The sequence below is a fragment of the Yinghuangia seranimata genome (assembly GCF_029953285.1).
Lineage (GTDB): Bacteria > Actinomycetota > Actinomycetes > Streptomycetales > Streptomycetaceae > Yinghuangia > Yinghuangia seranimata.
The window spans coordinates 114134-171804 of record NZ_JASAOI010000042.1 but is presented as its reverse complement, the minus strand read 5'-3'; the positions used below and the strand labels follow the sequence as shown (position 1 = coordinate 171804).

The window sequence follows — 57671 nt, the reverse complement described above, 5'->3', positions numbered from 1 at the left end:
GATCGCCGTCGGCGGCGCCCTTACTGCGGCCGCTGTCGGCGCGGGTCTGTTCAGCCTGCGACGGCGCGGCGCCTCCGGGCGGGCCTGACCGCGAGCGTGGGCATCTTCGGCCTCGGCTGGAAGACGGCGGTGTTCGCGGCCGGTGCGGCGTTGCTCTGGACCGGTGTGCACAGCGGTCAACTTCCGCCGCAGCCGGCCGCGGGCTCCGAGATCGACATAGCGGACGGCTGGCCCAAGCCCGCGCCGCTGGCGCGTGCGGTGCCCACCCGGGTGGAGATCCCCTCGCTCGGCGTGAACGCTCCGCTGATGTCCCTCGGCGTGTCGGACTCGGGGGAGTTGGAGGTCCCGCCCGCCGGAAAGACGAACCTGGCCGGGTGGGACCGCGAGGCGGTCACGCCCGGCCAGGTCGGCACCGCGGTCGTGGTGGGGCATGTCGACGACGAGCGCGGCCCCTCGGTGTTCTACGGCCTCGGGTCGATCACCCGGGGCCAGACGATCCGGATCGACCGCGCCGACGGGCGTACCGCCGAGTTCCGGGTCTACAAGGTCGAGGTGCTCGACCGGGACGACTTCCCGGCGGAGCGGGTGTACGGCGACCGCGACCGGGCCGAGCTGCGTCTGATCACGTGCGGCGGTTCGTTCCACCGCGGTTCGGGCTACACGGCGAATGTGGTGGTGTTCGCCCGGCACACCGCCACCCGCTGACGCCCTTTCAGACGCGGTCTGCGGCGATCAGCAGGTAGTGGAAGCTGCCCTCCCGGGTACTCCGAGATCGACACGCGGGGCGGTTCCTTCGGATCGGCGCGCGTTGGGGGCGTTGGTACGGTTTCGGTGCGGATTGGTGAAGCTCCTTACTGGTAGCGTTCGGTGCTTCTGTGCCATTCGCGGTTGCCGCCGAGCCATGCCCAGATGCCGGCCAGGTAGCGGCGCAGTGCGGGGGAGCCCGTCAGCGCGAGTGCGGCGGCCTCGGCCTCGAAGGTGTGGACGAGTTCGTCGTGGATGCGGGCGGCCTTCTCGACCGCGGCCTGCAGGGAGCAGTTCTCCTCGGCGGCGATCAGCGCGGGCAGGTTGTAGCCGACGGACGGACCGGCGTCCTCGCGGGCCATCGAGTACAGGTCGTTGACGAGGGTGGCGGCGGTGGCGGCGAGTTTGACGGCGCGTCGCACAGCTGGGTCGGCGTATTCGGCGGGCGGGAGTTCGTACCCTCCGACGACGTCGACGAGCGTCATGCACGGCAGGAAGCTGTTGATCTGCCGGGCCGCCAGGTACTCCCACACGGGCGGGCGGTGGCCGCTGGTCCGCCACGAGCCCTCGGCGAGGTACCCGCCGAAGAGCTGGGAGATCTCGTGGCGGAGGCGGTTGACCTGGGTCGGGTCGGCGTAGCGTCCCAGGTGGTCGAGGGCCGAGCGCAGCGCTTTGAGGACCGGGTCGGCGCCTACCGCCTGTTCGAACTGCGGGGTGTATTCACGGGGGAGTTGCGCCGGGTCGACTACTGCGGTCGCTACGCCTAGGCGTGCGCCGAGCAGGGCCGGGTCGGCGCCTGCGCTTTCGTCGTCGCAGTAGTGGTCGTCGCTGGCCCATTCGGCGAGTGCGCACTTGGCGGCGGCCAACAGGCGGTCCGGGTCGTCGGATTCGGGGTGGGTGAGCATGACGAGCCGACCGAAGTTCGCGGCCCGGACGCTTTCCAGGCGGCCGGGGTAGATACCGACCTCGTCGGCCCAGGCGATCAGGCGCTCGTTGACGGCTTCGGCGAGTACCGGGTCGTCGCGTAGCGCGGGTGGGCAGTAAAGGGCTGGGGCGCCTTGTCGGTCGCGGCGGCCGTTTGTGGTGTGGCCGGCTGTGGGTGTGGGTGTGGGTGTGGGTGCGGGCGGGGTGAGTGTCGCGGTCGAGGGCTCTCGGTCCGGGCGGATCCTCGCCGCTGCGGTGCCGAGGCCGGTGGGGCCCGGCAGCCTTGTTCGGCCCGGCCGGGTGCCGCCGGGCGCCGACGTCGGTCCCGAGGGCGGTGCGGCGAGCAAGGCCGCTACGTAGTCTGCGAGTTCGTGTCCCGCCCGGGGCGCGGACACACGGGAGAGTACGGACACCGGGACTCCTCCGTCGTGGTGGCGGTGTCAGGGGGGGGCGATGGGGGTGAGCGCGTCGCGCTAGGCGCGTGGGCGGGACACCTCGACGTTGTCCAGCACGCCCAGCGCGTCCGGCACCATCACGGCGGCCGAGAAGTAGGCGCTGACCAGGTACGAGATCACGGCCTTGTCGTTGACGCCCATGAACCTGACGTTCAGGCTCGGCTCGTACTCGTCGGGGATGCCGGTCTGGTGCAGCCCGATCACGCCCTGGTCGTCCTCGCCGAGCCGCATCGCGAGGATCGAGGAGGTGTGGCCGTCGGTGACCGGGATCTTGCCGCACGGGAAGATCGGCACGCCGCGCCACGCGGGCACCTTGTGGCCGTCGACCTCGGCGCTGTCCGGGTACAGGCCGCGGCTGTTGCACTCGCGCCCGAACGCGGCGACGGCCTTCGGGTGGGCGAGCAGCAGGCGGGTGCCGCGTCGCATGCTGAGCAGCTCGTCGAGGTCGTCCGGGGTCGGCGGGCCGTGGTGGGTGTGGATGCGCTGCCCGGGGTCGACGTTGTGCAGCAGTCCGAACTCGCGGTTGTTGACGAGCTCGAACTCCTGCCGCTCGCGCAGCGCGTGGATCGTGAGTCGGAGTTGCTGCTCGATCTGGTCCATCGGCTCGTTGAACAGGTCGGCGACCCGGCTGTGCACCCGCAGAACGGTCTGGGCGACGCTCAACTGGTACTCGCGCGGCGCGAGTTCGTAGTCTACGAAGGTGCCCGGCAGATCCGTCTCGCCCTCGTGGCCGGCGGCCAGGTCGATCTCCGCCTCGCCCTTCCTGTTGACCGGGCGGTCCGCCGTGGCGAGGTACTGGAGCACCTGGTCGCGCAGCGCGTCCGAGTGGCTGACCAGGTCCTGGAACGCCGGCCAGGGCAGGGCGAGCAGCGTGCCGGACGTGGCGGCCTTGACCGTGTGCGGCCAGGTCGCGTCCGCCTCCAGGAGAGCCTCGTCGCCCAGGTGGTCTCCGTCGGCCAGGACGCCGAGCACCGCGTCCTCGCCGTACTTGCCGGTGCCCATCGTGTTCACCTTGCCGTACGCGATGAGGAAGACCTCGTCGATCGGCTGCCCCGCCTCGACGATCACGTCGCCCGGCGTGAACTCGCGTTGGACGAAGCGGCCGGCGAGGGCGTCGAGCACACCGATGTCGTCGAAGCCACGCAGCGCCGGGACTTCGGTGAGCGACGGCGGCACGACGCGCACCTCGGCGCCGGTCTTGACGAAGCTCACCCGGCCGCGGCCGGCCGCGTAGGTGAGCCTGCGGTTGACGCGGTAGGTGCCGCCGGACACCTGTACCCACGGCAGCATGCGGATCAGCCACCGTGAACTGATGCCCTGCATCTGGGGTTCGGACTTGGTGGTGGTCGCGAGGTTGCGCGCCGCCGCGGTGCTCAGGCTGAGTTGCGCCCGTCCGTTGGCCTCGGTCGGCGTCGCTTCGATCGTCATCGTGCCCGCCCTTCGGTGGGTGCGGCGCGCGTGCGCCGCTGGGGGATGGGGCTGCGAGGGGGTGGGATCGAGGGCGCACGCCGACCCGACCAGTCGGCGGCGGCCCGTCATGCAGACAATCGGACGGCGGAGAACGGCGGGAGCGGCGCGCGATGGTGCGCCAGGGCGCGCGATGGGCGCGCCAGATCCTTGCGCCACATTGGCAACTTGGGTTGTGGCTCGGCTAAATCGCCGTGTATCAGGCTGAGTTGCGCGCCTCGTGAAGGTTTGCTTCGTTCATGCCGTGAGTGTTGTCATGAGACGATTCGCCCTCGGCGCCGAGGGCGCGCGCGGGACGCTTGCGGTCCGGGGCCGTGTCGTCGAGGCGGTCGAGGATCGCGTCCAACCGCCGGTCGATCGCGTCCAGTCGGGCTTCCAGTCGGGCGTCGAGGTCGGCCATCTCGGCGCGCTCCTCGGCCTGTTGCTCCGGCAGGATGATCCGCGTCGCGATGGTCGCCGTCACCACACCCATCATCCCGATCCCGACCACCATCAGGATCGCGCCCACCAGCCGCCCCTCCGGCGTGACCGGGTGGAGGTCGCCGTAGCCGACCGTCGTCACCGTGCTGATCGCCCACCACAACGCGTCAGGGAAGTCGGTGATGTTGGCCCTCGGGTCGTTCCGCTCGGGCGCCACCACGGCCGCCGCGCCCGCCACGAGGATGGTCAGCACGATCGCGAGTGTGCTGACCAGGAGCCGCTCGGCCCGGCCGCGCCGGGCGACGACGCCCACTCTGCCGATCACCGAGATGAGCCGCATGAGGCGCATGGCGGGCAGGGCGACGGCGGCCAGGTCCAGCGGATGCGTCCGAATGAACGTCCACCGGTTGCCGCTGAGGCGGAGCCGGACCAGGAAATCCACGGCGAAGACCGCCCAGACGGCGTACTCGACCAGCAGTATCGCGCTGCCCCGCGCCCGCATCGCCTCGCCGAGCACGAACGTGGTGAGCGAGATGAGCGCGAGCGCGGTCAGCGCGGGCGTGGTCGCCCGTTCCCAGCGCAGGTAGGCCTCGGTCTTGACGGTCTTCGCCGGGGCAGGCGGCATCGTGGGGACTCCGTCCAGCAGGGGAACTGTCAGGATGTCACGCGCCTTTTGCGGCGGTGCGGACGGCGGCGACCGGTGGTATCCGCCGACAATCCGACTAGCGTTCGTCCTTTCGGCCCCCTGCCGGGCGGCCCCGCCTAACCGATCGTCAGACCGGCGTAGTTCTCCGCGACTTCCGCGGCGGCGTGCGGCGACGTCGCGATGCGGTCCAGCTGCGAGAGCTGGAGACGGGTGGTGAAGGGCGACTGCTCCGGGTCGGTGTGCAGCGTCGTCGTCATGAAGTACGAGAAGTGCTCGGCCCGCCACACGCGCTTGAGGCACGTGTCCGAATAGGCCTCCAGCAGGTCGGTCTTGCCGCTCTCCTTGAGGTGGGTGAACGCCCGGGCCAGCACGACGACGTCGGCGGCCGCGAGGTTGAGGCCCTTCGCGCCGGTCGGCGGGACGATGTGCGCGGCGTCGCCGGCCAGGAACACCCGGCCGAAGCGCATCGGCTCGGTGACGTGGCTGCGCATCGGCAGGACCGCCTTCGAGGTGATCGGGCCGCGCGCGAGCCGCCAGTCGCCGTCGACCGCGAACCGGGCGTCCAGCTCGTCCCATATGCGCTCGTCCGACCAGTCCTGCGGGTCCTCGCCGTTCGGCACCTGGAGGTAGAGGCGGCTGACCGTCTCGGAGCGCATGCTGTGCAGGGCGAAGCCGCGCGGCGAGTGGGCGTAGATGAGTTCGTCGCACGACGGCGCGACGTCGGCCAGGATGCCCAGCCACGAGTACGGGTAGGTGCGCTCGTACGTGCGCAGTACGCCCTCGGGGATCGCCCGGCGGGTCACGCCGTGGAAGCCGTCGCAGCCCACCACGTAGCCGCAGGTCAGGGTCCGCTCGACGCCGTCGCGGCGGTAGCGGATGACCGGGGAGTCGGTGTCCGGGCCCTCGACCGCCAGCACCTCGGTGTCGAAGAACAGCGGTGCGCCGTCGGCGAGCTGAAGCGCGATCAGGTCCTTGACGACCTCGGTCTGCGCGTACACCCACACCCGGCGGCCGCCGGTCAGCGCGGGGAAGTCGACCCGGAACGAGCGGCGGTCGAACCGCAGTTCGATGCCCTCGTGCGGGATGCCCTCGCGGTCCAGGCGCTCACCCGCGCCCGACGCGCGCAGCACGTCGACGGTGGACTGCTCCAGGATCCCGGCCCGCTGCCGCTGTTCGACGTAGGCGCGGTCGCGGCTCTCCAGCACGACGCAGTTGACGCCGGCGTTGTGCAGCAGGCGCGCGAGCAGCAGGCCGGCGGGGCCGGCACCGACGATGCCGACGGTGGTGTGCGAGGGGGCGGTCATCGGCGGGTCTCTTCCTGGGAGTCTGCGACGGAGGTGGTGCATTCGAGGTGCTCGGCGATGATCGGCGCGGCTACGGCGAAGGCGGCGTTCGCGGCGGGGACTCCGCAGTAGACGCCGGACTGCAGCAGCACCTCGCCGATCTCGTCAGGCGTCAGGCCGTTGCGCAGTGCGGCGCGTACGTGCATCGCCAGCTCTTCGAGGTGACCGCCCGCGACCAGGGCGGTCAGCGTGACGCAGCTGCGCGTACGCCGGTCCAGGCCGGGGCGGGTCCAGATCTCGCCCCACGCGTAGCGGGTGATGAAGTCCTGGAAGTCGGCGGTGAAGGCGGTTGTGCGGGCGATCGCGCGGTCGACGTGGGCGTCGCCGAGGACGGCCCGACGCACCGTCATGCCGGCGCCGTGGCGGTCCGCGTCGGGGGCCGACGCGCCGAAGTGCCGGGCGAGGGCGGCGGTGACGGGCTCCGGGCGCTCGACGTTGGCCAGGTGCGCGGCTCCCGACACCTCGAGGAGATCCGCGCCGGGGATCGCGTCCGCGAGCTCGCGGGCGTGGGCGGGGGGCGTGGCCGGGTCGTCGCGTCCGGCGACGACCAGGGTCGGGGCGGTGATGCGGGGGAGTTCGGCGCGGACGTCGTAGGCGGCGATGGCGTCGCAGAGTGCGGCGTAGGCCTCGGCGTCCGCGGCGCGGAAGTCCTCGACGAGCGCGTCGGCGGCGGCCGAGTCCCGGGCGCCAGGCGTGAACCAACGGCCGGCGGCGGTCGCGGCGACCGGCCCGGTGCCCTGCTCGCGGACGAGCGCGGCCCGCTCCTGCCAGGGTGTCGGACCGCCGAAGTGCGCGGACGTGCAGACCAGCGCGAGCGACGTGACGCGCTCCGGGTGGTACGCGCCGAGCCACGCACCGACCGCGCCGCCGAGCGAGATCCCGGCGTAGGCGAAGCTCGCGACGCCGAGGGCGTCGGCGAGTTCGAGCACCAGAGCGGACAACTCGGCGACCGTGGACGGCTGGTGTTGTCGGTCGTCGCCGCCGTGCCCGGGCAGGTCCCAGCGGACGACCCGGTACGCGCGGGACAGCGCGGGGATCTGACGGTCCCAGACGCGGAGCGACGTGCCGAGCGACGGTCCGAGCAGGAGGACGGGCGCGTCGGCCGGGCCGTCGATGCGGTGGTTGAGCATGGCGGTCAGCGGGCTTTCCGGGCGAGGAGCACACGGTCGACGAGAGCGAACGCGGCACCGAGATGGCGGGCGGGGTCGGTGAGGGCCGAGAGGTCGGACGATGCGGGTCGGCGTCCGCCGACCGGCTCGGCGCCTGATGGCGCTTCGCCGGTGGCGGGAGTGCGCTGCGGCGCGGTCGAGGAGGGCGCTTCGCCGGTGGCGGGCGTGTTCCGCGGCGCGGTCGACGACGCGGTGTTCGGTTCGGTGTTTTGCGGCTCGCCGGAGTGCGCTGCGTCGGCTGCCGGACCGGACTCTTGGGCGGGCTGCTGCGCGTCGGCCGAGGCCGCGAGGGACCGGGCGGCGTTGCTCGGCGCGGTCGACGACGTGGTGTTCGGTTCGGTGCGCTGCGGCTCGCCGGAGTGCGGTGCGGCGGCGGCCGGATCGGTCGCCTGGCTGGGCTGCTCGGCCGGGGGCGTAGGCGGCTGCGCGGCTGAGTGGTCCGTGCTGGGTATGTCCAACGACGCGAGTTCGGCGCGTAGGGCGGCCTCGAAGGTCGGCTCGGTGCCTGTTCCGACGCTCGTCGCGACGCGTTCGACGAGGCGGCGGGCCTCGCCGCGGCCCAGGAGCGGCTCCAGGCGGACTGCTGCCTGTTCGGCGGCGAGCAGGCCGCCGTTGGCCGCCAGGTTCGCGCGCATGCGGTCGGTGTCGACGCGCAGGTCCGCGAGGAGTTCGGCGGCGTCGCGGGCGGCGCCGCCGACGAGGCGCAGTGCGCTCCGGAGCGACGGCCATTCGGCGTGCCAGGCCCCGGCCGGGCGTTCGTCCTCGGCGGCCATCGACGCGTACAGCACCGACGCGAGCGCTGGGACCTGCCGGGCGGCCGCCGCGATCAGCGTGGCCCGGACCGGGTTGGCCTTGTGCGGCATGGCCGACGAGCCCCCGCCGGTGCCCTCGGCCAGCTCGCCGATCTCGGTGCGGCCCATGACCAGCACGTCGGCGGCGACCTTGCCGAGCGCACCGGAGGCGAAGGCGAGTGCGCCGGCAAGGTCCGCGACCGGGGTACGCAGCACGTGCCACGGCAGCAGCGGTTCCGCGAGCCCGAGTTCGCTGGCGTATTGGGCTACCAGGCGGAGCGAGCGCGTTGCGTCGGAGGTGCTGGATTCCTGCGGGAGTGCGGTGTGCTCGCGCAGCGCTCCGTCGGTGCCTTCGCCCGCGTCCTCCCCAACAACGGATTCCTGGTCGGCAGTGGGGCGCGTTGGGCCGTCCCATTCGGTGGCGGTCGTCGCGGCGAGCAGGCTCGCGTGGCCGGTCTGCTCCCGGTCTGTCGCGGGCCATGCCGCATCGGCCTCGAAGGCCGCCAATGTTCCTGCTGCGCCGCCCAGTTGCGCGGGAAGCCCGTCGCGGACCCGGGTCAGGCGCTCCGCCGCATCCGTCAGCAGGAGCTGCCATCCGGCGGCCTTGAGGCCGAAGGTCGTCGGGACCGCCTGCTGGGTCAGGGTGCGGGCGGCCTGCACTGTGCCCCGGTGTTCGGCCGCCAGGCGTCCTGCTGCCTCGGCGGCGGCCGTCAGGTCGTCGAGCACTGGGCCGAGCGTGCGGGTCGCGACCAGCATCATCGCTGTGTCGAGCACGTCCTGGCTGGTCGCGCCTCGGTGCACGTACGGGGCGGCGGACTTGCCGGCCAGTGCGGTCAGGTCGGCGACCAGGGGGATCACCGGGTTGCCGCCCGCGCGGGCGCGCAGGGCCAGGTCGCGGACGTCGAACCGGTCGGCCCGCGCCGCCGCGTCGACCGCCTCCGCGGCCTCCGGCGGGGCGACGCCGAGGCGGGCCTGCGCGCGGGTCAGGGCCGCCTCGGCGTCCAGCATCGCCTGGAGGAACGCCGCGTCACCGGTCGCCGCCTCGGCCGCCGAGCCGGCGTGACCCGGCGTCAGCAGGCCGACGTCGGCCGAGGGTTCACGCGTGCTCAAGAAACACCGTCTCGTTCTCCCCCTGCAGTCGCACGTCGAACCGGTACGTCCGGTCGGGCCCCGGCACGGCGAGCAGCGTCGCGCGGCGCTCCGGTGCGAGCCGGCCCAGCAGCGCGTCGTCCGCTGCGCCGTCGACCGGCAGGTACGCCCGCGTGTACAGGTGGTGCAGCAGCCCTCGCGCGAACACCGCCACCGCGAGGTACGGCGCCGACGAGGGCGGTGCGAGCGTGTGCACCGCGTACCCGCCGTCGGCGTCGGTCGCGACCCGGGTGAACCCGGTGAACACGTGCGGGTGCCGCCCGAGGAACCCGCCGGTCACCGGGTCGCGGCGCAGCGAGCCCGGTGCGCCGGAGCGCGTGCCGTCGGGGTCGGCCTGCCAGAACTCCAGCAGGGCGTCGGGGATCGGCGCGCCCGATCCGTCGTAGACCACGCCGTGCACGGTGATCGCGTCGGGGCGGCCCGGCGGCACGGCTTCGGGCCCGCCGGGGAACGGCAGCGCGTAGCCGTAGAACGGGCCGACGGTCTGCGCCGGCGTCGGCGGCAACAGCGGTTGTCCGGAGGTCTGCTGAGGCGGCGTCATGCGCGGCCCTCCTCGATCCAGGTGGCGGTCGGCCCGTCCAGCACGATGTCCCAGCGGTAGCCGAGCGAGAACTCCGGTACGGACAGGTCGTGGTCGTATGCGGCCACGAGCCGCTGTCGGGCCGCGTCGTCCGTCACCGACTGGAGGATCGGGTCGTACGCGAACAGCGGGTCGCCGGGGAAGTACATCTGCGTCACGAGCCGCTGGGTGAACGCGGCGCCGAACAGCGAGAAGTGGATGTGCGCCGGGCGCCACGCGTTGACGTGGTTCCGCCACGGGTAGGCGCCGGGCTTGACGGTGGTGAAGGTGTAGCGGCCCTCGTCGTCCGTCAGGCAGCGCCCGGCGCCGGTGAAGTTCGGGTCCAGCGGCGCGGGGTGCCGGTCGCGCTGGTGGGCGTAGCGGCCGGACGCGTTGGCCTGCCAGATCTCCACGAGCTGGCCGCGCACCGGGCGCCCGGCGCGGTCCAGGACCTGGCCGGTCACGGTGATCCGCTCGCCGAGCGGCTCGCCGACGTGCTGCGCGGTCAGGTCCGCGTCCCAGTCGGTGACGTCGGTGACGCCGAACACCGGGCCCGACAGTTCGACCGCGTCGGGGTCCGCGACCCGCTCCAGCGGGTTGTGCGGGTGCCGCAACGCGCTGCTGCGGTACGGGAGGTAGCCGCGGTCGGGGTGGTGGCCCTCGGGCGCGCCGCCGGCCCGCGCGGCGGCGTAACCGTCGCGCGCCTCCGCGATCTCCTTCGATATCAGTTCCTGCGTGGGATCGCCCACAGCCGTCACTCCTCCGCCGACTCCTGTGCTGTTCCTGTCTGGTGCGTCCTGCGTCGCCGCGGTCAGCGTTCGAGCACGACCGCGAGGCCCTGCCCGACGCCGATGCACAGCGCCGCGACGCCCACGCCCGAGCCGGCGTCGGCCAGTTGCCGTGCGACCGTGCCGACGAGCCGGGCGCCGGAGGCACCGAGCGGGTGGCCGATGGCGATCGCTCCGCCGTACGGGTTCACGATGTCCGGGTTCAGCTCCGGGAGTTCGTGCAGGCAGCCGAGGACCTGGGCGGCGAACGCCTCGTTGAGTTCGACGGTCGCCAGCTCGTCCCAGGCCCGCCCGGACTTGGCGACCGCGCGCCGCACGGCCTCCACGGGGCCCAGCCCGAACAGGTGCGGCTCGATGCCGGTCACCGCGCGGGCGCCGATGCGGGCCAGCGGTTCGCGGCCCAGCTCGCGCAGCCCGGCCTCGTCGCACAGCAGCAGGGCCGAGGCGCCGTCCGTGAGCGGGGACGAGTTGCCCGCGGTGACCGTGCCGTCCTTCCGGAACGCCGGCTTGAGCCGGGCCAGTCCCTCCATGCTGCCGCCCTCGCGCACGGCCTCGTCGCGCGCCAGGTCGACGCCGGGGTAGTCGACGACCTCGGCCGCGAACCGGCCGTCCTTCCAGGCCCGCACCGCCTTGTCGTGGCTGGCCAGGGCGAAGGCGTCCTGGTCCGCGCGGGAGACGGAGGTGCGCTCGGCGACGAGTTCGGCGCCCTCGCCGAGCCCGATCGTCCACTCCTTGGGCATCGCGGGGTTGACCATGCGCCAGCCCAGCGTCGTCGAGTACAGCTCCTGGTGGCCGGCCGGGAAGCCGCGTTCGGGCTTCGGCAGCACCCACGGCGCACGCGACATCGACTCGACGCCGCCGGCCACCGCGATCGACGCGTCGCCGACCGCGATCGCCCGCGCGGCCTGGATGACAGCCTCCATGCCGGAGCCGCACAGCCGGTTGACGGTGGTGCCGGGCACCGACGTGGGAAGTCCCGCCAGCAGCACCGCCATGCGCGCGACGTTGCGGTTGTCCTCGCCCGCGCCGTTCGCGTCGCCGAAGAACACGTCGTCCACGCGCGCCGGGTCGAGCTCGGGGGCGCGGTCGAGGAGCGCGCGGACGACGTGCGCGGCCAGGTCGTCGGGGCGGACGCCGGACAGCGCGCCGCCGTACTTGCCGAACGGGGTGCGGACCGCGTCGACGATGAAGACGTCGTTCATACCGCGAGCCTTTCTGGAAGCCGGAGTTCGGATGGTCGAGCGGACGAGGGGATCAGGCGGCCTTGAGCGCGCGCAGGGCGGTGAGCTCGTCGGCGGTCGGCGGCTCCGTGACGCCGACCTCGGGTGCCACGGCGAGTGGCCAGCCGGTCGCCTCACGCACCTGATTCACCGTCACACCGGGGTGGAGTTCGGTGAGTTCGAGCTCGCTCGTCGTCGCGGACGGGCGGAGCACGCCGAGGTCGGTGATGACCGCCACCGGGCCGCGCCCGCGCAGGCCGAGCCGCGCGCGGTCGCCGACGCCGTCGCCGTGGCCGACCGAGGTGCGGAAGTCCAGGGCGGCGACCATGTTGCGCGGCGAGTGCCGCAGCACGATGAGCACCTCGCCGCAGTTCGCGGCGATCTCGGGCGCGCCGCCCGCACCCGGCAGTCGGCCCTCCGGACGGTCGGGACCGCGGTCGACGATCGTGGTGTTGATGTTGCCGAAGCGGTCGAGCTGCGCCGCGCCGAGGAACCCGACGTCGATCCGGCCGCCCTGGAGCCAGTAGTTGAACATCTCGGGCACGGACACCACCGCGTCGGCGGTGTCGGCGAGTTCGCCGTCGCCGATGGACAGCGGCAGCCGCGTCGGCTTGGCGCCGATCGCGCCCGACTCGTAGATCAGCACCAGGTCGGGGTTGGCGGTGCGGCGCGCCAGGTTGGCCGCGGTGCTCGGCAGGCCGATGCCGACGAAGCAGGTTCGCGCGGCGGCCAGTGCCCGGGCGGCGTTGACGGTCATGAGCTCGTCGCTGCTCCAGGCGGGCGCGGCGGAGCGGTCGGAGGGGGCGGTGGCTGCGGTGGTCATGCCGGGACGGCTCCTTCGCGCTGCGCGGGGAACGTGCGGTCGAGCCAGGCGGTGAACGCGTCGCGGTCCCGCGCGACGGCGTCCCAGGCCTGGTAGTGGGCGTTGTCGCGGACCGAGTAGCCCGCCGCGTACGAGGGGTGCGCGCCGCCGGGGACCTCGGCGATCGCGTCCACCGTCCACGACGCCAGCACGACCGCGCCGGGCCGGGGCTCGAACGCGTCCACGACCTCCTCGACGGTCACCAGGACTCGCTTCGCGGCCAGCGCGGCCTCCTTCTGGACGCCGGTCAGCCCCCAGAACCGCACGTTGCCCGCGCGGTCGGCCTGCTGGGCGTGGATGACGGTGACGTCCGGGTTGACCGCCGCCACCGCGGCCAGCTCCTCGCCCGTGAACGGGCAGGTCACGGTCGAGACGGTGGAGGTGCGGCCGCCGAGGTCGGTGCCGCGGTAGCCGCGCAGCACCGCGAAGGGCAGCCCGGAGGCACCCGCGACGTAGCGGTTCGCCATGCCGGCGTGGCTGTGCTCGTCCAGCTCGAGCGGGCGCGGCCAGCCGTTCTCGACCGCGTCCCGGAACCGGTGCAGCGACCCGACGCCCGGGTTGCCGCCCCACGAGAACACCAGTTTGCGGACCAGGCCGGCGCCGATGAGCTGGTCGTAGATGACGTCGGGCGTCATGCGGACCAGGGTCAGGTCGGTGATGCGCTGCCTGATGATCTCGTGCGCGGCGGCGAACGGAATCAGGTGCGTGAAGCCTTCCATCGCGACGGTGTCCCCGTCGTGGATCAGCTCCGCCACCGCGTCGCGCAGCGGCCGGATCTCGGACATGCCCTCACCTTCCCTGTTCGCTCAGTGAACTATTGTTCAAACAAGCGCGCAGAGTGTGCCGGGGGCCGTCGGCCGTGTCAACGGTTCGGCGGGCGGGACGACGAGACTGTGTGGGAGCACCCAGTGGACGAGAAGGAGCGGTCAGGCGACGACCGGGACCCCGTGGCGGCGGCCACCGGCGCCCCGGACCCCGGCACGCCGGCACGGACGGGGCCGCGACGCGCCGAGCCCGCGGCCCCGGCGGAGGCGCCGGAGACGCATGACCAGGCGCGGAACGCTCCCGGGCCCGCCGGTCAGGCGCGACCGTCGGAACCGGGGCCGGCGGAGACGCCCTCGTCCGAGCCGCCGCCGGAGGCCGTAGCGCCCCTCATGCGCGGGATCGCGGTGATCCAGGCGCTCGCCGCCTCGCGGGGCCGGCGGCGGGTGTCCGAGCTCGCGCGGGTGACCGGGCTCGCGCGGTCCACGGTCGACCGGGTGCTGAGCACGCTGGAGCGGCTGGGCTACGTCCGCCCGTACGAGGGCGACGCCGTCCTCACGCCGGCCCTGATGGAGCTCGGCAACGCCTACCTCGCCGCCAGCCGCGTGCCCGACACGCTCGGGCCGATCGCGGACGCGCTGGCCGACGAGCTGGACGAGTCCGTCTCGCTCGCGGTGCCGGACGCCGACGGCGCCCGCTTCGTCCACCAGGCCACCCGGCGGCGCGCCATGTCGCTCGCGTTCCGCATCGGGGACCGGCTGCCCGCCGAGCTCGGCGCGCCGGGCGTGCTGTTCGCCGCCGCATGGGACGAGCAGGACTGGGCCGCGTGGCGGCATCGCCGCGCGGCCGACCCGGACGCAACCGCGTTCGCCGCCGTGCCGCCCGGAGCCGTCGCCGCGACGGGGGACGAGCGGGTCTTCCGGGCCCGGGTCGAGGCGTCCCACCGGGACGGCACGGGCGTCGACGACCAGATGATCGAACCCGGACTCGTGGCGATCGCACTGCCGGTCCCCGACCCCGCGGGCGGCATCGCGTGCGCGCTCAGCGTGGTCAGCCACACCAGCCGCCAGACCGTCGACTCGCTGCGGGAGACGGTCCTTCCCCGCATGCGGGAGGTGGCCGACCGCATGGCGGCCGGACTGGCCGGGCCATCCGAGGCGTCGCCGGACGAGACCTCTGCCTCCCCGCCGACCCACGGCACGCCGGACGCCCCCGCCGGATCCGCCGCCCGCCTGGCCGCGAAGTCCGACCTCGGCCCCGAGTTCGTCGAGTCGCTGGCCCGCGGCCTGGCGGTCGTCACCGCGCTGGGCGGGTCCGCCGAAGGGCTCCCGCTGTCGGCCGTGGCCGACGCCTCCGGCCTGGCCCGCGCGACCGCGCGCCGCGCGCTGATCACCCTGACCTACCTCGGCTACGTCACCGGCGACGGCAAGCGGTTCCGGCTCACCCCGAAGGTCCTCGACCTGGGCTACAGCCATTTGTCGGGGCTGACCCTGCCGCAGATCGCCCGCCCGCACCTGGCGGCGCTCGCCGAGCGGGTCCACGACTCGGCGTCGCTCGCGATCCTCGCGGGGGACGACATCCAGTACGCCGGCCGGGTGGCCGTCGCGCGGGTGATGAGCGTGAACATCACCGTCGGCACCCGGCTCCCGGCGTACGCGACGGCCATGGGCCGGGTGCTCCTTGCCGGCCTGACCGCCGCCGACCGCGCCGCCTACCTCGACCGGGTGGAACTACCCGCGCTCACCCCGCACACCGTCACCGCACCCGCCGACCTGGACGCCCTCCTGACCGCGACGGCCCAGGCCGGTTTCGCGCTCGCCGAGGACGAACTCGAGGTGGGCCTGCGCTCGATCGCCGTCCCGGTGCGGGACCGGCAGGGGAAGGTGATCGCCGCAGTGAACGTGGCGATGCACGTACGCCGCCGCACCGTCGCCGAGACCGAGGCCGACGTCCTGCCGCCGCTGCGCGCGGCCGCGGCCAGGATCGAACGCGACCTGCGGACGGCGACGAGGTACTCGGGGACGGCGGTGGTCTGACGGGCCGCCGCCACCCGAGCGGCCCCCGAGGACGGCGACCCAAGCCTCAATACGTCGCCGTCACCTTCGACAACGCCCGCGGCCGATCGGGGTCCCACCCGCGCCGCAGGGCGAAGGCCCGGGCCAGTTGCTGCAAGCGCACGGTGGCGGCGACGGCCCGTGCCGCTTCCGGGAGTTCGCCGGCCTCATGGGGCAGTGCCAGATCGGCGTACGGGATTCCGTCCGAAGCCAGCCTCCGGCGGAGCTCGGCCACGTCGGGCGAGGTCGGGCCGCCGAGGTCGACGAGCAGGACCGGGACGTCGTGGTCGAGCGCGGCGATCGGACCGTGCAGCAGATCGGCCACGGAGATGCCCTCCGCGAACAGGCCCGACGTCTCACGGATCTTCAACGCCCCCTCCATCGCGACCGCCCCGCCGAGGCCACGCCCTGCGACCACGAGGCGGTCGTGGTGCGCCCAGGCCGCCGCCAGGTCCTCACCGCGATGCGGGTCGGCGAGGAGCAGGCGTACGACGTCCGGCAGTTCGGGCGCCGGGGCCCAGAGCGCCGGCGGCAGCGAACCGAGTCCCGCCGCCAGACCCGCGAGGGCGAGGAACTGCGCGGTCACGGTCTTGGTCGCGGGGACGGCGAGTTCAGGCCCCGCATCGGTCGCGACCGTCAGGTCGGCGACCGAGGCGAGCGGGCCCGTGGCGTCGTTGGTCACCGCGACGACACGAGCACCGCGCTCGCGGGCCGAGGCCGCCGCCGTGACGATCTCCGGCGTCCGACCGGACTGGCTCAAGGCCACGAACAGGTAACCGGTGTAGTCGACTTCGGCGTGGTAGCGGGTGGTGATGCTGGGCGAACCGAGACCGGTGGGCCGCCCGGACGCCGCCTCGATCAGGTAGCGCCCGAACGCCGCAGCGTTGTCGGACGAACCGCGCGCAACCAGCACGGTCCCCGCCAACGGTTCCGGCCGCAACGTGTGCATCCGCTCACCGAGTTCGGGGAGCCGGACGAGCAGACGCGCCAGCACATCAGGTTGTTCAGCCATCTCCGCGGCCATCAGCGAACCGGGGGAGCCTGCGGTCATGCGGATCACTCCTTACAAGAACGTATGCGCGGTAATGCGGCGGCGCGGCGCGCCAGCGCCCGCGCCCGCGCGCCCACTTCAACTCCCAGCCGTCTCCACCGCGAGGGCAAGCGCTCCCCGCAGCGCCGCATCTTGCGGGTACGCGGCGGCGACCAACTCCGGCGGAAACGGCACCGCTTCGTCCAGCCTCCGGCGAAGCGCCGGCAGAACCCGGTCGGCCGAGCGCATCAAGCCGCCTGTCACCGCGATCCGTTGCGGATCCACAGCCAGCGCGAGGTTGGCCACATGCACGGCGATCTCATCCAGAACCTCATCGACAAGCTCCGCCGTGCGCGGGTCGGGATCGCCAAAGGCGTCGCCGGACTCGGGCGCACGCCCGAGCAGTTGCGTTGCCCGGCGGACCAGGGCGATGCCCGAGGCGTGCTCCTCCAGCGGTGCCCGCCCCGCCGTATAGCCGACGTCTCCACGCGAACGCAGGTTGTAGCCGATTTCCCCGGCCGCGCCGTGCGCGCCGCCGAGGACGCGGCCGCCGATCACCAGCGCGGCCGCGATGCCGGTGCCGAGGCTGAGCAGGATCCCCGGATCGGCGTCGCGGAGGGCGCCCCACCGGGCCTCGGCCTCGGCGGCGGCCTTGGCGTCGGTGCCGACGCCGATCCGCGCCGGGTCGAGGCCCAGTCCGTCGTGCAGCAGTGCTGGGAGGGCGAGTTCGCCCCAGCCGGGCACGTTGGGGGCGAGCAGTACACGGTCGGGCAGGACGATGCCGGGGCTGACCGCGGCGGCGCCCACGAGCCGGCCTCCGGTGCGGGATTCCGTCTCCGCGATCAGCTCGCGGGCGGCCGCAAGGGCCCGGTGTACGGCTTGCTCGGCGCCGGCCTCGGCCGAGGTAGGAAGCCGGGTGGCGGCCAGAATCTCGCCGTCCGCGCGGGCGACGGCAACCGCGGTCTTCGTGCCGCCGAAGTCGATCCCGCACACGAAGTCGCCGTCACCAAAAGGATCTTGTTGCTTCTCCGGCGACCCCGCGCCGGAGCGGACCGCGGCCCGCTCCGGCGCTCGGCCGTCGGCGACGTGCGCCGTGCTCACACAACCTCCGCGCTCGTCGTGCCCGCCGCCGCGACCCCGTCGACCCCGTCAACGCTGTCAAGCGTCGCCGCCCCGCGATACTGCTCGACGATGTCCTTGCCGCCGAACGGCCAGGTCCGCTCCACCTTCGCCCACACGAGGAACGCGACGCAGCCGGCGGCGACCCACACCAGCGACCACTCGATGGGATGCCGTCCGGGCGAGTTCTTGTCGGCGTAGCAGAAGATCGCGACCCACCCGGCGAGCGCGACCAGCGCCGGCACGGGGTACAGCCACATCCGGTACGGCCGTTTCAGGTCCGGCTGCCGGCGCCGAAGCACGACCAGCGCCGCGATCTGGGCGACCGCCTGCACGATGACCATGACCGCGGTCAGCAGCACGATGATCGTGTTGAAGTCGGTGTGGTGGCCGATCAGGAACCCGGCGGCGGTGACGACGCCCATCGCCAGCAGGCCCAGCGTCGGGAACTTGTGCTTGGGGTGCAGTCGGCCGAACGCCGTGAAGAACACCTTGTCGCGCGCAGCGTCGTACGGCACCCGCGAGCCGCCGAGCAGGCCTGTGAACACCGACGCGAACGCCGTGATCAGGATCAGCACGGTGATGGTCTTGGCGGCGCCGGTGCCCCAGGCCTTCTCCAGGACCAGCGACCCGATCGACGACGAGCCGGTGATCGTGTCCGTGTCGGTCACCCCGAGCACGCCGATCTGCATCACCAGGTAGATCGCCGCGATCGCGACGATCGAGTACACGGTGGCGCGCGGCAGGATGCGGCCCGGCTGCTTGATCTCGGACCCGATGTAGGCGGTCGTGTTGTAGCCGAGGTAGTCGTAGATGCCGATGTTCAGGCCGCCGATGAAGGCCAGCCAGAACGTCGACGTACCGACGTCGAAGGCACCGCGCGGGTAGGTGAAGGCGAGGTCCGCGTCGAAGTTCGTGTACGACGCAATGATCACGGCGGTGACGCTGACGACCATGACGACCCACATGACGCTCGTCAGCAGGCCGATCGACTCGATCCGGCGCCACAGGAGCGCGATCACCAGCACCACCACGCCGACGCCGACGACGTCGCCCTGCGTCTCGGTCATGGACGGCCAGAGGTACTCGAGGTACTGGACGAGGCCCAGCACGCCGGTCGACATGATCAGCGGGATGAACAGCATGGCCGTCCAGACGAACAGGAACGGCATCAGGCGTCCGGTGCGGTACTGGAACGCCTCGCGCAGGTACACGTACGTGCCGCCGGCGCCGGGCATGGCGGCGCCGAGTTCGGCCCACACCAGGCCGTCGGCCAGCGCGAGGACGGCGCCGGCCAGGAAACCGAGGATGGCCTGGGGGCCGCCGAACGTCCCGACCATGATCGGGATGGTGACGAACGGCCCGATGCCGCACATCTGGCTCATGTTGATCGCGGTCGCCTGGAACAGGCCGATCCGGCGGTTGAGTCCGCCGGCCGCGTCCGGTCTTGGACCAGCGCTCACGGTGCACCTCCGAACGAAAGGGGGGAGTGGGGGACGAGCACAGCGCGCCTGAAGCTTTAGTAAAGTTAAATACCTTTACTAAACCCGTCAAGGGGTCGCGGGACACGGGCTCGGCAAAACCCGCCCCCCGACGCGCCGTACAGTGACGACCTGGCGACACAACCGCTCGGCCGGAGGCACCGATGACCACAGGGCAGTTCACCGCGGGATCCGACCCGGACACGCCGGGCCCGGCGGCGGGCGGCCCCGGGGTGGGCGGAAGCGGCGGATGGAACCGCGGCGTACTGCGCAACATCAACGAGCGCGTCCTGCTCGACCGCGTATGGACCGGCGGACCCGTCTCCCGCGCCCAACTCGCCCGCGACACGGGGCTGTCCAAGCCCACCGTGTCCACGGCCCTCGACAACCTCGAACGCGCGGGCCTGGTCCGCCCGGTCGGCCTCGACACGCCCGCCCGCGGCCGGTCCGCCGTCCTCTACGAGCCGGACCCGGGCGCGGGGCACGTGGTCGGCATCGACGTAGGCCGCTCGTGGATCCGCGTAGCCGTCGCCGACCTGGCCGGCCGCGTCGTGGCCCGCGAGGACCGGCCCAACAAGGCCCGCAGCGCGGGCATCATGCTGCACGCGGCCGCGACCCAGGCACACGACATCCTGGCGAGCGTGGGCCTGGGCCCGTCCGCCGTCGTGCACTCGGTCATGGGCTGCCCGGGCGTGTACGACCCGCGCTCGGACCGCATCGAGTACGCCGTCAACCTGCCGGGCGGCTGGGGCCGTCCGGGCCTGCGCGCCCGCATGCAGGAGGCCCTCGAGTCCACGGTCGACGTCGTCAACGACGCCAACCTCGCCGCACTCGGCGAGTACCACAGCGGCGCGGGCGCCGGATCACCCCTGTTCGTCTACGTCACCGTCGGCACCGGCCTCGGCATGGGCGTCGTCGCCGACGGGCGGGTCTTCCAGGGAGCACACGGCGCGGCCGGCGAGATCGGCTACCTGCCGCTCTCCCCGAGGGCCACCGACGACCCGGCGGCCAGGCCCGCGGCCCCGACCGCGGCCACCGCCCCGCGCCGAGGCATGCTCGAGGACGCCGTTTCCGCCGACGCCGTCGTCCGCGCCGCCGTCGCCCGAGGCATGCCGGGCAACCCGACGGCCAAGGACGTGTTCGACGCAGCGCGCCTAGGACCGGGCCCGGCCGCCGACGCCGTACAGCAGGAGGCCGCCCGCCTGGCCCACGTCGTCGCCGCCGTCAGCGCCGTCATCGACCCCGAACTCGTCGTCCTGGGCGGCGGCATCGGCGCCAACGCGGACCTGCTGCTCGAGCCGATGACCGCCGAACTGCACACCCTGACCCCGCTGCGCCCGCACGTCACGGTCAGCAGCCTCGGCGGCGACGCGGTGCTCCTGGGCGCGGTGGCGACGGCCGTCGAGACGGCCAGGGAACAGGTGTTCGCGCGCTACACGGCCTGGGCGCAGGAACAGGGCTGACCCGCAGCCGAACATAACGGCGAACAGCCCGACATGACGGTGATTTCCGGCCATACCAGCCGCACTCCGCATGCGGGCCCGGTACCCGGGTAGCGCGCCACCGGGCCGCACGGTGCGGCCCGGCGCGGGCGCCGCCCGCGCCCAAGGCGACGGAAAGGCACGCCGTGAACGAGGACCTGTGGGGCTACCGGCCGGAGACCGGCTACCAGACCGGCATGGACCTGACCGGCTTCAAGGTGGAGGCCCTGGACGGGCACATCGGCAAGATCGACAAGGAGAGCGAGCACGCCGGCGGCACGTTCGTCGTCGTCGACACCGGCATCCTGATCTTCGGCAAGCACGTCCTGATGCCGGCCGGGCTCATCTCCAGCATCGACCTGCGCGACAAGCGCGTGTACGTCCAGGCGAGCAAGTCCCAGATCGAAAGCGCGCCGGAGTACGACAAGGAAAAGCACTACGGCAACGCGGACTACCTCCGCCAGGTCGGCGAGCACTACGGCCGCCGCGCCATGTAGAACCCGCACGGGCGCGCGGGGGCGCGGGGCAGCGCGGACAGAGACTCATGCCTCGTCCGACGCGGTTCCCCCGCGCGCCCGCCGCCGGCGGGCCAGCACCCGACGCACCGCCTCGACGAGCAGCCCGATCACCGCGGCGGTGATGACACCCGCAAGGACAGCCTTCACAGGGCTGTCCTTGAACGCGGTGCCGCCCCAGTAGCCGAGCATGGTCGCGTACGTAGCCCAGGCCAGCCCCGCCAACGCCGTGAAAACACGGAACCGGTGGCCGGGATAGTCCGTCACCCCGGCCGTCAACGACACCGCGGTGCGCCCGGCTGGGATGTACCGGCCGACGAAGATCATCACCCCGCCGCGTTCGTCCAGCCAGCGCTCCGCCTGCTTGCGGGCCCGGCGACCTCGGTCCCCCGACAGCAGATGCCGGGTCGCGAACGGCTCGGCCCGCTTACCGAGCAGATACACCAGGTTGTCGCCGGCCCAGGCGCCCGCCGCGCCCGCGACGATCAGCAGGAACAGGTTGGGGGCCACACCGCCGACAGACGCGAAGACCCCGCACGTGATCAGCGCGGTCTCGCTCGGCACGATCGGCAGCATCGCGTCTGCGAACGCGAACAACGCGACGATCAGGTACGCCCACGGAGAGTCCGCGAAGGACAGCACCGGGTCGAACCACGCGTCCACGCGACCTCCCTCCACCGGCGACCAGGCGGGCGCACCTCCCGGAATGTGTGCCCGAGACCGCGGAGGGAAACCCCCGCCGTCGGCAGGATCACACGACCCGGACCGGCCGCCTGTCCGAAAACCCCCGCATGAGGGACTGCTACCCGGGTAGCCACGACCCTGGCGACACCGTCGCCGCGCACGCCCGCCGCAACCGAGCCCGGGTGGACCGCGGCGGCGCCGGAACCGGCCTGCGTGCGTACGCGGACACACGCTCGCCGACGAGCGGCGCCGCCTCATCGACCGGCCCCCTCGGACCCCGCCGCGGGCGGAGGCCCCGTCGGCCACCCTTCAGCCGACGGGGCCTCAGCGCGAGGGCCGAGACGCGGTGACGCAAGTGTGACGCGAACACCCCCGAATGAGGGAGTTCTGGTGATTCGCATACGTGACGGCAAAGTGATGGGGGGTCGAGGCCGTGCCCCCGCCCGAGTCAGCAGGCGCGGCCCCACGCTGGAACGAAGCCCGGCAGCGCAACGAACCCGAGCAACAAAGCCCGCCGCACCACACGCAAACCGCAGCCCGGCAGAGCAATAAAACCCAAGAGCCACCACACCCCGCGCCCCTCCCGCCAGTCGCCAAGGTAGTCAGCGCGGACGGCCCGCGGGTCAAGGCGCCTCCTGAACCCCGGGACAGGCCAACAGTCCGAAGAAGACCCCACCGCGCCTTGACGCGCGGGCCGTCCAAGCGAAAATCAAAAGGCGGGAGGGGCGTCAGGCCACCGAAAACGAACCAGCCCAGGAACGGTGCAGCGAAAAAGCTCCCTAAGTCCGAAACCGCCAAGCCGCATGCGAGCCCCGAACCCGTACCGCCTCCGCACGCTCATCGGCGCTGACCGGACCGCCGGCCCACGTCGGGTCGAACCCCTCCTCGGCGAGATCGGAGACCCGAACCACCCGAGCAGTAGGCTCCGGCCGGTTCTCCGCCCACGCACAGCGGAACGTCAGCATCCCCTCCTCCCGCCCCCCGGTGTCCAGCCAGTTCGCGACCCCGGGATCCTCCGCCGCGATCACGACCCGTACCCGGCCGTCGGAATCGATCCGCAGTTGGCGCTGGTTCAGCCCGCCCGTCCGGTGGACGGACTCGACCGGCTCGAACCACCCCAGCCGGTACAGCTGATACGACCAGTAGCGCGCCACGGGCGCGGCCGACTCCACCACCAACGCCTCACCCACCCCCAGCCGATAGAAGCAGAAGGCGTACACCAGCCCCTTCAGCCCCTTCGGTTCCGCCCGAGGCTGGATGAACGTGTTGTCGGCCCCTCGACCCCGTGCCGTCCGCTGGTAGTCGTTCCAGAACACCACCGACCGTTCGAACTGCGAACGCGCCTCGTCGAGCCGCCCCGCAACCTCAACAGCCGTCAGGCGCCCAGGCGTGACAACCCCGTCGACAACCCCGTCGACACGCTCGTCGACACGCTCGATGACGAACACGGCCGGCTCCCGCTCCCGCCAGTCGTAGTAGTACTCGCGGATGTTCACCATCCGCGCCTCGTCGGGAAGCGGAACCCACCGCAACCGCTCCGCAGGATCGGACGGCTCCACCCCGCCCAGCGTGATCTCGAAGTCGTCGCCCGGCCCGATCCCCATGTCCGTCGCGGTGACCTCGTACAGCGTTCCGTAACGCTCCTCGTGCATATTGCCGATCCGCACCGCGAGCAGGAACTCCTCACACGAGTGCATCTTCCCGCGCACCCGGTACACACCCGTCGGGTCGATCCGCGCGTGCTTGTAAAGGTTGTCGACGTTGGGCCCGCCCCACTGCGTGAACAGGTCGTTCTGCCGCATGAACCGGGGGTCGGAGGCGTCCGCATGCCCCACCCCCCACGTCAGCCAGCACGCGGCCTGCTGCGCAAGGTGCCGGAACCCTTCGGCGCGGTCCAAGGACGTCCCGGGAAAGTCAGGTTCGAGGATGCGGTCTCCCGCAGCCTTGAGCGCGTCGCAAAAGGCCTGCCAAGCCGCGTGGTCGAGACCCCCGGAAGGACCTGAAGAAGCCTCAGACATCGCGACCCGCCGGAACCCCGAAGTGCGCCCGGTACCGTCCGAACCGCGCACTCTCCAACGACCGGTCCAACGCCAGATCCTCGAACGCGTAGTGGTGCGCCCCGTGCTTGTCCTTGGGCCGCCCCTCCAAATACGCCCGCATCGCCGCCGACGCCTCCGACGACCACCGCAGGTCCAGCGCGTCGTACAGCGCCCGCACGGTCTCCAACGGCTCCGTCAGGAAGTCGGCGTACTGGCTGTGGTGAACGCGCGTCGCATCGAGGACCCCGTCGGAAGAGTGGTCGACGAGCGCATCAAGATCACCGGCGTAGAGGTCGGCGTGGTACCGCCCGATGGCCGGGTAGTCGACGGTGTCGCTGTGCACCCACCGCAGGGTCGCGACAAGACTCGTCACGGACCCGAGCACCGTCAGCGGGTCGCGGTGCGTGACGGCGATCCGCGCGTCGGGGTAGGCCTCGGCGAGGGCGGGCAGCGAGTGCAGGTGCGCCGGGCTCTTCAGCACCCACCGGCGGCCGGGCGGGAACCCCCGCTGGAGGATCCGCAACGTCAGCTTGTGCCAGGCGTACGCCGGCCCCATGTCGCAACTCATCAGCCACGCCGTGTAGTTCGGGACGTTGTACCGCGCGGGAAACTCCTGGGACCGGAACGCGAACGAGTGCGCGGACAAACACTCCTTCGGCATCCGGGCGCCGTACACGTGGATGGCGTCAAGAGACCCGGTGACCTGGTCGAAGAAGCGCAGTTCGGCGTCGGCAACAGCGATGCGCGGATCGGCCGCGTACGCGGCTGGATCCGAGAACGGTGGCGGAACGGGCGTCAGCAGCTCCCACCCCTCCGGCACCCGATGCGCGGGGTCCTGCGCCAGCAACGCGTGCAGGATCGACGTCCCGGTACGCGGCGCACCCGTGACGAACAAGGGCTCAACAACGGCCTCGTCGAGCACCCCGGGGTCGCGCTTCACATAGTCGACGACCTGGAGCCGAACCCTCAGCAACCGCAACAGGAAGCGGTACGTCTGCCAGCGTCCGACCAGCGTCAGGTCGGCGTGCTCCTCCAGGTCGGCCAGCAGCAGACCGAGCGGCGTACGGAAGTCATCATCAAAAAAACCACCAACACCACCCTCCCCGAAGTCGGAGAGCCCGGTCAGCGCACGGGCCTGCCCGAGGAGGCCTTCGACGTCGAACGGTTCTCGTGCCGAGTCGGCGAGCGGCCCGGCGAGGCCGTCGTTGACGAGGCGCACCCAAGCGGGGCGTTCACGGTGGGGCTGGGACATCCGGGCGCCTCCTGAGGTCCGCACGGTCCGGGACAATCATCTTCTTGAAAAGTAACTTCACATGAAGCTACTTTCCGAACATGACAAAGACAAGGGTCGGAACAGGAGCCGGAAGCGACCCCCAACAACGCCCCCAAAACGCCCCCCAAGAAGCCCCCCAGGGCGACCCCCGCGACGAACATGGCCTGCGCAACCGCGTAGTAGTCCTCACCGGCGCGACAAGAGGCATAGGCCGCGGCCTGGCCCGCCACCTCGGCACGCACGGAGCGAAGCTCGCCCTCACCGGCCGCAATCCCGACCGCCTCGCCGCGACGTCCGCCGAGCTGACCGCCCTCGGCGTGGACCACCTCACGATGGCCTGCGACGTCGCCGACCGCGACGCCGCCGTCGAGCTCGCCCGCCGCACCGCGGACCGCTTCGGCCGCATCGACGGGCTCGTGGCCAACGCCCAGACCTTCCGCCCCGTGACCCCGCTCGAAGCCGTCACCGAGTCCGACATGGACCTGCTCTTCGGCACCGGGCCCAAAGGCACGTTGTGGTCGATGCAGGCGGTCTTCCCGTACATGCGCGACGCCGGCCACGGCCGCATCGTCACCATGGGCTCCGCCGTCGGCATGACCGGCGGCGCGGGCTACGGGCCCTACAGCGCCTCCAAGGAGGCCGTCCGCTCGCTGACCCGCACGGCGGCCCGCGAATGGGCCCGGCACGGCATCACCGTCAACTGCGTCTGCCCCGCCTCGGCCGCGCACCGACGTCCGCCCGCCGACGACCCCGAGCGCCGCGCGGTGTTCGACGCGATGTACGCCCAGCACCCGATGGGCCGCGACGGCGACCCCGAGCGCGACATCGCCCCGCCGGTGGTGTTCCTGCTCTCGGACGCGTCCCGCTACATCACCGGCGAGACCTTCATGGTCGACGGCGGAGGGCAGATGCGCGCGTGACCCGAGACGACCACGACGTGACCAGCGAAGAACCCGGCGACGGAGGCACACCCACGATGAACGCCCCCCAACCACAGCCGCCCACCCCGAACCCGGCCCGCCTCCACGACAAGGTCGCCGTCATCACCGGCGCGGGATCCGGCATCGGCCGCGCCACCGCGCTGCGCTTCGCCGCCGAGGGCGCCCGTCTCGTGCTCGGCGACCTGCGCCCAGAACGCACCGCGCAGACCGTCGCCGAGATCCACGCGGCCGGCGGCGACGCGGTCGCGTACGACGGTGACGTCGCCGACGACGCCTACGTCCGCGCCCTGGTCGCCACCGCCGTCGACCGCCACGGGCGCCTCGACGTGCTCCACAACAACGCCGCCTACTCGATCGGCGGACGCGTCGGAGACATCACCGACGACGACTGGCGCCGCCAGCAACAGGTTGTCCTGGACAGCGTGTTCTACGGCATCCGCGCCGCGCTGCCGCACATGGTCGCGCAGCGCGCCGGGTCGATCGTGACCACCGCGTCCGGCGCCGGCATCGGCGGCGAGTACGGCCTCGGCGCGTACGCCGCGCACAAGGCAGCCGTCATCAACCTCACCCAGACCGTCGCCATGGAGTACGCGGAGGACGGCGTCCGCTGCAACGCCGTCACCCCCGGCCCGACCGCGACCGAACCGATGCTCGCCTGGCTGGAGACCGTCCCCGGCGGAGCGGAGCAGTTCGGACGCGGCGCGCTGCTGCGCCGCATGAGCCGTCCCGACGAAGTGGCGGCGGTCGTCGCGTGGTTGGCCTCCGACGACGCGGCACTCGTGTCCGGCGTGGTCGTCCAGGCGAACTACCGAGTCTCGTCGCCCCGCCCGTGACGTCCCCCGCAAGCCCGCCGTCAGAACGGAGCGTCATGCCGCACCGGCTCCCGCACACCAAGGCCCTGGAGGCCGAGGCGATCCACATCATGCGCGAGGTCGCCGCCGAGTTCGCCAATCCCGTGCTGCTGTTCTCCGGCGGCAAGGACTCCGTCGTCATGCTGCACGTGGCCGCAAAGGCGTTCGCCCCCGCGGCAGTTCCGTTCCCCGTCCTGCACGTCGACACCGGGCACAACTTCCCCGAAGTCGTCGAGTTCCGCGACCGATACGCCGAACACCTCGGCGTGCGGCTGCTCGTGGCGTCCGTCCAGGAGTCCATCGACACCGGCCGCGTCGTCGAACAGACCGGCCCGCGCGCGTCCCGCAACCGCCTCCAGACCACCACGCTGCTCGACGCCCTCGCACTGCACCGCTTCGACGCCGCGTTCGGAGGCGCCCGCCGCGACGAGGAGAAGGCCCGCGCGAAGGAGCGCGTCTACAGCTTCCGCGACGAGTTCGGGCAGTGGGACCCGAAGAACCAGCGGCCCGAGCTGTGGAACCTGTACAACGGCCGGCACCGCGACGGCGAGCACATCCGCGTCTTCCCGTTGTCCAACTGGACCGAGCTCGACGTGTGGCGCTACATCGCCGACGAGGCCATCGAACTGCCGTCCCTGTACTACGCGCACCGCCGCAAGGTGTTCGAACGCGACGGCATGCTCCTCGCGCACACCGACGTCGTCACCCTCCTCGACGGCGAGTTCCCCGTCGAGGAGACCGTGCGGTTCCGCACAGTCGGCGACGCCACCTGCACCGGCGCCGTCCGGTCGCACGCCGCCACCCCGCACGACGTCCTCGCCGAACTCGCCGCCACCCGAACCACCGAGCGCGGCGCGACGCGCGCCGACGACCGGGTCTCCGAAACGGGCATGGAAGACCGCAAGCGCGAAGGGTACTTCTAGACATGCTGCGCATCGCCACCGCCGGATCCGTCGACGACGGCAAGTCGACGCTCATCGGCCGCCTGCTCTACGACGCCAAGACCGTCCAGGACGACCAGCTCGCCGCGATCACCGACGCCTCCCGCCGCCGCGGCGACGCGCACACCGACCTGTCGCTGCTCACCGACGGCCTGCGCGCGGAACGCGAACAGGGCATCACGATCGACGTCGCCTACCGCTACTTCGCCACGCCGCGCCGTACGTTCATCGTCGCGGACACCCCCGGGCACGAGCAGTACACCCGCAACATGGTCACCGGCGCGTCGACCGCCGACGTCGCCATGGTGCTCGTCGACGCGCGCAAGGGCGTCCGCGAACAGTCGCGCCGGCACGCGTTCCTGGCCGCGCTGCTCGGCATCCCGCACATCGTCGTGTGCGTGAACAAGATGGACCTCGTCGACCACGACGAACGCGTATTCGCCTCCATAGCCGAGGACTTCGCCGCCTTCGCCGCGCCGCTCGGCCTGACTACGCTCGCCTTCGTGCCGATCTCCGCGCTGAACGGCGACAACGTCGTCACCCCCGGCACCGCGCGCATGCCCTGGTACACCGGACCGCCGCTGCTCGGCCTGCTCGAGGACATGCCCGAAGCCGACGCGGAACCGCGCGACCCGGTCGGCGCGCGGCTGCCCGTGCAGTACGTGATCCGCCCCCAAGGCGGCGAACACCGCTACTACGCCGGGTCCATGGCCGGCGGTGGACTGCGCCCCGGCGACGCCGTCACCGTGCTGCCGTCCGGGCGGACCAGCCGCGTGCTCGCGCTGACCGGGCCCGACGGGCCGGTCGAGTACGCGTACCCGCCCATGCCCGTGACGGTCACCCTCGCCGACCAGCTCGACGTCTCGCGCGGCGACCTCATCTGCCGGACGGGCGACGAGCCGCCGACCGCACGCGACCTCGAGGCCACGGTGTGCTGGATGAGCGAGCACGGCCGGTTGCGCGCCGGCGCGACCTACCTGCTCAAGCACACCACCCGGACGGTGCGCGCCCGCGTCACCGACGTCCGCCACCGGCTGGACGTCAACACACTCGCCACCGACCCACGGGCCGACGAGCTCGCGCTCAACGACATCGGCCGCGTGGCACTGCGCGTCGGAGCGCCGCTGCCCCACGACCCCTACCGGCGAAACCGGGCCACCGGCGCGTTCATCCTCATCGACGAGGCAACCGACAACACGGTTGCGGCGGGCATCATCCTGGACATGGACACAGAGACGGCCGACCGCGGCCCCGACGACCACCACCACGGCAGGGAGCACACGTGACCAACGGCGACGACGCACCGGGCGACACCGCCGACTACGCCGACGGCGTCGTCACCGCGTGGGCCAAGGCCCTCCCGGACGTCGACACCACCTCGCTCGGCTTCGTCGTCCGCCTCCACCAGGCGATGATCGCCATGGAGGAGTTCGACCGGCGCAGCATCGGCGGCCTCGACCTGACCGCGCCCGAGTACATGGTCCTCGCGGTGCTCGCGGTCCGCACCGAGGTCCCCGGGCTGACACTGCGCCAGCTCCAGCCGCTCGTCATGTACTCGTCGGGCGGCATGACGCATTGCGTCGACCGCCTGGAGAAGAAGAGCCTCATCGAACGCCGCCCGCACCCCGACGACCGCCGCGCCGTCCTGGTCTGCCTGACCGACGACGGGCGCGCCCGCGCCGAAGAGGCCATGCGCACCCGGCTCGGCGCCCTCGAGGAACTCCTCACACCGCTGAGCGGAGACGACCGGCGCACCGTCGACCACGCCCTGCGGCTGCTGATCGCGACGCTCGGACCGTGGACGCCGGCGGGTCAGCCGCGCCCGGCGGGGTGAGGCCGACCCGTCATGCCTCGACGACGTGCAGCTCCGGGCCGAGGAAGGTCACCAGCCGACCGCCCGGGGCCAGCAACTCCCGCCAGATCGGCGGGACGTCGTCGACGGGGAAGGTCGTGATGATGCGGTCGAACGCACCGCCGAGCAGCCGCGGCAGCTCGGGCGCGAACGCGTCCGCCGTCACCACCCGCACGCGCGCGCCGAGCGAGGCGAGCCGTTCCGTCGCGGCGGCCGCGTGCGCCGGGTCGATCTCGACCGCGACGATCTCGGGGTCGCCCGTGTGCCACGGCCGCAGATAGCGGTCGATCATCCCGGCGCCGAGCCCTGTACCGAGGCCCAGTTCGAGGACCCGCATGCCGGGCTTGGGCGCGAGCGCGTGCAGCGCGGCGAGGTAGCGCGGCATGGGGACGGTGGCGACGCGCACCGCGGCGTCCGGGCCCGTGCCGTCGAGTTCGACGACCACCGAGTCACCGGAGTTGACCAGGCGCAGCCAGTCCGCACGGGTGTCCGGGCCGCCGCCGTGCAGCGTCAGCCAGCCGGGCGGGGCGGATCGGCGGACGTACGCCTCGGGCAGGAACACCTCGCGGGGCAGCTCCGCCATCACCCGCTCCCACCCGGGGTCCGGCACATGGCCGGCGACCGCCAGTCGACGTGCGAGCTCGGCGCGCAGCGCGGCCGGATCCGGTTCCGAGGGCGGGGTCGCAGCGTTCACATCCGCCAGTATCGCGCCATGACCGCGCGGCCGTCCCGCACGCGTTCCGTTAGAAGCGGGGCAAGCCGGGCAGCTCCGTCCAAGGGGGAGCCAAACCGCGGCTCCCCGGAAGGAGTTCAAGCCATGTTGCTCTTGGGAGTGCTGCTCCTGATGGCGACCGTCGCGTTCACCGCGCTGGTGATCTCCGACAACCACACCGGGTTGCCGGACTACCGGGTCTCGCTGTTCGGCAAGGGCTTCGCGACCATGAACACCCTTGAGGTGTTCCTGGCGGGCATCGCCATCGCGCTGCTGCTGGCGGTCGCGGTGATGCTGACGGCGTCCGGCTCGATGGTCGCGTGGCGCCGCCAGGCGAAGCTGCGCGCCGCCCGGACCGAGGTCCGCCGCGCCACCGAGGAACGCGACGAACTGCGCACCCGGCTCGACGAGTCGCTCGTCCAGACCGCGGCCGCCGAACGCGAGGCGGAGATCGCCGCGGCGGCCCCGACCCAGCCCGACGCCCCGCCGGGCCCGGCCGCGGCGAAGCCGGCCGCGGCCAAACCGGCAAAGCGCCCAGGCGGCGGCTCGACCCCGTCGGGCGGAACGAAGGCGCTGCCGAAGACCGCCGCGAAGGCCGCCGCGAAGACCCCGCCGAAGCGCAACACGACGACGGGAACCACTCGCCGCGACCGCACGGCGACGCGCATGCGCCAGATGTTCGGCCACTGACGGCCGGTCCGGGGGCTTCTCGCCGGAGTCGCGCCGCCTGGCACCGCACGCCGGGCCCGCAGCCGGGCCAGGCGTCCTCGAAGTACGACCGAGGACGAGATCGGAACGGCACGTTGCGACGCACGGCACGAAGGAGGGCCGGCAGGGCCCGGCGCGACGCGGCGGCGGAGGGCTTGGGAGGGCCGCCGGGCCCGGCCCGGGGCCCGGCGCCGACAAGATCCCCCTGACAGGCCCTTGCTCGGTGGTGCCCCCGCCGGACCGTCCCTTGGATCGGCGGGGGCACCACCGTGCGGCGCGCGGGGACAGGCGGAGTTCCCGCGGGCCGCGGTCGCCGACCGGCCGCCGGCTGTCGGCGGCCGGTCGGTCCTCCTCGCCCGCCGCTCGGCGGTGCTGGTCAGTCGTCCTCGCCGTTGTGCGGGTTGCCGCCCGCGAGGGTTTCGGCGAGCAGGTCGTCGTCGGTCGCGCCGCGGCGCCAGTAGCCGGTGAAGGTCACCGCCTTGCGGTCGAGGCCGCGTACGCCGACCAGGTCGCGGCGGACGGCGCGGACCATGCCGGACTCGCCGGCGATCCACGCGTACAGCCGTTCCCCCGCCGGGAGTTCGGCCGCCGCGACGGCGTCCGGCAGCGGGTCTGCGCCCTCGCGGACGAACCACCGCACCGTGGTGTCGGCCTTCGTCGGAAGCGCCCGCTTGTCGCCCGCGTCGGGGACCGACAGCCACACGTGCGTCGGCAGACCCTCGGGCAGCCACGCCAGGATGCCCTCGACGGCAGGCAGCGCGGTCTCGTCGGCCGCGATGAGCACCGCGTCGGTGTCGGCCGGCGGTTGGAAGTCGGCGCCGCCGTTGTCCTGGGCGCTCGGACCGATGACGACCAGCCGGTCGCCGGGGGCGGCCGTCCGGGCCCAGCGCGACGCGGGGCCGGTGTCGCCGTGCAGCGCGAAGTCGACGTCGAACGCGTCGGGCCGGGCCTCGCGCACGGTGTACGTGCGCATGACGGCCCGTTCGTCGGCGGGCAGCGCCATCCACTGCCCGAACCAGTCCTCGCCGGCCTCGACCGGCACGAGCGGCGCGTCCTGCCCCGGGTGCGGCAGGAAGACCTTCAGGCGCTGGTCGCGTCCGTCGCTCACGAACAGGTGCAGGTCGTCGCCGGTGAGCGTCACGCGGACGATGTTCGGCCCGACCCGCTCGGCGCGCGCGACCCGCACGTCGAAGAACCGGTAGGGGAGCGCGGGCCGTTCGGTGTCGGTCGTTCCGGTCACGAGAGCTTCCTCGCCTTCTGCAGCGTGGCGGCCAGCTGCTCCAGCAGCGGTGCGCAGCCCGCGTAGGAGAACCGCGGCTCGCTGACCCACGGGACGACCTGTCCGGCCTTGACCGCGGGCAGTTCGTTCCAGGTCGGCTTGCCCGCGAGGTCCTTGGGCTGGAGTGCGGTGGAGCGGTTGTCCAGCATGATCACGTCGGCGCGGTAGGTGCCCGCGGCCTCCCAGCTGAGTCCTTCGAAGTAGCCCTGCGGGTCGAGGTTCTTCGGCAGCACGAACTCGACGCCGAGCTCCTTGAAGTAGCGCAGGTCGGCCGACGGGTCCGGGGCCGACACGTAGAACAGGTCGGGGCTGCCGGACGCGGCCATGACCGTGAGCCCGCCCGCCGCCTTGGCCGCCTGGCGAAGCGTTTCTGCTGCGGCCTCGAAGCGCTTCTTGGCGTCGGCGGCCTTCGCCGCGTTCAGGTCGGCGCCGAGCGACGCGGCGAGTTCGGCGTGCCGGCGCAGCGGCTCCGGCAGCGACACCCTGGCGACGTTGAGCGCGACGCTCGGCGCGACGGCCAGGATCTTGTCCTTGCTGTCGTCGGGGACGTACCAGAGGGCGTCCTTGTCGTACATCGGCGAGACCAGCAGGTCGGGCTGCAGGGCCGCGTAGTTCTCGATGGAGAACTCGCCCCACTGGTTGCCGAGGACCTTCACCTTGGCGACGTCGAGCTCGCCGGCCTGCACGTCGGGCTTGCCGTCGGCGGTCTTCGTCGGGCCGAACACGCCCGCGCACTCGATGCCGTAGTCGTGCAGCACGGCGGCCGTGCCGACGAAGGCCACGATCTTCTTCGGGGTCTTCTTCGTGCTGACCGTCTTGCCGCGGTCGTCCTGGAACGTCCACGCGCCGCCCGCCGTCGGTGCGCCCGAACCCGCCGCCGGGGCGCCCGCGTTCGCCGCGTCGTCCGACGTGTCGTCGCCGCAGCCGACGACCAGCGCGCCGATCCCGAGGGCGGCGCCCGCGGCGAGGAATCCGCGGCGACTCCGGGCGGGGACGGGGAGGTTCGGCATGGGCTGGTGCTCCTTCACGGGCAGGGCCGAGCGTCGCCGAGGACGGCTCGGGGGTGGCGTGATCGAGGCCGCCTGCGGCAGGCTCGGGAGGTGAGGTTAACCTAACCTAACTTCTTGTCCAAGGGTCGGGGCGCGGGCCGCCCCGACCGGCCCGGGAACGGAGACCCGCGTGAGATCCGCGCAGTCCGCGCAGTCCCCGCCGCCGACCGACGCGGCGGCGGGCGACGTGCCGAGCGCCGCGGCGAACGGTGGGCCGACCGGCGTGCCGACGGCCGTGCCGGCGGGCGCGGCGGACGCGCCGGGCGCCGCGTCCGGGAGCGGAGACCGCGTGAGATCCGCGCAGTCGGCGCCGCCGACCCGCGCGGCGGCGAGCGACGTGCCGACGGCCGTACCGCCGGACGCGCCGGGTGTTCCGGGCGTTCCGGGTGCCGCGACGTCCGGCTCGCGCACCGAGCGGGGCACCCGTCGTCGCGTCCCACTGGCGCTCGGCATCGCCGCCTCATGCGCGCTGCTGGCCGCCGCGGTGCTGCTCAGTCTCGCGCTCGGGGCCCGGGACCTGAGCGTGGGTCAGGTGTGGGACGGGCTGGTCGACCGGAACTCCACGGGCTACGTCGTCGTGCACGAGATGCGCCTGCCGCGCACGCTGCTCGGCCTGCTCGTCGGGCTCGCGCTGGGCGTCGCGGGCGCCGTCATGCAGGCCGTCACCCGCAACCCGCTGGCCGACCCCGGGCTGCTGGGCATCAACGCCGGCGCGTCCGCTGCCGCCGTCTCCGCGATCGCGTTCTTCGACGTCCACGTCTTCACCGGCTACGTGTGGTTCGCGTTCGCCGGGGCGGCCGTCGTCTCGGTGCTGGTGTACGTGGTCGGCGGCGGCCGCGGCGCCACCCCGGCCCGGCTCGCGCTGGCCGGCGCCGCGCTGAACGCCGCGCTCTACTCGTACGTCCAAGCCGTCATGCTCGTCGACCCGGCCGCGCTCAACGCCGCCCGGTTCTGGGGCAACGGCACCTTCGCGAGCGCCGACATGGACACCGTGCGCAAGGTCGCGCCGTTCATCGCCGTCGGCCTGTTCCTCGCACTGCTGCTGGCGCGACCGCTCAACGCGCTCGCGCTCGGCGACGACGCCGCACGGGCCCTCGGGGGCCGACCCGCGCGCACCCGCGCGGGCGCCGTCGCCGCGGTCACGCTGCTGTGCGGCGCCGCCACGGCCGCCTGTGGGCCGCTGGTGTTCGTCGGCCTCATCCTGCCGCACGCCGTACGCGCGTTCACCGGGCCCGACCTGCGCACGGTGCTGCCGTACTGCGCGGTCCTGACGCCTGCCGTGCTGCTGCTCGCCGACGTGCTCGGGCGCCTCGTCGCGCGGCCGTCCGAGATCCAGGTGGGCATCGTGTGCTCGGTCGTCGGCGGGGTGTTCTTCCTCGTTCTGCTGCGCCGGGTCAAGGCGGTGGCGGCGTGACGGGCGAACGGCGCGGCGAGGTGCGGGCGGGGGAGAGGCGGGTACCGGGCGTCCGACGGCCCGTGGCCCCTGAGCAACCATCCGCCGCTCCTCAGCGCCCGCCTGCGGCCCTGGACCGCCGGCCCGCGGCCCTCGATCGGCCGCCCGTCGCCCCTCATCAGCCACATGCGAGAGCGCTTCGTGCTCGCACCGCCCGAGCACGTCGCGCCCGCCGCTCCCAAGTGCTTCGCGCCGGGCTTTCCCGGGTGGTTCGCTCCCGTCCCCGTTGTCTGCGGGCCGGTTCGTTCTCTGTGCTCGTCCGCCCGCGCTCCCTGGCCGCCGGGCTGCTCGCCCTCGTCACGGCGGCGCTGTTCGCCGTCCTGTGCGTCGGCAGCGGCGAGTACGCGATGGGCCCCGGGCGGGTCGTCGACGCGCTCATGGGCAACGGCTCGGCCGCCGACACCTTCATCGTCCGGGAACTGCGGCTGCCCCGCGCGGGCGTCGCGCTCGCCGTCGGCGCCGCGCTCGGTCTGGCCGGCGCCGTCTTCCAGGCCGTCGTCCGCAACCCGCTCGGCAGCCCCGACCTGCTCGGCTTCACCTCGGGCTCGGCGACCGGCGCGCTCGTCGCGATCGTGTACGTCGGCGGCGGCGCGGGTGCCGTGGCCACCGGCGCCGCGGTCGGCGGCATCGCCACCGGCGTGCTCGTGTACGCGCTGGCCTGGCGGCGCGGCGTGCACGGCTTCCGGCTCGTGCTGACCGGCATCGGCGTCACCGCCGCGCTCACCGGCGTCAACGGCTACCTGCTCACCCGCGCGCAACTCACCGACGCCGCACGGGCCGTGCTGTGGCAGACCGGCAGCCTCGACGGCCGCGGCTGGGACGACGTCACGCCGCTCGCCGTCGCGATGGCCGTGCTGGTGCCCGCGCTGCTCATCGGTTGCGGGCCGGCGCTCCGCATGATGGAGATGAGCGACGACACCGCGGCGGCGCTCGGCGTCCGCGTCGAACCGCTACGGCTCGCGCTGGTCGGCGGCGCCGTCGTGCTGACCGCGCTCGCGGCCGCCGCCGCGGGGCCCGTGTCGTTCGTGGCCCTGACCGCGCCGCAGCTGGCGCGCCGCGCGACCAAGGCGCCCGGACCCAACCTGCTGCCCTCCATGTGCGTGGGGGCCGCGCTGCTCGTCGCGTCCGACTGGGTCGCGCAACGGGCCTTCGACGAACACCCCCTGCCGGTCGGCGTGGTGACCGGACTGCTCGGCGGGGTGTACCTGGTGGCGATACTCGCGGCCGAGCGCCGCGCGGGAAGGATCTGACCGACCGATGGAAACAACGATCGAACGCGGTGCCGACACGCCGGAGACCGGGGCCGCGCCGAGCCGGCTGCACGGCACGGACCTCACCCTGGCCTACGACAAGCGCACCATCGCCGCCGACCTGACGGTCGCGATCCCCGACCGCTCGTTCACGGTCATCGTCGGGCCGAACGCGTGCGGCAAGTCGACGCTGCTGCGCGCCCTCGCCCGCATGATCCGGCCGACGACCGGCGGCATCGTGCTGGACGGCCGCGACCTGGCCGCCTATCCGGCGAAGCGACTCGCCCGCACGCTGGGTCTGTTGCCGCAGTCCTCCACCGCGCCCGACGGCATCACCGTCGTCGACCTGGTCGCCCGCGGCCGCTACCCGCACCAGGGCCTGCTGCGCCAGTGGTCGCGCGAGGACGAACGCGTCGTCGACGCGTCGATGGCCGCGACGGGCGTGGCCGAGCTCGCCGACCGGCAGGTCGACGAACTGTCCGGCGGACAGCGGCAGCGCGTGTGGATCGCCATGGCGCTGGCCCAGGAGACGCCGCTGCTGCTGCTCGACGAGCCGACCACGTTCCTGGACATCGCGTACCAGATCGAGGTGCTCGACCTGTGCGCGCGGCTGCATCGGGAGGAGGACCGCACGCTGGTCGCCGTCCTGCACGACCTCAACCAGGCCGCCCGCTACGCCACGCACCTGATCGCGATGCGGGACGGGCGGATCGTCGCGGAGGGCGCGCCGGGGGACATCGTCACGGCCGAACTCGTGGAGGAGGTCTTCCGGTTGCCGTGCCGGATCATCGACGACCCGGAGACCGGGACGCCGCTGGTGATCCCGGCGGCGCCCGCGGCCGCCGCTACGACACCTTTGACCCCACCGCGACGAACCCGCAAATGAGCACGAACAGGATGGCCAGCAGGGGCCATACGAACTTGAGGTACTGGTTGTAGCCGACCTTCGCCAGCGACACGCCGCCCATGATGACGGCGGTCGTCGGCACCCACAGGTTCATGAAGCCCGACGCGGACTGCCACGCGGTGACCACCAGCGACCGCGGCACGTCCGCGAAGTCCGCGAGCGGCGCCAGGATCGGCATCGCGAGCGTCGCGTGGCCGGACGTCGACGGGATCAGGAACGCCAGCGGCAGGTTCACGATGAAGATCAGGATCCCGAACACCGCCGACGAGGTGCCCGACACCACGCCCTCCATGGAGTGCAGCACGGTGTCGGTCACCTTGGCGTTGTTCATGATCACGGTGACCCCGCGGGCCAGCATGATGATGAGCGCCGGCGAGATGAAGTCGCCCGCGCCCTGGATGAGCGTCTCGCTGAGCTTCTTCTCGCCGAGCCCGGCCAGCAGCCCGACCACCACGGCGGCGACGATGAACATCGCCGACAGTTCGGCGAACGACCAGTCCAGCTCCCAGTCGTAGGGCGTCGCGTCGGAGTCGCCGGTCAGCACCTGTGCCCACGGGATGATCGAGAAGATCATGAACGTGAAGGTCAGCACGACGGCGGCGAGCACCACCTTGTGCGTGCGGGTGAGCGGCTCCGGCTCGGTCTGCGCGGCCGTGGCGGCGTGCTCGGCGTCGCCGGGCAGGAAACCGACGATCGAACGGGACGGGTCGGCCTTCACCCGTGAGGCGTAGCGCACGACGTACACGACCGTCACCGCCGTCAGGACGACGAGCATCATCAGGCGCAGCACGATGCCGTCGCCGAGCGAGATCCCCGCCGCGGACGACGCGACGCCGGTGGCGAACGGGTTGACGGTCGAGCACAGCACGCCGACGCCGGCACCGAGGATGATCGTCCCGGTCGCGACCATGCGGTCGTACCCGAGCGCGAGCATCAACGGGACGATCAGGCCGTAGAACCCGAGCGTCTCCTCGGCGAAGCCCTCGACGGAGCCCAGCACCGAGAACACCGTCATGATCGCGATGATCAGGACCGCGCCCCGCGTGCGCAGCCGGTGCGCGAGCCGGCCGATCCCGCGGTCGAGCGCGCCCGTCGCGAACACCACCGTGATGAACGCGCCGATGGCGAGCACGAACAGGAACACACCGGCGGCGCCGTACAGGTCACCGGTCTTGTCCGGCCCGACCTGCCCCGTCTGCGGGTCCTGCAGACCGTAGAGCCCGTTGACCGGGGACAGGAACAGGTCGTTCAGCCGCTGGACGAAGTCCTCGGGCGAGGGGATCCGGTGGTAGCTGCCCTGGATCGGCTTGCCGTCCTCCCCGCGGACGTACGACCCGGCGGGGATCACGAACGTCAGCGCCCACACCGCGATCGTGACGATGGCGAGGACCGTCAACGCGCTCGGGAAGCGGAACCGCCCCTTGCTTCCGGACGGGGGAGGCGACTCGGTGTCCTGCGCGGGCTCGGAGCTCATGGTTGCTCCATCGGGAGTCAGGTAACGGCTCCTCAGTGATCCGCCCGAGAGATCATCCGAACGGCCGTAGATTGGCTGTGGTTTCCGAGGTGAGGAGCGTTCCGATGTCCCTGGACGGCGAGTACGAGCCCAACACGATGAACTGGGTTGCGAAGCACGTCGAGCGGTATGAGGCGACGGGCGGCGAGGACGGGCGGATCTACTACGGCAAGCCCACGGTCATATTGACGACGCTCGGCGCGAAGACCGGCAAGGTCCGCAAGGTGGCGCTGATGAGGGTCGCCGACGACGAGGCCGTGCGGTACGCGGTCGTCGGCTCGCTCGGGGGTGCGCCGCAGAACCCCGTGTGGGTCAACAACCTGCTCGCGCACCCGGACGACGTGCGGCTGCAGGACGGGCCGGTGGTCCGCGACTACACGGCGCGGCAGGTCGAGGGCGACGAGCGGGCGGAGTGGTGGAAGCGCGCGCTGGAGGCGTTCCCGCAGTACGGCGAGTACCAGAAGAAGACGGAGCGGACGATCCCCGTGTTCGTGCTCGGGCCCAAGGAGGGCTGAACGGGGGGCTGGGAAAAAGCGCTTGTCGGGATGGACAACCGGGTTTACGGTTTGGACAACTTCATTGTCCAAGCCGGAGGTCGTGTTGTCCGCGAACCTGTTCCCCAGCCTCACCGCCGAGACCGCCCCGATCGAGGCGCGCCGCGTCATGGAGGGCACCGCCAAGCGCCTCGGCTACCTCCCCGAGCCCGTCGCCCGGATGGCGAACGCGCCCGAACTGCTCGAGGCGTTCCTCACCATCAGCGGAACGTTCGAGAAGACCACGCTCGACCCGCTCGCCCGCGAGGTCGTCGTCCTCACTGTGGCCACCCGCAACGGCTGCCGTGTGTGCGTCGCGATGCACTCCGGGATCATCGCCTCGCACGGCGGAGCCCCGGATGTCGTCGCCGCGCTGCGGGAGCAGCGGCCGCTGCCGGACGCCCGGCTCGAAGCGGTCCGCACCTTCACCCACGAGGTCATGGACCACGCGGGCGCCGTGCCGCAGGAGCGGATCGAGGCGTTCCTCGCCCACGGGTTCACCGTGCGCAACGCCCTCGAGGTCGTGCTCGGGGTCGGCGCGTACACCGTCTCGACGTTCGCCAACCGGATGACCGACGCGCCGCTGGACGAGCAGCTGGCGGCGTTCGCTTGGGAGGAACCGGCGGCGGTGTGAGCCGGCTGCTGCCCGAGCCGGTGCCGGGTCGGTCTCGGTTCGGTAGATGCCGGTGAGCGCGTGGGCTGGTTGCCGCACGCGCTCACCGGACGAGGGTTGGTATCGGGTCAGCCGTTGAGCGCCGCGATACCGGCCTGCGCGAACTGCTCGTCCAGGTCGCCGCTCGGGGCGCCCGCGACACCGATGCCCGCGACCGGCGCGCCCTTCGCCTGCACCGGCGCGCCGCCGGCCAGGAACAGCGTGCCCGGGATGTCCTTCAGGTTCGGGGCCTGCGCGAGCCGCCCGGCCAGCACCGAGGTCGGCGCGTTCCACGACACGGCCGTGAACGCCTTGCGCTGCGCCGACTCGAACGACTGCGGGCCCGCGCCGTCGCCGCGCAGCTGCACGATGGTGTTGCCGTTGCGGTCCACCACCGCGACGGTGACCTTCTGACCAGCCTTCGTGGCGGCGTCCAGCGCGGCCTCGGCGGCCTTCGTGGCGGCGCCGACCGTCAGGTGCTGGGTGGTGAACAGGTCCTGGCCGCGGGTGTCGTTCGCGGCGGCGGCCGGCTTGTCCGCGGGCTTCCCGTCGGACGGGGCGGCCACCGCGACCGCGCCGAACGCCCCGCCGCCGACCGCGACGAGCACGGCCGCGCCGGTCAGCACCCGGGTACGCGTGGACATGGACTTCATGGAGGCCTTCACCGACGTGTTCATGGAGTCGACTCCGTGGGTTCGGGGGAGTCCGGGCACGATGCGGCCACGGGACTACCGGGAGGTTCGAGGGGGTGCGGCCCGATCGGCCGCCGTTGCCTCAAATCCTCGGCGCGGATCCGGCCCCCACGGGTCGCCGAGGCGGATGGACTCGCGCGGCAGGACGGACGACACCCCGTTCAACCGATCGGTCGATGGCGCGGCGCGGAATCCGGGTTAGAAATCGAGGATGCACGCGCAACGACCAGGGCCCGCGGCGGGGCGGCCTGCGGCGGGATGGCCCGCCGCGGGTCGGCCCGCCGCCGATCAGGAGCTCGACCGCACCTCGCCCCTCGGCGATGCGGGCGGCGACCGGATGGACACCGCCATGTCCGTCTCGTTCGTCGTCCTGCTGATCGCGGCGATGGTTCGCTTTCTCACCCGGCATTCGGGTGCCCCTGATACTCCGTGGGTCGTCGCGCTGACCGCGGTGCTTGCGGTCGGGTACGTCCTTCGCCCCGGCCTGGGCTCGGCCTCTTCCGCGCGGTGGGCGAAGCCGTGGCTTGCCGTGTTCATTGCCGGGTGGGTGGCGTTGGTGCTGCTTGCGCCGAGCTTTGCGTGGAGTGCGGTGCCGTTGGTCTATACGGCGTTGCGGTTGCTGTCCGAGCGGACGGCGCTGCTGCTCGTCGCGCTGCTCACTGTGCTTGTGGTGATTGCGCAGGTGCGGATCAGCGGCGTCGATCCGCTGCTCATCCTCGGGCCGCCCGCGGTCGCCGGACTGGCCGCGGCGGTGTTCCTGCACATGCAGCACCAGTCGGCGAGGCAGAACGCCCTGATCGACGACCTCATCCGCACGCGCGCGGGGCTCGCCGCGAGTGAACGGCGCGCGGGGACGCTCGCCGAGCGGGAGCGGCTGTCCATGGAGATCCACGACACGCTTGCGCAGGGGCTGTCGAGTCAGCGGATGCTTCTCCAGGCCGCGGAGCGGGTCTGGGACGACGACCCTTCGGCCGCGCGTGCACACGTCTCGACGGCGTCGTCGATCGCCGAACGCAATCTTGCGGAGGCCCGGCGGTTCGTCCATGACCTCGCCCCGGCGGATCTTGCCGACGGGGGAGGGCTCGCGCAGGCGCTCGGGGCGGTGGCTGAGCGGGAGTCGGCGGCGTCGGCGCTGTCGGTGCGGTTTCACGTCGACGGGGCGCCTGTGGCGTTGTCGGCTGCGGTCGAAGCGGCGTTGCTGCGGGTGGCTCAGGGGGCGATGGCCAACATTCGTGAGCATGCGGGGGCGTCGGAGGCCAGCATCACGTTGAGTTTTCTCGGGGATCAGGTCGTCCTTGACATTGCCGACAACGGTCGCGGGTTCACGGTCGGGCCGCCCGCCACCGACAGCCCGCCGGAGCGGGGGCACGGGATCCCCGCGATGCAGGCCCGGTTGCGGCAACTCGGCGGCGTGCTCACGATCGAGTCCGGGCCTGGAGAGGGCACGGTGGTGTCTGCGGCCCTTCCGCTTTCACACTGACGAGGTACGTCCAACACCGACTGCATCGAATGCGAGGAGCCGTCCGGCATGCCTACCGCGCCGAACCCGCCTGGACCTTCCGACGAGACCACCGCGCCTCAGGTGCGGGTGTTGTTGTGCGACGACCACACCGTGGTGCGGGCGGGGTTGCGGGCGCTCCTCGCCAGTACCCCGGGTATCGACGTCGTGGGCGAGGCCGCGACGGGGGATGAGGCTTTGGCGGCGGCTGCGAAACTTCGGCCCGACGTTGTGCTGATGGACCTGCATCTGGGTGCGGGCATGGACGGTATTGAGGCGACCCGGCGGCTGGTTGCGGAGGTGCCGGGGACTCGGGTTTTGGTGCTGACGACTTATGACACTGATGCGGACATCACGCGGGCTGTTGAGGCCGGGGCGACCGGGTACCTGCTGAAGGCCGAACGGCCCGACGAACTGTTCGCGGCCATTCGTGCGGCGGCGGAGGGGCGGGCGGCGTTGTCGGCGCCGATCGCGGACCGGGTGTTGGAGCGTATGCGGAGTCCTCGGGCGGCTTTGACCGACCGGGAACGGGACATTCTCGGTCAGCTGGCCCATGGGTTGGGTAATCGTGAGATCGCGCGGGCGTTGTTCATCAGTGAGGCGACCGTGAAGACGCATCTGGTGCGGATCTACGCCAAGTTGGGGGTCGATACGCGGTCGGGGGCGGTTGCGGTGGCCAAGGAGCAGCGGCTGATTCCTTAGGGGATTCCGGCCTGCGGCGTTCCTGACCTGGTTCGTTTTCGGTGGCCTGACGCCCCTCCCGCTTTTTGATTTTCCGCGCGGCCGGCCCGCGCCTCAAGCCGTTCCTGGCAACGTTGGTTCTGTTGGCCTCGTCCTGTTGCGGCTTGACCCGCGGGCCGTCCGCGCTGAACCACCTCGCACCTGGCGGGAGGGGCGCGGGGTGTGGACGCGCTTGTTTTGGTTTCCCTGCCGGGCTGCGGTTTCGCTTGGGGTTCCGGGCGGGTTTTGTTGCTGGGATTCGTTGCGCTGCCGGGGGTCGTTCCAGCGTGGGGCGCGCGGCCTCGGACCCCCACCTCACTGTGTCGTCACGTATGCGAATCACCAGAACTCCCTCATTGGGGGGTGTTCGCGTCACACTCGCGTCACCCGCCAGATTGCCGCCAGGCGGACTTCACCCGGACGGGGGCATCGTTCGGGGCGATTCCGTGGGATAGATGCCAAGGACGTTCGGGGGTGGGCTAGCGAAGGACACGCTCGTGATGGACGGCGACTGCACGGCCAGGCTCCTCGTCGACGAGGCCGGGGCAGTCACCGCCGTGGTGCCTGCGGGGGCGGAGGTCGGAGGGCGGGCGCTCGCCCCGTGGGTCGGACGGCCGCTCGTCGAGCTGTTCGCGGTGGAGTCCGCGGAGCAGGTCACGGCGCTCGTGAAACGGGCCGACGGGGTGCCCGTGCCGCAACTGGTGCTCGCGTTCTCCGCCGATGGTGACCACCACCATGTCTGGGCGGTCGCCCATGCGTGTGCCACCGCTCATGGTGCGGCGCGGCTGGTCGCGGTGACGGTTGGCGAGGGTACACACGGCACCGGGTCCGGGACGCCGCCGTTCATGCTCTGGTGCGCCGACCCCGCGACCCGGGCGGCGAGCGCCGACGCGACCGCGAACCATGCGTACGGGCTGCCGCCTGGTGTGCGCATGGACTACGCCGACTTTCTGACACGCGTGCATCCCGACGACGTGACCGTCGTCCTGGGCCTGGAGCACCGTGCGACGGACCTCGGCGGTCGGTCGGTCCAGTCGCATTTGCGGCTGCGTGGGGATGATGGGGTCTGGCGCTGGCTTTTGGTCCGCGCCGCCACGCACCGGCTGGGCGGGCGGCTGGTGCTCAGCGGCGTGTGCGTGCCGCTGGCTCCGGAACGGGCGGCGGGCGACGGCGCGCACGGCGACGTCGACCTCGTGTACCGCGCGTCGGACTCGTTGATCCGCACCTCGTCGCGTGATGAGGTGCTGGATCTGCTGCTGCACACGTTCCCGCCGCTGTTGCGCGCCACCCAGTCGACCGTCGCGCTCGGGGACGGGACTCGCCTGCACATGCATCGGGTGCCGCAGCCTGCGGCCGGGGTCGAGGCGCCGCGCCTTGTGTCGTTGGACGCCCCGCATCCGGTCGCGGTGACGGCCCGCACCGGTCAGGACTGGTTCCTGACGGTGGAACAGCACGACGCCCTCGCCGAGGAGACCGCGCCGCTGGTGGCCGCGCCCGGGACCCGGGCCTGGTGGATGCTGCCGTTGCCCGACGCGACCGGCCGCACGGTCGGAGCCTGGACGCTCGGGTTCCCCGACCCGCACCGGCCGGCGCCCGAGGCCCAGGCGGCGATCCGCGAGGTCACGCGGATGGCCGGGCACGCGTTGGCGCGGGCCGGGGAGACGCAGCCGTATCTGGACTTCGTCGAGGCGTTCCGCGCCGGGACGGAGTTCGAGCGCCCGAGCGGTCTGCCGCCCGGGATCGAGGCGGCGGTCCGGCACCGTCCCGCGCACGAGGCCGCCGACCTGGGTGGTGACTGGTACGACATCTTCGCGTTGAGCGGCGGGTTGGTCGCGTTGGCGGTCGGGGACGTACAGGGGCACGGGCCCGAGGCCGCGCCGATGATGTCGCGCTTGCGGACGCTGCTGCGCGCGTACGCCCTGGACTACCGCGACCCCGGGATGGTGCTGACCCGGGTCAACGACTTCCTCGACCGGTTTCCGGCCCACATCCACGCGACGTGCCTGATGGCCTACCTCGATACGGGCACGGGGGAACTCGTCGCCTCCAGCGCCGGCCACCCTCCGCTCTTGGTCGCCAATCCGGATGGCGTGGGGGGCTCGGTGGGGTCGGTGACCGTACTGGAAACGCCGTGCGACACACCGCCGTTGGGGGTCGTCGCTGAGCAGCGGTACGCGTCGACGCGGCTGGCCGTGCCGGTCGGTGGGACCGTCGCGCTGTGCACAGATGGTCTCTTGGAGGGTCCTCGCCTCGACCTCGACGAAGGTGTGACCCGGCTGGCGCGGGACCTGGCCGAACACGTCGCGGCCCCGTTGGAGGACGCCGCCGGCACGATGTTCGCCCGCGCGGACGAGACGGGGCACCGGGACGACGCGACACTGCTCCTGGCCCGCCGACCTGTCCCGGTCGCGGCGTTGACGGCAGGCTGACGGGGCGTGATAGACAGCCCGGCATGACCGTCATCCGCAAGCTGAGGCCGGACGACCGCGCGGCATGGGAAGAACTGTTCCGCGCCTACACCGCGTTCTACGAGCGTGACGAGCCCGATGCCCTCTACGACGAGAAGTGGGCTGAGTTTTTGGCCGACACGCGCATCCACGCGCTCGTGGCGGAGCTGGATGGGCGGGTCGTCGGGATCACGCATTTCATGGCGCACCCCAACACGTCGGGGCCCGACGTGTGCTTTCTGCAGGATCTCTTTACGGCCGAGGACGTGCGGGGCCGGGGCGTGGCGCGCGCGTTGATCGAGGCCGTGACCGAGTGGGCGGTCGAGCGGCGGCACGGGCGGGTGTACTGGCATACGCGCTCGTCGAACACCACGGCCAGGGCGTTGTACGACAAGGTCGCTGAGAACCGCGGGTTCATTAGGTATGAGATTGACGTGCGGGGGCGTTGGTGACGTTGCGTCGCTGACGATGAGTGGCGTCGACGAGAACGCGGGTGAGCGTCGGCGATTCCGTCGCGGGTTGTTCTGCCTTCCGCCGGGCGGGTGAACGTTGTCCGCGGGGGCGGGTCTGGCGCGGAAGCATGGCTCCGTGTCCGCCCTGCGTGCTGCTGTCTTTGCTCTGCTCGACGACCCTTCCTGCGGGGTTGAGTTCGAACCGTCCGATACTGGCGAGGCCGCTGAGGCGGTGCGGTTGCTTGATGCCGGGTTGCGGTCGGGGCCGGCGGCGATGCGGGCTGCTGTGGTTCGGACGCAGGAGACCGCCGACAGTCTGTCCGGTGACCGGCTGCAGGTGTTCGCCGAGTTGATCCAGAACGCGGACGACGCGGGGGCTCGGGCTGTGCGGTTCGAGCTCGTGGAGGGGGAGCTGCGTGTTGCGCATGACGGTCGGCCGGTGCGGTTCGCGGACGTCCTGCTGCTGGGCCTGCCCGGGCTGAGCGGCAAGGCGCACGATCCCGACTCGACCGGGCGGTTCGGGATCGGGTTGGCCACTGTGCGGGCGTTGTCGCGGGTGTGGGAGGTGCACGCGCCGCCGTGGCGGGTGAGGTTCGACGGGATCGGCATCACGCCGGCCGATCCGCTGCCCGGCGGTTCGCCTGATGGGTGGACGGTGTTCCGGATCCCGCTCGATGGTGTGGAGCTGACGGCGGACGAGGTGGGGGCTTGGTTCGCCGCTTGGGACGACAGCGCGTTGTTGTTTCTTCGCAGTCTGCGCGTCGTTACCGCGACGGCGTACGGCCGTGCGGTGTGTGCGCTGGAGCTGCGCTGGCCCACGGTTGGTTCGCGGGTGCGGATGAGGGTCGGGGCGTGCGATGTGGAGGTGCGGATTCGGCGTGCCCAGTCTGCGTCTGGGGTCGCGTGGCGGGTTTATGACACCGAACTCCCGATGGGAGACGGGTTGGTGCGACGGCACAAGGCCGGTCGGGCGACGGTGCCGGTTGCTGTTGCGTTGCCTTCGGTGCCGGGGGTGCCTGGGGTGGTGCATGCGGCGTTGCCGATGGCGGCGATTGATGTGCCGGTCCGCGTGCATGCGCACTTCGACCCGCTGGTGAGTCGTCGGGACTTCGTCGCCGGGGCGTGGAACGACGCCATGGTGGGTTTGGTCGCGGACCTTTGGGCGGCCGCTGTGCCGGGTGTGTTGGGCGGGGACATGCCTGCGGCGTGGCATCTCGTGCCTGGTGATGTGCCGTCTGCGGACGGACTGGTGCCGCTCGCGGCGCGGTTGCGTGAGGAACTGGTGGGGCGGGCGCGTGGTGAGGTTGCCGGGCGGCTGCGGCTCGCCTGCTCGGATGGGGTACGGCGGCCATTGGCCGAGCTGGCCGTGGAGGAACGCCGCCTTGAGGGCGTGGTTGATGCGCGGAGGATCGCTTGGCTGGCTGGGGCCGTTGATGTGGTTCCCGCGGCGTCGCGTGACGGGGCCGGGCGGTGGCGCCGTGTGCTGGCCGACTGGCGGGCCGCCGGGGTGGCGGGGTTGCCGGACGAGGTGACGATCGAGCGGGCTCTGGGGCTTTACGGGGAACCGGGGTTCGAGGTCGAGGCGGGCATCCGTTTGGCTGCTGTCGCGCTTCAGGGCGGGCTGGAACGGCGGCTGCTCGATCTTGCGTGGGTGGTTGGTGCTGACGGTGAGCGCTGGCGTCCGCCTGTGCCCGGGAGCGGGCGCGTGTTCGTGCGTCGGGCCGCGCCCGGGCAGCGCGCATTGGCCGACGTGCTGGGTACGGCGCTTGACCTGCATGCCGCGTACCGGGCCGAAACCGCCGCCGCCCGGACGGTCCTGGCCTGGCTCGGGGACCGGGGTTGTGTGGTGGATGCCGACGACATTGCGGGGCAGCTTGAGCGGGTCGCGCGGATCGGTGACGTCGGGCGGATGCTCCCTGGGATGCCGCCGAGTGCTGAGGCGCTGGGTGCGCTGCGTGGGGGGCTTGGGCAGGTGCCTGACGCCGCCCGGCGTGACCTCGGGCCGCGGATCGGCCGCGCGTTGCGGTTGCGCGTCGTCGACGGGGCGGGTCGCGCTGAGGCGTTGGCGGCACCGGGGGCGGCCTACCTGCCGGCGGTGCTCGACCCGGCGCCTGTCTATCCGTTCGCCGACGCCGCGCGGGACACGCCAGGTCTGCGGTGGCTGCATCCGGCCTACGCGGACGAGCTCGAGGCGGATGGCGAGCTTGACCCCGTGGCGTTCCTCCGGCTGCTGGGGGTCGCGGACGCGCCCAGGCTGACCACGCCGCGGACGGCGGGCAAGGTGTATGCGACCGACCGGCATCCGGGTCCCGGTTTGCCTGCCGATGGTGAGTGCGGCACCACTGCCCGCACCCTCGAACTCGGGCGCCTCGGCGCCGACCACACGCTGGAGGACCGCGACAGCCCCGACGCGGTTGCGGTGGCGGCGGCGATCGGATCGGATCCTGACCCGGTCCGGAGGCGACGTCGTGCGGTTGCCCTGATCCATACGCTTGCCCGCGCGTATGCGGGACCGAAGGTTGGGCGCCGGGCGGCGCTGTCGGTCGAGGCCGCGTACGGGTACTACGGCTGGCACCGCAAGGGGCGGACCGTGCCGGTGTGGATCTGGCGCCTGCGCGAACTGCGGTGGCTCGACCGCGCGGACGGCACGCCGACGGCCCCGGATCGGCTCTACCTCCCGACGAGCCCCGTCGCCGCCCTGTTCGGACGCGAGGATCCCGGCTATCTGCACACCGAGCTTCACGAGGCCACGGTGGCCGGGGCCGGTGGAACCGTCGGCGCACTGTGTGCGGCGGAGGAGTCGACCGCCGTGCGAGCCACACCTGCCGACTCCGACTCCGACACCGTCGCTGCGCGCGGCGGGTCGGCGGCCCTCGACGTGTGGGCTGCCGGCGGTGCCGATGACGTCTGCGCTGCCGAGCTTGTCGGCCTCCGCGCGGACACCGCGCCCGGCGCGGCAGGCCGAGCCGAAGTGTTGCGCGCCCTTGGGGTCGTCGGATCGCCGGGTGTCGGCGCACTGATCGCGCGCTTACGAGAACTGCGTGATCGAGACGGGCGATTGAGTGCCGCCGTGCCCTTCGTGGCCGACGTGTCTATCGAGCCATTGGGCCCGCGCGGCGCCGTCCTCCAGTCGCCGTCCGACCTGCTCGTCGCCGATGTTGTCGCTGTGTATCGGGCGCTTGCCGGGCTGCTCGTCAGGGATGGTTCGGGGCGGGGCGAGGCCGAGCGGGCCGTGCGGGTCGCGTTCGGTGGGCGTGAGGCGCTCGTGCTCACCGGGGGTGGTTGGCGGCGGCCCGCGGAGGTGTTGCAAGGTCCCTCGATCCTCGGGGGATATCGCACGTTCGTGCTGCCCGAGGCCGGGTTGCGTCCGTTGTGGGACGTGCTGGGCATCCGCGAGCCCGACGTCGCGGATCTGACCGGGGTGCTCGCCGAGGCGGCGTGCGACACCGGCGCCAGGACCGAGCAGCGGCTCGGTGTGACGCTCGAGGCCCTGCGGCGGCTCGCCGGTCTGGTGGCGGGCGCGGGCGGGCCTGCCGCGGAGGTCGGGATGGCGCCCGAACTGCGCGCGGCACTGCGGCGGTTGCCGCTGCGCTGCGGCGACCGCTGGACGGCGCGACGGCCGGTCTACGCCGTCGACAACCGGTACCTCGCCGAGGCGCTCGGCAAGGTCGCGCCCGTCTGGCAGCCGGGCGGGGACCTGCAGCAGTTCACCGCACTGCTGCGGCCGCTGGGGGTCACCCGGCTGGAGCCCGCCGATGCGACCGTCGTCTGTGCTGAACGGTCGCGTGGTGACACCCGGCTCACAGCCGCCTTCCGCTCGGCGGTGGTTCGGCTGCAGGACACGTTGGTCCGTGACGAGCCCGACGCGGCTGCCGCTTGCGTGGACTCGTGGTGGCTCTCGGGATTAACAGTACGGGTTCTTCCGGGGCTGACCGTGCTTCTGGCGCTGGACCAGCCGAACGAGCGTAGGCGTGCGCCGGTCGAACTGACGACCGAGGCGCACATCGACCGCGCGGCCGGCGTGCTCTACGTCGCCTCCGCCGCCGCCCTCGAGACCGGCCGCGGCGCGGGCCAGGCCGTCGCCGCCCACTTCGCGCGCGAACGCACCCGCGTCGGCCACGTCTGGCGCGACGTCTGGGAGCACGAACGCCTCGACGCCGCCCAGCCCGTGGCCCCGCTCCCGTCCGCCCGCCAGCGGGACGACGCCGGCGCCCGCCACCTCGACCGACTACTGCGGGCTCGGGAGGAAGAGGGTGGTTCGGCGGTCCATCGGCTCCATTCCTCGGCCGGCGAGGTTGATTTTGAACGACAGCCTGCTCCCGACGAGGCCGACCGCGGATCCGGTCGTCGGCCGGGTGCCGAACCTCCCTCTCACCGGCGCCTCGTCGACCTCGCTGCGCTCGCCGCCGACCCGATCACGACCGGCCCCGATCGGCCGCCGGGTGGCCGCGCTCAGACCGCTCCCGCGCCGGTCCTGCCGCCCGCCCGTACGTTGCCTTCCCCCGACCGGCCGCCACAGCTGCCCGCCCCGCACACCGGCGGCGCGGCGCCGCAGCAGCACGCGGCCGTCACGGCGTACACCCCGCAGGACCGGGAGACCGCCGCCTGGGAGCTCCTGCGCCGCGTCCTCGCCCGCGACGGCGTGGCCCTCTACGACCACCGCTCCCAGCCGGGCCTCGGCGCGGACGCCGTCGACGCCCGCGAGCACTTCTACGAGATCAAGGCGCACGCCGGGCCCGAGCCGCGCGAAGTGACGCTCACCGTCGCGGAGTTCGAGCGCGCGCTGACAGCCGGGGAGCGGTTCTCGCTGGTCGTCGCGGCCAACCTGGAGGCCGGTACGGGCCGCCCGCGCCTGCGCATCATCACCGACCCGCTGCGCCACCTGAGCGTGGAACGGACCCAGGGCATCAAGGTCACCGGCCTGCTGGACACCGACGGGGTCGCGGTCATCCACGAGTGGGACGGTTGACGCCGCGGTCGCTGCGCCGCCTGGCTGCGTCGCCCGGCTGGCCGTCCGTCGGGCCTGCCGGCCTTCCTGAGGCAGATCCCGCCAAGCCAGCTTGTTGCGGTACTTGAACGCCATCGCGTCGATCACATGCCGGTGATCGCGGTGGATCGCCTGCGGCGCAGCGGACGCGACAGCATCAGGGGATCACGTTGTCGCACCCAGACTCGATTTTCGAGTATGTGCTACCCGTCAGTTCCGCCGGAGTGCCGGCCTGACCGCACGCCCTCCAAGAGGTTCCGAACGATCCCGGTGACCGAGTGGTCCTCGCCGAGCACACGCACCAAGGCGGCGAGGGTCTGCTCGTACAGCGCGATGGCGCGTCCCGTATCCCCGGCCTCCTCGTAGGCGTGCGCGACGTGGAGGCGGGCGATCATGGTCTCGCGGTGGTCCGCGCCGAGCGCCCGGGTCCGGTCGGCGAGGGTCTGCTCGTACAGCGTCACCACGCGTCCCACATCCCCGGACGCCTTGTAGGCCTTGGCGAGCTCGTCGCGGGAGTCCAGGGTGTCGGGGTGGTCGTTGCCCAGCGCCCGCGCCCGGTCGGTGAGGTTCTGCTCGTACAGCGCGATGGCGCGCCCCAGGTCCCCGGCCGCTTTGTAGGCGTTGGCGAGGTTGCTCCGGGAGATCAGGGTGTGTGGGTGCTCCTTGCCGAGCACACGCAGGACGTTGGCGAGGTTCTGCTCATACAGCGCGACCGCGCGCCCGAGGTCCCCGGCCGATTGGTAGGCGCCGGCCAGGCCGTTGCAGGACGCCAGGGTGTGCGGGTGGTCCTCGCCGAGGACCCGGCTCCGGTCGGCGAGGGTCTGCTCGAACAGCGGAACGGCCCGCTCCAGGTCTCCGTCCGCAGCGTAGGCATTGGCGAGGTTGTTGCGGGAAATCAGCGTGTAGGGATGGTCGTTGCCGAGCAACCGCACGAATTCGTCGAGGGTCTGCTCATACAGGGGCACCGCCCGCGCCAGGTCCCCAGCCTCAGCGTAGGCAAGGGCGAGGTTGTTGCGGGACGTCACGGTGTAGGGATCGTCGTTGCCGAACACCCGCACGCATTCGTCGAGGGTCTGCTCGAATAGCGGGATCGCGCGTCCCAGGTCCCCGGCCAACTCGTAGGCGTGGGCGAGGACTTTGCGGGAGGTCAGGGTGTGGCGGTGGTCGGCGCCGAGCACCCGGGTCCGGTCCTCGAGGTTCTGTTCGGACAGCGGGATCGCGCGTCCCAGGTCCCCGGCCGCAGCGTAGGCATATGCGACGTTGTTGCGGGAGATCAGCGTGTCGGGGTGGTCGGCGCCGAGCAGCCGGTACCGTGCCGCCAGCGCGCGTTCGAAGGCTGCGGTGGCGGCGGCCAGCGCTCCTTGTTCCAGTCGGTATTCAGCGGTGCAATCAAGCAGGTCGGCAGTGTCGGTGGTGTCGGTGTCCGGGGCGGCGGCGTGGGTGAGGGCGTCGGCGTGGGGGAGCAGGATGCGGTAGCGGGGCCAGTGTTCGGGCAGCTCGCAATCGCCGGGGAAGGCCGCTTCGAGACTGGTGGTGGCGGTGTCGCGGGCGCGGTGAATGTCGTCGGCGTTGCGGTGGGGGTCGTGGGGATCGGGTGTGCGGGCGATGGTTTGGACGAGGCGGTGGACGGCGAGGGTGCCGTCGCCGTGGTCGGTGACCAGGTTGTAGGCGGTGAGGCGGGCGAGGGCCCGGGCGAGGGCATGCGCGGGGGCGAGGTCGTCGATCAGGTCGCGGGGTATGTGGTCGGGCGCGTACCAGGCGAGCACACGCAGCACGTCGGCGGCGAGCGGGGTGTCGGCGGTGATGCGGTCCAGGGTCAGGCGCCAGATCCGTGCGACGGTCCGCCGGGCGCCGAGACCGGCGTCGGTTTCGTCGGCCGCGTCGATCACCTCCGCGGGGGCGTCGTGGAACATCGCCAGGAAGCCGTCGGGGGTGGTGCCGCTGGCCGCGCAGAACGCGGCGGCCTGTTCCACCGCCAGGGCCAGGTGCCCCAGTTCCTCGCACACCCGGTCGGCGCCAGTGGCGTCGCGAGGCCGGTCGTGGGTGAGGACCCGGGTGAACAGTTCGACCGACTCGCCGGGCTCGAACACCCCCAGCCGCACCGTCGTCGCGGCCAGGTTCCGCCAGCCGGTTCCGCCGCGGGTGGTGACCAGGAACCGGCCTGCGGGGGCCCGGTCGAGCGGGCGGCGGATATGGCCGGGGTCCTCGACGTTGTCCAGCACCAACAGCCACCCGGGCTGGGTGACGAGCCACTGGAGCGCTCGTTCGGTCTGCAATTCGGCGGGCAGCCCGCCCAGACCCGGCTGTAACGCCACCGCGAGGGCGGCGAGACCGGCGTCGACCGCGGCAGGACTGTCGGCGGTGATCCACCACCGCACCGTGGCGCCGGAGCGTTCCGACGCCCAGCGCGCTGCCAGCGCCGACTTGCCCACCCCGCCCATCCCGTGAACAGCCCGCAGCACCACCCCGCCGGACTCGGCGAACGCCGCGTCCAGCGCGTCCAGTTCGTCCTGGCGGCCGACGAACGCCCCGACCGTGGGGATGTTCGACACCGACCGGTCCGCGGCATCGCCGTGGATCGGCGCGTACGCCTCCGGCGGCAACACGTACCCGGCACTGACCGCCACAGAATTGTTTACGTTGCCACCAGCGGCGATCGACCCGTCCACCGCAGACACCCCCGCCGACGCGGCAGGCAGGCTCCCAACGGCCTTGTCGGCTGGCTTCCCTTGGCGTCGGCCCATCACGAACCCCGGCGCGCCGACGACCCATCGACGTCACCACCCGCGGCGACGGACCCACTCGAGGCGGAAGTCCCCGGCCCCGGAGCAGGCGGCGGCGCGGAGCCCGGAGTGGTGTCCCGCGCCTGGGAGTTCGTGACCCGGCCGCCCGCCGCGACCGACCCGCCGTCCGCGTGAACCGGAGTCGGCGAGGGAGGCGTTGATACGGGACGGCGCAACGCCACCACCGCCACCCACACCCCCGCGATGCCCGCAATCGACCCGACCACGCTGCCCGCAGCCGCTCCCGCATCCCAGCCCGCGACCACCGGCAACACGGCCAACCCCACCACGGCCACCGCGCCGACGACCGCGGACACCCACAAGCACACCCGCCGCCACCCCGTCATACGCCACATGGTGGCACTTGGACCCAGGCAAGCGCCGGATCCGTCGGTCCTTGACCGGCACACGGCGGAGAGGATTGCGTTGCCCTTTTCCGTATTGCGTCAGGTGCACGGCGCGGACCGGTGGGCGCGTGGCGACAGCCCGTGGCGCCGGGCGCGGGCATCGCAAGGAACTGCTGCAACTGTTGGTGGTCCCCCATCCAGCGACTCGGCCATCGGCGACATCGACTTGCGCCGCCCGTCCAGCACCAGGTCCCGCAGGTACATCCCGCCCTTGACCCGCCGGTCCGCGCGCCGCAACGGCGCGAACCTGCCAACCCACCTGACAAAGCACTCCTAGTCCGGCGCGTACCTCACCAGCAACATCGCCGCGTCGTCTGTCAGTTCCTCGCCTGCGTGGGCCCGGACCTCGGCTCCGATGCGGTCGAGGGTTGCGCCCAGTCTCGGGCGGTCGTCCCAGGCGCGGTCGATGAGTGGGTAGAACTCGCCTGCCTCGTCGCGGGCTTCGGTTGTGCCGTCGGTGTAGAGGAGGAGCCGGTCCCCGGGGCGCAGGGGGACGTCGAGGACCGGCATTTCGAGGAGGCCCGGCGGCACGATGCCGAGGGGTGGGGAGGGCTGGGGCGCGTCCAGGAGTGTGGCGTGGCCGTCGCGGAGGAGCAGGGGTGGGGGGTGGCCGAGGTTGATCAGGCGGGCGGCGCCGTTGTCGGTGATGGAGAGCAGGACGGCGGTGACGAACTCCTCCGACGTGCGGTCCGGTGCGCGTTCGAGGGCGACGGCGAGGCGGCGGGCGACGTCGCGCAGGCTCGGCTCGTCGTAGGCGGCCTCGCGGAAGGCGCCCACGACGGTCGCGGCGGTGTCGACGGCGCCGAGGCCCTTGCCGCTGACGTCGCCGAGCACGGCGCGCATGCCGTACGGCGACTCCACCACCGCGTACAGGTCACCGCCGATGCGGGCTTGGGAGGCCGCCGCCGCGTAGCGGACCTCGAGGTCGAGCGGCCCGATGCGGGGCGGCACGGGCCGCAGCACGACCCCCTGGGCGACCTCGGCGACGCCCCGCACGTCGGCCAGTGTGCGGTCCTGGCGTTCGCGGATGGAGACCGCCCAGAAGCCCGCGAGCGAGATCAGGGCGATCGACGTCAGTGAGATCAGGGGTTCGGCGACGGTGAGCGTGTGGAAGGCGGCCAGGACCGACCCGGTCACGATCGCCACGGCGCCGACCACCAGGGGGCCGCGCGGCGAGCGCGCGGTGATGCCCGCGAACGCGGGCGCGACGGCCATCAGCGGTCCCACGTGCACGTTGTGGCCGGTCACGAAGGACAGGACCACGACGGCGACGATGATCAGCCACGGGATCGCCTGGACGGCGCGCTCCGCGCGGTCGGGGTGTTCCGTACCCCCGGGAGGCATGGGGCTGTCGTGGCTGTCGGTCACGCGCCGCGCACCTCCTCGGGGGCATCCCATTCACCCCGATTGTTTCACTTTGCGGGCCGTGTGTTCCTCGTACGCCACCAGCAACGCCAGCACCAGCGCGATCCCCCCGACCTCGCCGAGCGCGTTCACCTGCGCTCCGAGTGGGATGAGCGCCAGCACCGCCGCGGCCGTGACCAGCCGGGGCAGGAGCGGGGCGAGTCCGATCGTCCGCCGGACGGCCGTGTTCGCGACGAGGAACAGTGCGACGCCGGAGGCCAGCGCCACCGCCGGGCCCATGCCTATGGACTCCGTCGGGTGGGCGGTGACCGACTTGGCGCCCGTGGACAGCAGCAGCACGCCGAGCAGCAGGCAGTAGTGCCCGAAGTTGTACACCCGTACCGCGAGGACGTTGCGGCGGGCGTCGTCCAGGCCGGCCATGAAGTGCACCGCGCGCTCTTCGTCGTCGTGGCCGAAGTACGCCCACCACAGGGCCACGCACACCACGAGGCTCAGCAGCGCGGCCGCCAGCAGCTTCACCGTCAGGTGCGCTTCGCCCGCGCCCGCGCCGATGCAGATGACCGACTCGCCGAACGCCACGATGACGACCAGCCCGTGCCGCTCGACGAAGTGCGCCGCGCTGAGCGTGAACGCCGGCAGCGCGACCACGCGCGGCACCGTGAACTGCAGCGCGAACGCCGCCAGCCACACCACCAGCTGGACCGACCCCTCCAGGTAGCCGCCGACCACGATCAGGCCGCCGCTGAGGATGTTGAAGACGCCCATCTGGGTGACGGCCCTCGGCTCGACGCCGACCGTCGCGAACATGCCCGTGTGGGCGACCACGACCACCAGGTACGCCCAACCGAACGCCCATCCGCCGCCGTCGAACGCGTGCGGGATCGTCATCGCGATCACCAGGAACGCCGCCATGCTCATCAGGTGCAGGCCGCGCCTAGGGTGCGTCGACGGCGGCATGGCGTTGCTGAGCCATATGAAGGCGTCGTACATCCACCAGATGATCGCCAGCATGACCAGGACGCGCGCGAGCCCGCCCATGGTGAGGTGGTGCGCGAGGCTCGCGGTGAGCTGCGTGATGGTGAAGACGAAGACCAGGTCGAAGAACAGTTCCAACGGACTGACCCGCAGATCGGCGACGCCGTGGCGGGCAGGCGCCGTCGCAGGAGGCGCAGAGGCAGGGGACGTCATGGTCGATGAGTATGGGGCAAACGGGTGAACCCCCGTCCTCAGCGTCCGCCAGGCAGTTCCCCGGCGACGACCTCGCCGCCCTGCAGGACCGTCAGCGGGCGCTTGTCCACCAGCACCGAGACGTCCGTCGCCGGATCGCCGTCCACGACCAGCAGGTCGGCGAGCTTGCCCGCTTCGACCGTGCCCAGGTCGTGGCCGCGGCGGGCCAGTTCGGCGCCGTTGCGGGTCGCCCAGCCGATCACCTCCAGCGGCGACACGCCCGCGTGCTCGGTGTAGAGGGCGAGCTCGCGCCCGTAGAGCCCGTGGGCGAAGCCGATGGCGCCGTAGTCGTCGCCCAGCACGAACTTCACGCCGGCCGCCTGCGCCTTGGGGATCGCCTCGTACATGTGCGCGAGGTCGGCGCGGATCGCGTCCGCCCCGAACCCGAAGCCGTCGCCCATCAGTTCGAGGAAGTGCTTGGGGAAGTGCAGGGACGGCACGACGAAGGCGCCCGTCTCCACGAGCGCCGCCACCACCTCGTCGTCCATCTCGTCGCAGTGGTCGACGATGTCGATGCCCAGTTCGAGCGCCATCATGATGGCCGGCTTGTTCACCAGGTGGGCGCGTATCAGGACGCCCCGCGAATGCGCCGTCTCGATCGCCGCCGCCAGCTCGTCCCGGGTCATCTCGATCCGGTCCTTGGGGGCGAGCGTCCCGTGTCCGCCGGTCACGAACAGCTTGATGACCTCGGCGCCGCGCTTGATCTCCTCGCGCACCCCGAGCCGGAACGCGTCCGCGCCGTCGCACAGCCGCACCGCGCCCGACGCCTGCATGCCCCAGTGCCACGGCACCGCGTCGTTCGCGTGCCCCGTCGTGGACAGCTCGCGCCCCGACGGCCAGAACCGCGGGCCCGGGACCAGCCCGTCCTCGATCGCGCGCTTGACGCCCGGCTCGACGTCGTTGGCACCGCCCGCGCCGACCACGCCCGTGTAGCCGCACTCCAGCGCGGTCCGCAGGTTCTTCGCCGCCACGAGCGCCTGGTACGAGGGCGGGAAGTCGTTGCCGTACGGCACGTTCGGCCGCGACCCCAGTTCGTGGTACGTCGCGTGGAAGTGGCACGTGAACATGCCGGGCATCAGCGTGCGCCCGCCGAGGTCGACGACCTGGTCGCCGTCCTCCGGCGCGGGCGCGTCCGCGCGGACCTCGGCGATCCGGTCGCCGTCGACCACCACCGAGTGCCCGGGCGCGGGGCCGTTCACCCCGTCGAGCACGGTGGCGTTGGTCAGCACAAGACGTCCCACAGCGGCCTCACTTCGCGACGCGGCGATCCCGGCCCCGCATGTATGGCATGTGCGCCTGCAAGGAACAAGGGCGACCGCGGTCGGGCGCGCGTCACCACCAGCCGTGGTCGGGCGCGCCGGGGACCTTGCCGACGGCCCCGTTGTCGTCGATCCAGCTCCTCCGCGTCCGCAGGAACCCCAGGTCGACGCCCTCGAACCGCTCGGCGTGGTGCAGCAGCGCGCCCTCGTCCGCCGTC

The 57671-nt window shown here is 72.5% G+C and carries 48 protein-coding genes and 1 pseudogene (2 of these 49 running past the window's edge); 21 read left to right on the top strand and 28 right to left on the bottom strand.

What is annotated here, in order from left to right:
* Positions 1–88, top strand: the final stretch of a protein-coding gene (locus QI554_RS26455; protein ID WP_281472993.1) for a hypothetical protein. The gene continues 329 nt to the left of window position 1, outside the view; only the last 88 of its 417 coding nucleotides appear in the window; its start codon lies beyond the left edge, outside the window; it ends in the stop codon at positions 86–88.
* A gap of 8 nt (positions 89–96) precedes the next feature.
* Entirely contained in the window at positions 97–705 is a 609-nt protein-coding gene (locus QI554_RS26450; protein ID WP_281472991.1) for a class F sortase, read from the top strand.
* A 146-nt stretch (positions 706–851) separates the two neighbouring features.
* On the opposite strand, the gene QI554_RS26445 is transcribed toward QI554_RS26450, so the two are convergent.
* The 11 genes from QI554_RS26445 to QI554_RS26395 form a co-directional block, all read right to left on the bottom strand.
* Positions 852–2081: a family 2 encapsulin nanocompartment cargo protein terpene cyclase gene (locus QI554_RS26445; protein WP_281472990.1), complete on the bottom strand. Its 1230-nt coding sequence runs from the start codon at positions 2079–2081 to the stop codon at positions 852–854.
* 60 nt (positions 2082–2141) lie between these two features.
* Positions 2142–3551: a family 2B encapsulin nanocompartment shell protein gene (locus QI554_RS26440; protein ID WP_281472989.1), complete on the bottom strand. Its 1410-nt coding sequence runs from the start codon at positions 3549–3551 to the stop codon at positions 2142–2144.
* Between the two features lie 238 nt (positions 3552–3789).
* Positions 3790–4635, bottom strand: a complete 846-nt coding sequence (locus QI554_RS26435) for a potassium channel family protein (protein ID WP_281472987.1) — start codon at positions 4633–4635, stop codon at positions 3790–3792.
* A 137-nt stretch (positions 4636–4772) separates the two neighbouring features.
* The gene (locus QI554_RS26430) at positions 4773–5960 is read right to left on the bottom strand and encodes a 4-hydroxybenzoate 3-monooxygenase (RefSeq protein WP_281472985.1); all 1188 of its coding nucleotides are present in this window, start codon (positions 5958–5960) and stop codon (positions 4773–4775) included.
* Positions 5957–7129, bottom strand: coding sequence for a bifunctional 3-oxoadipate enol-lactonase/4-carboxymuconolactone decarboxylase PcaDC (gene pcaDC / locus QI554_RS26425; RefSeq protein WP_281472982.1), 1173 nt, complete (start codon positions 7127–7129; stop codon positions 5957–5959). The genes QI554_RS26430 and pcaDC overlap by 4 nt, the downstream gene beginning before the upstream one ends.
* 5 nt (positions 7130–7134) lie before the next feature.
* The gene (locus QI554_RS26420) at positions 7135–8967 is read right to left on the bottom strand and encodes a lyase family protein (protein ID WP_425528057.1); all 1833 of its coding nucleotides are present in this window, start codon (positions 8965–8967) and stop codon (positions 7135–7137) included.
* An 88-nt stretch (positions 8968–9055) separates the two neighbouring features.
* Positions 9056–9649 carry a protocatechuate 3,4-dioxygenase subunit alpha gene (gene pcaG, locus QI554_RS26415; protein WP_281472978.1) on the bottom strand — a complete coding sequence of 198 codons (594 nt, stop codon included), beginning with the start codon at positions 9647–9649 and terminating at the stop codon, positions 9056–9058.
* Positions 9646–10416 (bottom strand): protocatechuate 3,4-dioxygenase subunit beta, encoded by a 771-nt coding sequence (gene pcaH, locus QI554_RS26410; protein ID WP_281472976.1) that lies wholly within the window; start codon positions 10414–10416, stop codon positions 9646–9648. The genes pcaG and pcaH overlap by 4 nt, the downstream gene beginning before the upstream one ends.
* A 62-nt stretch (positions 10417–10478) precedes the next feature.
* Positions 10479–11657 (bottom strand): thiolase family protein, encoded by a 1179-nt coding sequence (locus tag QI554_RS26405; RefSeq protein ID WP_281472974.1) that lies wholly within the window; start codon positions 11655–11657, stop codon positions 10479–10481.
* Between the two features lie 52 nt (positions 11658–11709).
* Entirely contained in the window at positions 11710–12498 is a 789-nt protein-coding gene (locus QI554_RS26400; protein WP_281472972.1) for a CoA-transferase subunit beta, read from the bottom strand.
* The gene (locus tag QI554_RS26395; protein ID WP_281472970.1) at positions 12495–13322 is read right to left on the bottom strand and encodes a CoA transferase subunit A; all 828 of its coding nucleotides are present in this window, start codon (positions 13320–13322) and stop codon (positions 12495–12497) included. Before QI554_RS26395 ends, QI554_RS26400 begins: the two co-directional genes overlap by 4 nt.
* 369 nt (positions 13323–13691) lie before the next feature.
* Here QI554_RS26395 and QI554_RS26390 point away from each other — a divergent pair, with 369 nt between their 5' ends.
* Complete coding sequence (locus tag QI554_RS26390) at positions 13692–15335, top strand: IclR family transcriptional regulator domain-containing protein (RefSeq protein ID WP_281472968.1); 1644 nt, start codon at positions 13692–13694, stop codon at positions 15333–15335.
* A 46-nt stretch (positions 15336–15381) separates the two neighbouring features.
* Here the strand turns inward: QI554_RS26390 and QI554_RS26385 are convergent, their stop codons facing one another.
* The 3 genes from QI554_RS26385 to QI554_RS26375 all read right to left on the bottom strand — a co-directional run bounded on the left by QI554_RS26385 (position 15382) and on the right by QI554_RS26375 (position 18965).
* Positions 15382–16404 (bottom strand): SIS domain-containing protein, encoded by a 1023-nt coding sequence (locus tag QI554_RS26385; RefSeq protein WP_281472966.1) that lies wholly within the window; start codon positions 16402–16404, stop codon positions 15382–15384.
* Positions 16405–16482: 78 nt separating this feature from the next.
* Positions 16483–17484: an ROK family protein gene (locus tag QI554_RS26380; RefSeq protein ID WP_281472964.1), complete on the bottom strand. Its 1002-nt coding sequence runs from the start codon at positions 17482–17484 to the stop codon at positions 16483–16485.
* The gene (locus QI554_RS26375) at positions 17481–18965 is read right to left on the bottom strand and encodes an APC family permease (RefSeq protein WP_281472963.1); all 1485 of its coding nucleotides are present in this window, start codon (positions 18963–18965) and stop codon (positions 17481–17483) included. Before QI554_RS26375 ends, QI554_RS26380 begins: the two co-directional genes overlap by 4 nt.
* Before the next feature lie 182 nt (positions 18966–19147).
* On the opposite strand from QI554_RS26375, the gene QI554_RS26370 reads away from it, so the two are divergent.
* Positions 19148–20446 (top strand): ROK family transcriptional regulator, encoded by a 1299-nt coding sequence (locus QI554_RS26370; protein WP_281472962.1) that lies wholly within the window; start codon positions 19148–19150, stop codon positions 20444–20446.
* Positions 20447–20610: 164 nt separating this feature from the next.
* Positions 20611–20961, top strand: coding sequence for a PRC-barrel domain containing protein (locus tag QI554_RS26365; protein ID WP_281472961.1), 351 nt, complete (start codon positions 20611–20613; stop codon positions 20959–20961).
* A gap of 45 nt (positions 20962–21006) precedes the next feature.
* Here QI554_RS26365 and QI554_RS26360 read toward each other — a convergent pair whose 3' ends face one another.
* The 3 genes from QI554_RS26360 to QI554_RS26350 form a co-directional block, all read right to left on the bottom strand.
* The gene (locus QI554_RS26360) at positions 21007–21642 is read right to left on the bottom strand and encodes a DedA family protein (RefSeq protein ID WP_281472960.1); all 636 of its coding nucleotides are present in this window, start codon (positions 21640–21642) and stop codon (positions 21007–21009) included.
* Between the two features lie 800 nt (positions 21643–22442).
* Positions 22443–23732 (bottom strand): DUF1214 domain-containing protein, encoded by a 1290-nt coding sequence (locus QI554_RS26355; protein WP_281472959.1) that lies wholly within the window; start codon positions 23730–23732, stop codon positions 22443–22445.
* Positions 23674–24954 carry a sulfotransferase family protein gene (locus QI554_RS26350; RefSeq protein ID WP_281472958.1) on the bottom strand — a complete coding sequence of 427 codons (1281 nt, stop codon included), beginning with the start codon at positions 24952–24954 and terminating at the stop codon, positions 23674–23676. The genes QI554_RS26355 and QI554_RS26350 overlap by 59 nt, the downstream gene beginning before the upstream one ends.
* Before the next feature lie 80 nt (positions 24955–25034).
* Between QI554_RS26350 and QI554_RS26345 the strand changes: the two genes are divergently transcribed.
* Genes QI554_RS26345 through QI554_RS26325 form a run of 5 tightly spaced genes read left to right on the top strand, consistent with a single transcriptional unit; the run spans position 25035 to position 29542 of the window.
* Entirely contained in the window at positions 25035–25895 is an 861-nt protein-coding gene (locus QI554_RS26345) for an SDR family NAD(P)-dependent oxidoreductase (protein ID WP_281472956.1), read from the top strand.
* Positions 25892–26749 carry an SDR family NAD(P)-dependent oxidoreductase gene (locus QI554_RS26340; protein WP_281472954.1) on the top strand — a complete coding sequence of 286 codons (858 nt, stop codon included), beginning with the start codon at positions 25892–25894 and terminating at the stop codon, positions 26747–26749. The genes QI554_RS26345 and QI554_RS26340 overlap by 4 nt, the downstream gene beginning before the upstream one ends.
* A gap of 35 nt (positions 26750–26784) precedes the next feature.
* Positions 26785–27690, top strand: coding sequence for a sulfate adenylyltransferase subunit CysD (gene cysD, locus QI554_RS26335; protein ID WP_281472952.1), 906 nt, complete (start codon positions 26785–26787; stop codon positions 27688–27690).
* 2 nt (positions 27691–27692) lie between these two features.
* Complete coding sequence (locus tag QI554_RS26330) at positions 27693–28994, top strand: sulfate adenylyltransferase subunit 1 (RefSeq protein WP_281472950.1); 1302 nt, start codon at positions 27693–27695, stop codon at positions 28992–28994.
* The gene (locus tag QI554_RS26325) at positions 28991–29542 is read left to right on the top strand and encodes a MarR family winged helix-turn-helix transcriptional regulator (protein ID WP_281472948.1); all 552 of its coding nucleotides are present in this window, start codon (positions 28991–28993) and stop codon (positions 29540–29542) included. The genes QI554_RS26330 and QI554_RS26325 overlap by 4 nt, the downstream gene beginning before the upstream one ends.
* Before the next feature lie 10 nt (positions 29543–29552).
* On the opposite strand, the gene QI554_RS26320 is transcribed toward QI554_RS26325, so the two are convergent.
* A complete protein-coding gene (locus QI554_RS26320; protein WP_281472946.1) occupies positions 29553–30254 on the bottom strand; it encodes a methyltransferase domain-containing protein in 702 nt (233 codons plus the stop codon).
* Positions 30255–30377: 123 nt separating this feature from the next.
* On the opposite strand from QI554_RS26320, the gene QI554_RS26315 reads away from it, so the two are divergent.
* Positions 30378–30962, top strand: a complete 585-nt coding sequence (locus QI554_RS26315; protein ID WP_281472944.1) for a hypothetical protein — start codon at positions 30378–30380, stop codon at positions 30960–30962.
* 394 nt (positions 30963–31356) lie between these two features.
* Here QI554_RS26315 and QI554_RS26310 read toward each other — a convergent pair whose 3' ends face one another.
* Positions 31357–32220 carry a siderophore-interacting protein gene (locus tag QI554_RS26310; RefSeq protein ID WP_281472942.1) on the bottom strand — a complete coding sequence of 288 codons (864 nt, stop codon included), beginning with the start codon at positions 32218–32220 and terminating at the stop codon, positions 31357–31359.
* Entirely contained in the window at positions 32217–33269 is a 1053-nt protein-coding gene (locus tag QI554_RS26305; RefSeq protein ID WP_281472940.1) for an ABC transporter substrate-binding protein, read from the bottom strand. The genes QI554_RS26310 and QI554_RS26305 overlap by 4 nt, the downstream gene beginning before the upstream one ends.
* Before the next feature lie 376 nt (positions 33270–33645).
* Here QI554_RS26305 and QI554_RS26300 point away from each other — a divergent pair, with 376 nt between their 5' ends.
* The 3 genes from QI554_RS26300 (at position 33646) to QI554_RS26290 (ending at position 36897) form a co-directional block, all read left to right on the top strand.
* A complete protein-coding gene (locus tag QI554_RS26300; RefSeq protein ID WP_425528056.1) occupies positions 33646–34722 on the top strand; it encodes a FecCD family ABC transporter permease in 1077 nt (358 codons plus the stop codon).
* Between the two features lie 221 nt (positions 34723–34943).
* Positions 34944–36011, top strand: a complete 1068-nt coding sequence (locus QI554_RS26295) for a FecCD family ABC transporter permease (protein ID WP_425528053.1) — start codon at positions 34944–34946, stop codon at positions 36009–36011.
* 7 nt (positions 36012–36018) lie between these two features.
* Complete coding sequence (locus QI554_RS26290; RefSeq protein ID WP_281472937.1) at positions 36019–36897, top strand: ABC transporter ATP-binding protein; 879 nt, start codon at positions 36019–36021, stop codon at positions 36895–36897.
* Here QI554_RS26290 and QI554_RS26285 read toward each other — a convergent pair.
* Positions 36857–38392: a YfcC family protein gene (locus QI554_RS26285; RefSeq protein ID WP_281472935.1), complete on the bottom strand. Its 1536-nt coding sequence runs from the start codon at positions 38390–38392 to the stop codon at positions 36857–36859. The two genes, QI554_RS26290 and QI554_RS26285, sit on opposite strands and share 41 nt — an antisense overlap.
* Positions 38393–38496: 104 nt before the next feature.
* Between QI554_RS26285 and QI554_RS26280 the strand changes: the two genes are divergently transcribed.
* Together QI554_RS26280 and QI554_RS26275 are read left to right on the top strand one after the other, a co-directional pair.
* Positions 38497–38946, top strand: coding sequence for a nitroreductase family deazaflavin-dependent oxidoreductase (locus tag QI554_RS26280; protein WP_281472934.1), 450 nt, complete (start codon positions 38497–38499; stop codon positions 38944–38946).
* An 85-nt stretch (positions 38947–39031) separates the two neighbouring features.
* On the top strand, positions 39032–39598 hold the full coding sequence (locus QI554_RS26275; RefSeq protein ID WP_425528055.1) for a carboxymuconolactone decarboxylase family protein: 567 nt from the start codon (positions 39032–39034) through the stop codon (positions 39596–39598).
* A gap of 107 nt (positions 39599–39705) precedes the next feature.
* On the opposite strand, the gene QI554_RS26270 is transcribed toward QI554_RS26275, so the two are convergent.
* Positions 39706–40269 carry a GlcG/HbpS family heme-binding protein gene (locus QI554_RS26270; protein WP_281473001.1) on the bottom strand — a complete coding sequence of 188 codons (564 nt, stop codon included), beginning with the start codon at positions 40267–40269 and terminating at the stop codon, positions 39706–39708.
* Positions 40270–40657: 388 nt separating this feature from the next.
* Between QI554_RS26270 and QI554_RS26265 the strand changes: the two genes are divergently transcribed.
* From QI554_RS26265 to QI554_RS26245, 5 genes are all read left to right on the top strand, one after another.
* Positions 40658–41788 carry a sensor histidine kinase gene (locus QI554_RS26265; RefSeq protein WP_425528052.1) on the top strand — a complete coding sequence of 377 codons (1131 nt, stop codon included), beginning with the start codon at positions 40658–40660 and terminating at the stop codon, positions 41786–41788.
* Positions 41789–41836: 48 nt separating this feature from the next.
* On the top strand, positions 41837–42508 hold the full coding sequence (locus QI554_RS26260; protein WP_281472931.1) for a response regulator: 672 nt from the start codon (positions 41837–41839) through the stop codon (positions 42506–42508).
* A 518-nt stretch (positions 42509–43026) separates the two neighbouring features.
* Positions 43027–44955 carry a SpoIIE family protein phosphatase gene (locus QI554_RS26255; RefSeq protein WP_281472998.1) on the top strand — a complete coding sequence of 643 codons (1929 nt, stop codon included), beginning with the start codon at positions 43027–43029 and terminating at the stop codon, positions 44953–44955.
* Positions 44956–44978: 23 nt separating this feature from the next.
* A complete protein-coding gene (locus QI554_RS26250) occupies positions 44979–45425 on the top strand; it encodes a GNAT family N-acetyltransferase (protein WP_281472929.1) in 447 nt (148 codons plus the stop codon).
* Positions 45426–45561: 136 nt separating this feature from the next.
* Positions 45562–50394 carry a sacsin N-terminal ATP-binding-like domain-containing protein gene (locus tag QI554_RS26245; protein WP_281472928.1) on the top strand — a complete coding sequence of 1611 codons (4833 nt, stop codon included), beginning with the start codon at positions 45562–45564 and terminating at the stop codon, positions 50392–50394.
* Between the two features lie 221 nt (positions 50395–50615).
* Here the strand turns inward: QI554_RS26245 and QI554_RS26240 are convergent, their stop codons facing one another.
* The 6 genes and pseudogenes from QI554_RS26240 to QI554_RS26215 form a co-directional block, all read right to left on the bottom strand.
* The gene (locus QI554_RS26240; protein WP_281472925.1) at positions 50616–53039 is read right to left on the bottom strand and encodes a tetratricopeptide repeat protein; all 2424 of its coding nucleotides are present in this window, start codon (positions 53037–53039) and stop codon (positions 50616–50618) included.
* Positions 53040–53706: 667 nt separating this feature from the next.
* Positions 53707–53839: pseudogene (locus QI554_RS26235) on the bottom strand (transposase); the annotation flags it as partial.
* 36 nt (positions 53840–53875) lie between these two features.
* A complete protein-coding gene (locus QI554_RS26230) occupies positions 53876–54970 on the bottom strand; it encodes a PP2C family protein-serine/threonine phosphatase (RefSeq protein WP_281472923.1) in 1095 nt (364 codons plus the stop codon).
* Between the two features lie 30 nt (positions 54971–55000).
* Positions 55001–56155 carry a low temperature requirement protein A gene (locus QI554_RS26225; protein WP_281472921.1) on the bottom strand — a complete coding sequence of 385 codons (1155 nt, stop codon included), beginning with the start codon at positions 56153–56155 and terminating at the stop codon, positions 55001–55003.
* Between the two features lie 38 nt (positions 56156–56193).
* On the bottom strand, positions 56194–57435 hold the full coding sequence (locus tag QI554_RS26220; protein ID WP_281472919.1) for a metal-dependent hydrolase family protein: 1242 nt from the start codon (positions 57433–57435) through the stop codon (positions 56194–56196).
* A gap of 91 nt (positions 57436–57526) precedes the next feature.
* On the bottom strand, positions 57527–57671 hold the 3' portion of the coding sequence (locus QI554_RS26215; RefSeq protein WP_281472918.1) for a hypothetical protein. 197 nt of this gene lie beyond the right edge of the window; only the last 145 of its 342 coding nucleotides appear in the window; its start codon lies beyond the right edge, outside the window; its stop codon occupies positions 57527–57529.

Coding starts and splice junctions, on each gene's coding strand:
- QI554_RS26440 (WP_281472989.1), bottom strand. CDS start 3,551: ATGACGATCGAAGCGACGCCGACCGAGGCCAACGGACGGGCGCAACTC.
- QI554_RS26435 (WP_281472987.1), bottom strand. CDS start 4,635: ATGCCGCCTGCCCCGGCGAAGACCGTCAAGACCGAGGCCTACCTGCGC.
- QI554_RS26430 (WP_281472985.1), bottom strand. CDS start 5,960: ATGACCGCCCCCTCGCACACCACCGTCGGCATCGTCGGTGCCGGCCCC.
- pcaDC (WP_281472982.1), bottom strand. CDS start 7,129: ATGCTCAACCACCGCATCGACGGCCCGGCCGACGCGCCCGTCCTCCTG.
- QI554_RS26420 (WP_425528057.1), bottom strand. CDS start 8,967: ATGCTGGACGCCGAGGCGGCCCTGACCCGCGCGCAGGCCCGCCTCGGC.
- pcaG (WP_281472978.1), bottom strand. CDS start 9,649: ATGACGCCGCCTCAGCAGACCTCCGGACAACCGCTGTTGCCGCCGACG.
- QI554_RS26405 (WP_281472974.1), bottom strand. CDS start 11,657: ATGAACGACGTCTTCATCGTCGACGCGGTCCGCACCCCGTTCGGCAAG.
- QI554_RS26400 (WP_281472972.1), bottom strand. CDS start 12,498: ATGACCACCGCAGCCACCGCCCCCTCCGACCGCTCCGCCGCGCCCGCC.
- QI554_RS26395 (WP_281472970.1), bottom strand. CDS start 13,322: ATGTCCGAGATCCGGCCGCTGCGCGACGCGGTGGCGGAGCTGATCCAC.
- QI554_RS26390 (WP_281472968.1), top strand. CDS start 13,692: ATGCGCGGGATCGCGGTGATCCAGGCGCTCGCCGCCTCGCGGGGCCGG.
- QI554_RS26385 (WP_281472966.1), bottom strand. CDS start 16,404: ATGACCGCAGGCTCCCCCGGTTCGCTGATGGCCGCGGAGATGGCTGAA.
- QI554_RS26370 (WP_281472962.1), top strand. CDS start 19,148: ATGACCACAGGGCAGTTCACCGCGGGATCCGACCCGGACACGCCGGGC.
- QI554_RS26350 (WP_281472958.1), bottom strand. CDS start 24,954: ATGTCCCAGCCCCACCGTGAACGCCCCGCTTGGGTGCGCCTCGTCAAC.
- QI554_RS26345 (WP_281472956.1), top strand. CDS start 25,035: ATGACAAAGACAAGGGTCGGAACAGGAGCCGGAAGCGACCCCCAACAA.
- cysD (WP_281472952.1), top strand. CDS start 26,785: ATGCCGCACCGGCTCCCGCACACCAAGGCCCTGGAGGCCGAGGCGATC.
- QI554_RS26330 (WP_281472950.1), top strand. CDS start 27,693: ATGCTGCGCATCGCCACCGCCGGATCCGTCGACGACGGCAAGTCGACG.
- QI554_RS26315 (WP_281472944.1), top strand. CDS start 30,378: ATGTTGCTCTTGGGAGTGCTGCTCCTGATGGCGACCGTCGCGTTCACC.
- QI554_RS26305 (WP_281472940.1), bottom strand. CDS start 33,269: ATGCCGAACCTCCCCGTCCCCGCCCGGAGTCGCCGCGGATTCCTCGCC.
- QI554_RS26290 (WP_281472937.1), top strand. CDS start 36,019: ATGGAAACAACGATCGAACGCGGTGCCGACACGCCGGAGACCGGGGCC.
- QI554_RS26285 (WP_281472935.1), bottom strand. CDS start 38,392: ATGAGCTCCGAGCCCGCGCAGGACACCGAGTCGCCTCCCCCGTCCGGA.
- QI554_RS26280 (WP_281472934.1), top strand. CDS start 38,497: ATGTCCCTGGACGGCGAGTACGAGCCCAACACGATGAACTGGGTTGCG.
- QI554_RS26270 (WP_281473001.1), bottom strand. CDS start 40,269: ATGAAGTCCATGTCCACGCGTACCCGGGTGCTGACCGGCGCGGCCGTG.
- QI554_RS26265 (WP_425528052.1), top strand. CDS start 40,658: ATGTCCGTCTCGTTCGTCGTCCTGCTGATCGCGGCGATGGTTCGCTTT.
- QI554_RS26260 (WP_281472931.1), top strand. CDS start 41,837: ATGCCTACCGCGCCGAACCCGCCTGGACCTTCCGACGAGACCACCGCG.
- QI554_RS26255 (WP_281472998.1), top strand. CDS start 43,027: ATGGACGGCGACTGCACGGCCAGGCTCCTCGTCGACGAGGCCGGGGCA.
- QI554_RS26250 (WP_281472929.1), top strand. CDS start 44,979: ATGACCGTCATCCGCAAGCTGAGGCCGGACGACCGCGCGGCATGGGAA.
- QI554_RS26225 (WP_281472921.1), bottom strand. CDS start 56,155: ATGACGTCCCCTGCCTCTGCGCCTCCTGCGACGGCGCCTGCCCGCCAC.